The organism is Anabaena sp. CCY 9402-a (assembly GCF_963920945.1).
Classification (GTDB): Bacteria; Cyanobacteriota; Cyanobacteriia; order Cyanobacteriales; family Nostocaceae; genus Trichormus; species Trichormus minutissimus.
Genome location: NZ_CAWUDL010000005.1, coordinates 57,672 through 115,342, shown reverse-complemented (window position 1 = coordinate 115,342; position 57,671 = coordinate 57,672). Strand labels below are relative to the sequence as shown.

Here is a 57,671-nt window from a genome sequence, read left to right as displayed (position 1 = left end):
ACCCAATCGCAAAAGACATTTCACCTACATGGTAAGATGTCGGGAAAAATGGGATACCAGGCTGACAGTTAGCTCCAGCACAGAAGCGAAAATTACCGTAGCCATTTTCACTCTCTTGGGAGATGCGTTTAATAGCTTGGGCTGATTCTCTAGCGTTTTCAAAGTTCACACCTATTTTACTTGAACAGTAAATTATTGATGTATGTTTATTGATTTGAGGAATTATATCTATAGTTTCAGGGGTGCTAGCGTAACCAATATTAAAAAAACTGATATTTAAATTTTGACAAAGTTCTTCTAAATTTTTAATCTCATTGATAATTTCAACTTGAGATAACCCTGAGAGATATTCTTCCCAGGGGTTAGTAGCAATTCTTGTGGTTTGGACTTCGTAACCTTGTTGTGTAAAAATTACCTTTGCTTGTTGGTTAAAATTAGCAGCTATTTTGAGCTTGTCTGTTTCCTGTGGAGAATCAAGTGATATACCTGTAGTGATAGTTCTAATTTTCATAGTTTAATTTTCTTCGTGATGAGGAATAATTGCAAATCATGGTGAATATTTAAGATATAGGGCTAATAACTAGCTGAGTTGGGTAAACAACAGTGATGAATAACGACTTTTACAATCAGGGACTAGAGAAAGTCAAACAAAAAGACTACGCTGGCGCAATTGAGGACTTTAGCCGTGCAATACAACTAACTCCCTATTATGTCGAAGCTTACTTAAAACGGGGTTTAGCATATTATGACTCAGGCGCAATTCTTCAGGCTGTTTCAGATTATACTGAAGCACTTAAGATAAATGCTGAAAGTGTGGAAGCATACCACTGTCGAGCTTTAGCAAGACTAGCACTGAAAAATTTACCAGGGGCGTTAGAAGATGTAGACAAGGTGATTCGTCTGAACATTAATTATGCGGCGGCGCATGACTTACGGGGTATAGTGCGGCGCAAACAAGGGTATATTCAAGATGCGATCGCTAGTTTTAAAAAAGCCGCAGATTTATATTTACAGCAAAAAGACACAGAAAATTGTCGTCTGTGCTTAGAACGAATTAAACAGCTACAACCCGCGCAAAAACAAGCTACACAGCCAGTAATTACTAAAAGTGCGCCGATTCCATCCGTTAACGACTATTTTACCCAGCTACTCGCAAAAGCCGAAAAGGGCGACACCCGCCAAGCCATTGCTGATTTAAATTGGATATTACAGGCTGATTCCCAGGATGCACAGGCTTATTGCTGTCGGGGGGTGGTGCGTTGCAAAATGGGGAATTATCGAGAAGCGATCGCCGATTTTAACCAAGCCTTACAATTAAACTTTCAAGATGCGATCGTCTATCGTAACCGGGGTAAAGCCCGTTCTTTATTGAGAGATCATCAAGGTGCGATCGCGGATTTTAATCAAGCTATCCAAATACAACCCCAAGATGCCTTAGCCTATGTTGCCAGAGGTAATACCTATCGAGCAATGGGTAATTATCTCGGTGCGATTGCTGACTACGCCCACGCCTTGCAAATTAACCCCAATGATGCCCAAGCTTACTACAATCGCGGCATTACCTATACTTTTTTAGAAGAAATGCAAAATGCTATAGAAGACTATCAAAAAGCAATAAGTATTTTTTGTGAACAAGAAGACTGGGAAAATCATCAACAAGTCTTAGATAGCCTCAAACAAATTCAAAAATCTATTCCTGAAGCTAAACAGCAAAAATTTAACATATTACGTCAGCGACTTTTACGCCTCGTTGGAGGATATTGGGAACTTGCACAAAGATTAATTGAACAGAAGAAAGATTATTATCCAGGGATGACAGAAGAATGGTATATGCAAAAAGTAATCGATGATTTAGAACGCGATATTCGTAATTCATAATACCCCTTCCCTTCTCTATGAGAATGAGAGGCTGCGCCAACGAGACGCTCCGCGAACGGGGAAGCAAGTTACGTAATTCGTAATTAATATGCGGATAGTAGAATTGTCTTCATTCCGACATTCTTTATATAATGGGTTCTGTATGCCTATAAAATTTGGAACTAAAAAAACTGCTATGTCAGGTTACATACATAGCAGTTATCAATTAACGTAAATACAAATAAATTTATCCTTTCACTGTCTTATTTTGTAAACGTTTCAAGACTGAAGTAGCACCAAAAGCACCTATGACTAACACGCCTAAGATTGCATCAGGTTCTGGAACGCTTCTATTAGCTATTCTATAGGTATGGTTATCTGTTTCAAAAGCAATACCATTTGAGCGCAACACAACACGGTCAAATTTTTCGCCTGCTTCACCTACAAGATTAATAAACATATTAGCTTGAGTGCTAGTCCAGCTACCATTAGCTATAGCCGTCGGTACATCTGAGCCACTAAAAGTCTTTAACTTTTGATCGCCATTGTAAATGTCAATAAAGTTGTAATTATCCAATGACCCTGCATAAAAACCAAAGTAATCAATAGCTTCGTTGAAGTTAATATTAACAAAACCAGTGTTCCCAGCAACACCGCTATTTGTAGGAGCAATTGTTAGATATTTGGTAGTAGTTTCATAGGGTGAGGCATATTGACCAGATTTACTACCTTGAACAATGTTAGTAGTAATATTAGAGTAGGTTGCAAAACCATTTGGGTCATTTGCTGTACCATCATCGAAGGTGACGGTTTGAGTATCAGAGTAGCTAGAAAACATCCCACTGTTTACTGTCATAGTTACGGCACTAGCTGGATTTGCAGCCGTGACTACAACAGTTGTTCCCAGTAAAGCAAGAGATAATTTTTTTAGCATTATAGTAATGAATTTTTCAATTACAAAAGAGATTAAGTTAATTCTGCTTTTTCTCCCTAAAGAAAGACACGGTATATCTACGAAAATTTGCTTAAAGATTAAGTGAAGGGTTTTTCAATACATTTCAGGTAATATTTAAAGACCTAAGTTTTTCATGATTTTGGTTGAAGAAATAAACCCCAACTTTTTATAAAAACACGTGAGTTCGATAGATCATGAAAAACGCTTCTCTAAACCCCTCATTTGCAAGGAGGAGGCTTTAATATTTTTAGCAGATAGATAACGGCAACCCAGGAAACCAAGCTATGGAGAGGGGTTTTCCCATCGAAATACTACGCTAACGTAAGCGTTCAGGATTTCAGCCGACGGCGGAAGTTTACTCCCCACTCCCCAAATATAATGAACGATGCAGAGTTCTGCGCTTGGCTAATTCTTTACCTTGGCGGCCAAGCCTGTCGCGCAGTTGTTGGTCTTGACACAATTGTTTGAAGGCTTGAAATACTTCGTAACCCGATTTAGGATTCACCAATAGACTGTTTTCTTCGTGACGCACTACATCAATTAAAGCAGCATGACGGGAAGCAATTACAGGCTTACCAAAATAACTTGCTTCCAGATAGACAATCCCAAAACCTTCTAACGCGCTAGTTGGTTTCTTGGATAATGTCAGCATGGCGAAGATGTCACAGGCTGCATAATAGCCTGCTAGTTCTTGATGGGGTACATATCCGGTAAAGTGTACTCGCTTGTCTACCCGCAATCTTTGCGCTAGAGATTTCAGTGACGATTCACAAGCACCTTGACCACAGATGATATAGTGAACATCCACACCAATTGTTAAAAGTAGTGGTAGATTCTCAATTACATGGTCGTAGCTTTTTTGTTTTACTAAGCTTCCTACTGAGAGAATGACTACTGCTGTTGGGGGAATGTTGTAAGTTTGACGCACCTGTGAACGTAACTCATCTAAATTTCTAGCGTTATTTCCCAAGCCAAATTTTTCTGGTCTAACTACAGGATGAATCACATGGGTGGGTGTTTGCACGCGGAGGGTGTTTCTGAGATAATCTTGTGTTGATGAGCTATTACACACAATGCCTTCGGCTCGTTTCAGAGTGAGTTTAAATAGCGATCGCCACAAGGGATTACGTAAAACACGCACTAAATCCTGACCGTGCAAGTAAATAAAAAAATGCACAGGTAAAATATAGCTCAACAGCAACAACGCTGGAAACTCATAGCCATGTCCCCATTCAATATAGCGGTAGTGATAGCGAAAATAGAGTTTGATTGCTAATACAAATGAGCAGATTAAATTAAAGCAAGGTTGCAAATAGCTGCCGAGAAAACCACCCAACCAGTATCTAGGATTAGGCCAGCGATATACAGGAAACTGTTGCGCTTGGTCAAATACTTGATCACCTGCACAACTAGCAGTCAAAACAATCACCTGCTCTGGATCTTGTAGACAGCGATTGTAAAGATATTCTCCAATTACTGCTTCCTTTGGCAAAAAAAGCCGCGATATTACTAAAATATCCGGGGATGCAGTTTTTTCTTGGATTTTTGTTGCCAGTTGCGAGACGTGTTCCATGTTGATTTTGATTGATTGACTGCAAATAAGTTGAAAGTATTCAAACTGCAACTAAGGCGAAGTAATTGAAGAATTCAGAATAGACTGCGGCTAGGCTTGCATCGACCTAGGCAAACCTGCACCTACACAACCCAGTAGTCAAAATCTACACTCATTGGGAAAATCACTAGGTTTATCCGTAATACTACATACTAATTTAAGTAAAGTCACGATCGTAAATAGTCCAACTGCTTATGAAATAAGCATTCGTCCTTTTTATTTTTTTCTTTTTACTTTTGCCTTTTTGTACTACCTCCATTACGTAATTACACAAGCAAGCATTTCTGTGGATGATCGTACTGAAGGATTTACTGACGCTAGTATCTAAATTTTCTCCTCTTTTTTAGTTTTAGCCAACAGGTAGACCCGAAAAGCTAGGTATTTACACAATTTTGTCAAAAATTTTTACAATCCTTCATCAAACTGGCTGTGACTGAGATATCGGTAGGCTTGTTTGGTACTCTATAATACCTAGTGTTTTGTCAAGTTAGTTTTGAGAGTTTGTAGTCAGCATTTTATTGCTTAGAACAGTCAGGACTTTAGTCGTCTCTATGAGACGCTACGCGAAGACCACGAATTTGCTGATCCATCACTTTCAACTTGATGGACTACTAGGACAACAAGATGAGAGCATTACAAAGGTTATATCTATATTTTAGAGTATGAAATATAGAAAATTTATTGTTGTTTATGTGAAGTGTTGGTTAATTATATGCTTTGTTTTTATTGTTATAAATTTGACTGTTCACCAGAAACAATGGTCATAAATAATTACGGTAATTCGCCAAGTTTCTTGGTGTCTGGAAAGGAAAAAATAGATAACAAGGGCAGAAATTATCTCTTGATTGAGGAAATTATAATTATCATCTTAAAAACGCTATCAATTAACCATTTTGCAGAGCTATGATCCAAGATAATGGGCGATGGAAAGGTTTTTTAGCAGTTTGAAACAGGTTTATAGGCTTTCATCAGCATAATCTACGCAGTGTTAAATAATTCAGGCTTAAAATTCCATTGTAAAAATTAACAGATTTTCGACATCTGACGCACCCGAATAATCTACCCAGACATACTAATCATTAATTAATCCCAAAGTTCCTTCAAAGGGAATAAATTCTGAGGTACGGTTATCCACTACAGAAATCCCCCTGCGGTTTGCTGATTCTCTCAGATAAGACGCGGTAGATTGGATAAGTAGCGTTACTACCAATCAAACACTCACTGCTGATTATGAGTTGGTATCAGATACACACCTCAACGCTCTGAGTAGAGAAAAAATAATTAAGCAATAGCGTTTTTCAAGCAACTGTGATTATGTCTAAAAAACTACAACAAGCTATCAAACCACTGTTAAAAACTGTCTTTACCCTAGGCTTGGTAATGGTTTTAGCGTTAAGCCATGCTGATGGTGCATTAGCTGCCCGTAGTGGTGGCAGAATTGGTGGTGGTTCTTTTAGAATGCCTTCTAGCCGTACTTATAACCCACGCACCTACGCGCCTCCAGGCGGTGGCGGGTACTATCCTGGGGGTGGTGGTTTTGGTTTTCCTTTCTTGATTCCGTTTTGGGGTATTGGCGGAGGATTTGGCGGTTTATTTACTATCTTAATTTTCTTGGCGATCGCTAACTTCCTAGTCCAAAGTTTCCGTCGTGTCTCCGGTGGTGAAGGAGAAGAAGTCGGCTACGACAGCAACCCTTCTATCAGCGTAAATCGCTTGCAAGTTGGTTTATTAGCCCAAGCACGAGACTTGCAACCAGAACTTAACCGCATCGCTGAAACTGCTGATACCAATTCCCCAGAGGGACGTGCAGAAGTGTTGCAAGAAACTAGCCTAGCTTTGCTACGCCATCCGGAATATTGGGTATATGCAGGGGCTGGTACACAACAAGCCAAGTTAAATGCGGCTGAAAGTCAATTTAACCGGCTAGCACTAGCAGAACGCAGCAAATTTAGTGAAGAAACTCTCTCTAATGTCAACAACCAGTTAAAAGCAGCCCTTGCTAAAGAAGCTTTACCCTCATCTGGTGAACTTGACAACCCCACTCGTTTAATTACTGAAGGCCCTGGGGAATACATTATTGTTACCTTGTTGACGGCGACACTAGGTAAGTTTGAACTACCAGCAGTTAACAGTGCTGATGATTTGCGTCAAGTCTTACGACAAATTGGTAGTATTCCGGCGGATAAACTCTTGGCGTTGGAAATACTGTGGACTCCCCAAGCTGAAGGCGATACTCTCACCTCGGATGATTTGTTTGCTGAGTATCCTGATTTGAAATTGGTATGACATATAGAAGCCCGGTTTCTTGGAGAAACCGGGCTTCTATATTCCTCAAAAACCCTTAATATTTTTGATGTTCTTTCACCTGTGAAAACACACGGTAAATATCCAAATTGCCCTGTGAATCGTCAACTGATTCATCCTTTTGCATTTTTAGCAAGTTATAATCTACATTTTCTGCATAAATAGCAAAAGTAATATTAAAAAATTCTATAAAATGAATGACCCATTGACATTCATCTTCTGATTGATGCTGATAGTAACTAATTAAATCGGCAATGCGCGTTTCTAAATGACTCCGAGAATTTTTAGAAATAAAAATAATCTTCAGGAGGATAATGACTAAAGTTAAAGGATGTCCTTGGGAAACTAATAAAATGAATAATTCTGAAGGTTCATGTCTATTTTCTATGGTCAGATAATCAATCAGTTTGTTGCAAACTCTCAGTAATAAATTTCTGTTAATTATTTCCTTATCTAATTGTGGTTTCCACAATAAAAACTTTTCTTTGAAAGATTGCTGCAATAAGGATACAACTGCTTGATTACCAACTGAGAAAAATAAATATTTCTGCAAACTAGTCTTAAATTCTTTCAAGCTTTGATTTTCAGTTTGCTTGAGAAATATATTGGCAAGGTTTTCATGGCTGAATTTACCTTTTTTGACTACGATTCTTTTGATTAAATGCAGAACGTTGTCACCTAAAATACTGGGGTTATTATAACGTGTGCTACTTGATGCAACCGACTGTGAACGAGCTATATACATAGCTAAATCAAACTTATACTTGTCTTTCATCTGTCTGTAAAGTTTGATTGCTGCCTCTTGCTGTTCTTTGGGTTTATCTGTATCTAATGATTGAACAACTAATAAATAAGCAGCATAGCGATCGCTCCAGTGACCTTTGCTATTATGATCATTTTTATAATTATTAAATATTTTCAGTTCTTGATAATCTTGGCTATTAATAAAATTCTCTAGCCATTGTCTATATAAATTTAACTCTTTAAAAGTATTTATGGCTCTAAAATTAGGTAATTCTGCAAATAAATTAATCAGTTCTTGAATATATTTATGTTTTCTTTTAGCTGCCCAATTATTAATTAAAATGTAGCAGCAGCGTTTGAGTGTATGACGAAACTCCTGCTCGTTATTAAACGATACAATTTTCTGAATTGCTGGCACATTATGGAAGTTGCCTGACTTGAGGCAATCAATAAATAACACTTTAAATTCTTGTAAAACATCTTCTGGTGAACAGGTATTTACATTTTCTATGAAGAAACTATAAAATTTATCCTGTAAAAGTGGCAAATTTATCTCTTGAGAGTTTAACTTAACAGTATCTTTATGGAAGAGATTACTAAGTAAAGTATTAGCGGTCATGCAGTTTCTCAAGACTCTTGAGGTTTTTAATTTTATTGTTATTAGCTTACCCCTAACACATAGGACTATCAATCAGTTTATTCAAAGCTACATTAATTTTTTGAGGGATATTGGTAAATTTACGGTGTTGAGTGCTGAGTGCTGAGTAATGAGTAATGAGTAATGAGTAATAAGTGGGGAGAATAAAGAATAACTAATTAATTATTCGTTATTCTCCCCTAAACCCCTAAATATGGCTGCACACAAACTTTTCTAACCTATCCATGCCTTCCTCGATTGTTGCCAAATCTGTAGCATAGGAAAGGCGAATGTTTTGATCAGCACCAAAGGCAATTCCGGGAATGACTGCTACTTGATGTGCTTCTAACAACGCATCACAAAATTCTAAAGATTTTAGACCTGTTTTACTGATGTCGGGGAACAGATAAAATGCGCCGTCTGGTTTGGCACAACTCAAACCAGGGATGGCGTTGAGTCGATCTAACATTACCTGTCGCCGTTGAGCGAAAGCTTGACGCATCTCTTCCACGCAGTCTTGGGAACTTTCTAAAGCGGCGATCGCACCATATTGAGCAAATGTACATACATTCGATGTACTATGCCCTTGGATGGTACTGGCGGCTTTAATAATTTCCACAGGCCCGGCTAAATAACCCAGTCGCCAACCAGTCATGGAATAAGCTTTGGCGAACCCATTACTAATTAAGGTGCGCTGAAAAATTTCCTTTCCTAGCGAACCGATGCTGATATGTTCTGCACCATCGTAGAGAATTTTTTCGTAAATCTCATCAGATACGACAAAGATATCTGCATCAACTACTACCTGTGCTAAGGCTTTGATTTCCTCTGGTGTGTACACCATCCCTGTAGGGTTAGATGGGGAATTGAGGACAAATAGCTTGGTTTTGGGGGTAATAGCTGTTCGCAGTTGCTCTGGTGTAATTTTATAGCCCGTGGACGCATCTGTGTTGATAATTACTGGTTTCCCACCTACCAACGTTACCATTTCCGGGTAACTGAGCCAGTAGGGGGCGGGAATAATTACCTCATCACCGGGGTCAATCAGTGCCACCATCAAGTTGTACAGAGAATGCTTACCGCCATTGGTAACAATGACATTCTCCGCTTTGTAATCTAGACCATTATCAGATTGCAGTTTGTGCGCGATCGCTTCCCGTAACTTTGGTTCACCGGCGGCTGCGCCATACTTGGTTTTGCCTGACTCCAGAGCCTTTACTGCGGCTGCTTTGATATGCGCTGGGGTATCAAAATCCGGTTCGCCAGCACTAAAACTACAAACGTCTATACCTTCTGCCTTCATCGCTTTAGCTTTCGCGGCGATCGCTAAGGTTAGTGAAGGTGTTACCTGACTTACTCTTGCTGCCAGCTTCATTATTACTCTATTTGGCAAATCTTTCTCTTTCTTTAGGATATCCCAGAATCTGCCTTAAAAATAGGGGCTAGTGCGGCAAGGCGGAAGTCAAAAGTCCAAAGTTTAATATACCAAGGCTTTTGCTGTTTTGAAATGGTCTGCTTATTTCCGCCGTGCTGTACTAGGGGGAGGAAAAACATAGGCTAATCAATCACACCGAGAAAGGAAGGACATCTTTCTTCTCTAGTCTTTAACTCCTCGCTTCCATTTACTTACTGAAAATATCCCCTAAGCTTTATTACGAATAAGTTATTTTTCAATTTCACTACTACGTTCATAATCGTTAGTGCTAAAAGTTCTTTTGATTGAATTTTTTTGTCGCTTACCTGTATTTATTTCTTTAGGCATAACTTCTGTGGCTCGTTTCCCACTTTCGATATAATTATCACCTGTAGTTGTGATCCGTTTTCTATCTTTGGTTGTGTAGTAAGGCCTTGTAATTTCTGTGCCTGCTATGTGGCGTTCTCTAGTAGCGTAATATGGTCTGACTAGTTCTGCCTTGTGGTCTTTGACTGAATAATAACCAGTCGCCTCAACAGAATTAGTCGGCAAGCTAATCAGCCAGATTAACCCTGTTAACATCACTAAGACAATTTTACGCTGCCATTGATGAAGAATGTGCTTGATTTCCAACATTAAAAAAATTCCCTATTCACTCTTCAATAAAGTTAGATAATTCTCCATGCAGCCAACTTCTTTCTCTAGGTTAGTTACGTCTATATAAAAAGTAGTATCACTCTGTTAAAACTAGTCATAATACTAATTGCTGTACCAATTAAATCTTCTAATCAAAATCATACAAAAGCTAGGAACTTAGATGATAAATGAGGCGAGAGAGGGAAAATACAGTCAGATAACATATTTTTTCGTTATTTAATTTTTTCTAAACCAACTAACTTTTTACAGGTTAAACAAGAATTCTGAGGTCATCTTTAGGCGCAGATTAGCCTAACAAGGTCTTGATAATGTTGGGTTTCCTTGCGTCAAACTGATTTAAGCCTCAACGTCTAATTTTTAGAGACATTGCATCGGAATGTCTCTAAAATTTTGAGAAGTTCTGACACAAGCAAGATGTTAGGTAAAGAATTAGCCAATAAACTGGTGCGATGGTCTACGACCGAACGGAGGTAGGAAATAATAAGTTTAAAATCATACCATTCATCGTGTCTCTACCCCCCACTCACAACCAGCATGACAGATCAAACTCAATACCTAGACTCATTTCGGGCTTTAGCATTGCAAGTGACTTGCCACGCAGTCAATCAAGCAAGCGATCGCCAAGAAGTTAGATTACTAATACAAAAAACTATCACCCGCCTAGCAAAGCAAATCGCCGCCAGTATTGCATTTATTGGCTCTGATTGTCGGTTAATTGTCTTACCCGAATATTTCCTGACTGGTTTCCCGATGGGGGAGTCTGTGGAAGCATGGGCAAACAAAGCCTGTATAGAAATTAACGGCTCTGAGTATGAAGCACTTGGTAAAATTGCTCAAAAATACAATATATTTTTAGCTGGAAACGCCTACGAACTCGACTCCAACTTTCCGGATTTATACTTTCAAACCTGCTTTGTCATTGATCCAAGTGGTGCAGTTGTACTGCGTTATCGGCGGCTAAATTCTATGTTTGCGCCTACACCCCATGATGTCTGGGATAAATACCTTGACTGCTACGGCTTAGAGGGAGTTTTCCCGGTAGCGAAAACTGCGATCGGTAACTTAGCAGCTTTGGCTTCAGAAGAAATTTTATATCCAGAAGTAGCAAGATGTTTAGCCATGCGTGGGGCAGAAATTTTCTTACATTCCACCTCCGAAGTTTATAGTAAAAACTTCACCCCCAAAGACGCAGCCAAAATTACCCGCGCTGTTGAGAATATGGCTTATGTAGTCTCAGCTAACACCGCCGGACTTGCGAATAGTCCTATACCCATCGGTTCAGTAGATGGTGGCTCAAAAATCATTGACCATCGCGGCATAGTATTAGCCGAGACAGGTGCAGGGGAAAGTATGGCAGCCTTTGCAGAGATAGATTTAGCTGCATTAAGACGCGATCGCCACCGTCCAGGGTTAAATAATTTACTTTCCCGTCAGCGATTTGAACTATATGCCCAAACTTATAGCCAGTCAAAATTTTACCCAGCCAACACTATGCTAAACCAACCTGTAGAACGCAAGCATTTTATCCAAACCCAGCAGCAAACCATTGAACGCCTCAGTGAGTTGGGGATAATTTAGGGAAAAGGTATAGCGGTTTGACAGACCTAACCCCCAACCCCTTCCCTACAAGGGAAGGGGAGTAAGCCTCAAAGCCTCTCTCCTTGTAGGAGAGAGGTTAAAGTGCATTACATACAAACGATAAGTGCTATATGGCGTTTCTCAGTTAAGGGGGATATAAGCACCGCACTCCGCAAGTAAGGAGGAGACTATGATATAGCTTATTTAAAAAATTACGAATTAATAGAATGACAAACCCTATAGAAGTACGTAATCCTCGGACTGGAAAATTTGACTATGTGATTATCCCGCCGCCGCCTCGCTTACTAGCACAGCAATGTAATCGAGCGCGGAGGGCGCAAACTCAGTGGTATCAGTTGGGTTTAGAAGGTAGAATTGCAGCCTTACAAGAATGGAAGCAAGCAATATTATCTGCACGCCAACAACTGACAGACGCGTTGGTAAATGATACCGGCAGATTATCTATATCCATATTAGAAATTGATTCTTTCTTGGGCAGCATTGACCGTTGGTGTGATTTAGCACCAGATTTATTGCAAGAATCAGCTAAAAATACCAGTATTCCCTTTATCTCTTTGCAACAAGCCTCTGTACCTTACCCTGTTGTGGGAGTAATTAGCCCGTGGAATTTTCCCTTGTTGCTAGCGATGATTGATACCATCCCGGCGTTGCTGGCGGGTTCGGCTGTAATTGTGAAACCTAGTGAAATTGCTCCCCGTTTTGTTGCACCTCTGTTAACAGCACTGAATAATGTCCCTCACCTACGGGATGTCTTAATGTTTTTAGAGGGAGCAGGAGAAACGGGAGCAGCTTTAATTGAGTATGTAGATTTAATTTGTTTTACAGGTAGTGTAGCTACAGGCCGGAGAGTTGGAGAAGCCGCAGCTAAACGCTTTATACCCGCGTTTTTAGAATTGGGAGGAAAAGATCCGGCGATCGTTTTAGAGTCAGCAAATGTAGACTTAGCCACCTCAGCTATTTTGTGGGGTGCAGTTGTCAACACTGGTCAGTCATGTCTCTCTATTGAACGGATTTACGTTGCTGAATCCATATTTGAAGAGTTTTATCATCAACTAGTAGCCAAAGCTTATCGTCTTCAGCTAGCTTACCCCACCCTAGAAGGGGGACAAATTGGGCCAATCATTGCCGAAAAACAAGCTGCAATCATTAGTGGCCATCTTTTTGATGCAGTAGAAAAGGGTGCAGTCGTTCACTGCGGCGGTAAAGTTGAAGAATTAGGCGGCGGTTGGTGGTGTCGTCCGACAGTGCTAACCCAAGTTAATCATTCCATGAAAGTAATGACCGAAGAAACTTTTGGCCCCATTATGCCTGTAATGCCGTTTCCCAGTGTGGAAGAAGCGATATACTTAGCCAACGACTCCATCTATGGACTAAGTGCAGCTGTGTTTGCTGGTTCAGAAGAAGAAGCCTTAGCCGTTGGTCGGCAAATCAATGCTGGTGCTATTAGTATTAATGATGCGGCTCTGACTGCAATCATGCACGAAGGAGAGAAAAACGCATTTAAATTCTCAGGTCTGGGTGGTTCTCGTATGGGTGCAGCAGCCCTAAAGCGATTTCTACGAAAACAGGCATTTTTGATTAAAACTAACTCTACCAGTGACCCTTGGTGGTTTGAGTAGGAATTGGGGAAGCAAGGGAGAACAACTTTTGACTGATAACTATTGATCAACCAGCATTCGAGATATGGGAACATAGTGTAGTTGTAGCTGACCACCTACATAGAGGTTTAAAGTGGATACCATTGCCATCCCCGCGCTGAATCATCCTGTGAATGCCACAGTAGAGATTCCGGGTTCTAAAAGTATTACTAATCGAGCATTGCTTGTTGCTGCTTTAGCTCAAGGTAACTCTACTTTAGAAAATGCCTTATTTAGCGAAGACAGTGAGTATTTTGCTAAATGTGTAGAACAGTTGGGCATTCCTGTTACGCTAAATTCTCCTCTGGCTCAAATTCAGGTTTCAGGTAAAGGGGGTGAAATTCCGGCTAAACAGGCAGATTTGTTTGTAGGTTTAGCAGGTACAGCCGCAAGGTTTATCTCCGCGTTAGTAGCATTAGGAAGCGGTGAATATCGCTTAGATGGAGTTCCTCGAATGCGGGAACGACCGATGGGGGATTTACTGACAGCGTTACAAGCTGGTGGGGCAACAATTAACTTTGAGGGCAACTCTGGTTTTATGCCCTACACTATTTACGGTCAGCAATTTGCTGGGGGACATTTTCGCCTCAAAGCTAACCAAACCAGTCAACAACTTTCAGCATTGTTGATGATTGCACCCTACGCTCAACAGGATACAACTATTGAGGTTGAGGGTACATTGGTTTCCCAGTCTTATGTAAAAATGACTTGTCGTCTCATGGCGGATTTTGGCGTAGATGTTACCCAAACCGACGATAATCAGTTTCACATCAAAGCGGGTCAGCGTTACCAAGGTCAACATTACACCATAGAACCCGATGCGTCGAATGCCTCTTACTTTTTCGCCGCCGCCGCCGTCACTGGTGGAAGGGTGAGAGTTAACCATTTAACAAAACAATCTTGTCAAGGTGATATTTTGTGGCTGAATGTTTTAGAACAGATGGGTTGCCAAATTCAAGAAGGTGAAAATTATACCGAAGTTATAGGGCCAGAACAATTACAGGGTATCGACGTTGATATGAATGATATGTCGGATTTGGTGCAAACATTGGGAGCGATCGCACCTTATGCCAGTTCACCTGTTACCATCCGTAATGTAGAACATATCCGCTACAAAGAAACCGAACGCATCCGCGCCGTTGTGACTGAATTACGTCGCTTAGGAGTTAAAGTTGAAGAATTTGCTGATGGGATGAAAATTGAACCAACCCCCATCACCCCAGCCGCCATAGAAACCTATCATGACCATAGAATGGCAATGGCTTTTGCCGTTACAGGCTTAAAAACCCCAGGAATTGTGATCCAAGACCCAGCTTGTACAGGAAAAACTTTCCCCGACTACTTCACCCGATTTTTTAAAATGATTGGTCAATAGTCAACAGTTAACAGTTATCTCTATCGGTGCGCTAGGCTGTTGCTGACGCACCCTACTGTATTTCAGAAAGTGTGCGCTCCACCATTAAATATTTTAGGTGCGTTGAAACTAACGTTTATAACGCACCTTTATATCTTAATTACGAATTTAACTGGCTATAGCCACCGATTTTCTGCGGATGGGACGCTTACGATTTGATTTTTTCTTCAATCCCACTGCTTGCGCTTGATCGCTATCTGAGCCGTATTGTCCGCGCACAACTTCTTTCATCGCTAATACAGCATTGTGAAATTCCCATTCCGCCAATCGAGCCGCATCAACAGCTGCACGGTATAAAGCTAGTTTCTCAGTTTCAATTTGTTGCTGCGTCAACATCACCTGATAAGCTTGCTGTATGTTTGCCACAGAAGCATCAGCACGGGTTGTATCGTAGGTACTGATTGTTTGCAAACCGTGGAATGAGGTAACATCTTGACTAATAATTTGAAGGCGCAAACGACGTGTTGTATCTTGGTTAGGCATACAGCTTACGTATTAAAGGATATATTTAATGTTCCCTCTGTAACAAAAAAACTAACAGTAAGAGGGAAAAAGATAGCTGACTTTTCACGTTATGTAGAAAAAAAATACGCTTAACCTCAAGTCAGTGTGGGTAGTTCACTCCGTATTCACAATGCAGCGATCGCATTCACATGACCGACTGATGTTTTGATAATACAGCGATCGCATTCACATGACCAACTGATGTTTTGATAATACAGCGATCGCATTCACATAACCGACTGATGTTTTGACAATACAGCGATCGCGTTTATATTACCGACTGATGCTTTGATAATGCAGGTCAAAAATCAAATAGGATTGCTATAGTTAATCGATAGGAGTCGTATCATGTCTAACATCCGTGAAGAAATGCCTGTACTTGTCCGTCATGAAGGTGATTGGATTGGCACATATACCGTAGTTGATACATCAGGAAAAATTATTGACCAGCATGAATCCCATTTAACTTGTCAATTTCCCGACAATAGCCCCTATCCCTACTATCAAATTAATCGTTATAAGTGGGCTGATGGTAAACAAGAAGAACATCAATTTCCTGGATCATATCATGATCAAGCTCTTTGGTTTGATACAGAACGCGTTCAAGGAAAATCTTGGGAGGTAGATGAATCTACTATAATTTTGTGCTTTTCATACAAAACAATTCCAGAAATATCTTTATCGGAAATGATTTATATTAGTCCAGATAATAACCATCGCGCCCGCACTTGGCATTGGTTTAAAAATCATCAACTATACCAACGTACTCTAATTCAAGAAGAAAGGCTAAAATAGCAAGCTAATATTTTCAGCATTAAATGTAGGTTGGGTTAAGCGCAGCGCAACCCAACATGAATCTTGGAAACCCACATTGATCTCGGTGTTGGGTTTCCTTCCGTCAACCCAACCTACAATTTTTGCTAATAGAAACTTAGGGTATGTTTACCTGCACAGGCGGGTTTTGCTTGTATAGCGGCGACTTCCAGTCCCATAGGCACAAAATATCAGTTATAATTTCAAGTCGCAACTTGAAAAGGTAGACTCATGGCAAAAGGTGACAGAATAAACTTTTCTACTCCTAGTGGCTTTCCTGAATTTCTTCCTAGTGAAAAACGCTTGGAATTATATTTACTAGATACTATCCGTAGAGTTTACGAAAGCTATGGATTCACACCTATTGAAACTCCCGCAGTTGAACGTTTAGAAGTATTGCAAGCTAAAGGTAATCAAGGCGACAATATTATTTATGGTATAGACCCTATTTTGCCGCCAAATCGCCAAGCTGAAAAGGATAAATCCGGCGAAACAGGTTCAGAAGCCAGGGCTTTGAAATTTGACCAAACTGTGCCTTTGGCGGCGTATATTGCTCGTCACCTCAACGAATTAACCTTTCCTTTTGCTCGTTACCAAATGGATGTAGTTTTTCGGGGAGAAAGGGCAAAGGATGGTAGGTTTCGCCAGTTTCGTCAGTGTGACATTGATGTTGTTGGGCGGCGGGAACTTAGTTTGTTATATGATGCCCAAATGCCTGCAATTATCACAGAAATATTTGAAGCAGCTAATATTGGTGATTTTGTAATTCGCATCAATAACCGTAAAGTTTTAACGGGATTTTTTCAATCTTTAGAGATATCAGAAACTCAAATTAAATCTTGTGTTGGCATTATCGATAATCTCGAAAAAATTGGGGAAGCTAAAGTTAAGCTAGAGTTGGAGAAAGAAGGGATTAATCCCGAACAGACACAAAAAATTATTGATTTTGTCAAAATTGATGGCAATATTGATGAAGTTTTAGATAAACTTAAGCACCTCTCACAAAACTTGCCAGAATGTGAACAATTTAGTTTAGGTGTCAGCGAATTAGAAACAGTAATTGCCGGGGTGCGTAATCTGGGAGTGCCGGAAAAACGCTTTTGTATTGATTTAGCGATCGCCCGTGGTCTAAACTACTATACAGGCACAGTTTACGAAACCACCCTGATAGGGCATGAGGCTTTAGGTAGTATCTGTTCTGGTGGCAGATATGAAGAATTAGTGGGGACGTTTTTAGGTGAAAAAATGCCTGGTGTGGGTATTTCCATCGGCTTAACTCGCTTAATTAGCCGCCTGCTAAAAGCTGGTATTCTCAATACCTTAGCTGCAACACCAGCGCAGGTAGTGGTAGTAAATATGCAAGAAGATTTAATGCCTATTTATTTAAAAGTGTCACAAAATCTGCGTCAGGCGGGGATTAATGTTATAACTAATTTTGATAAGCGTCCGCTAGGTAAACAATTCCAGTTAGCCGATAAACAAGGTATTCAATTCTGTGTCATTATTGGTTCTGAAGAAGCAGCAGCGCAAAAGTCATCACTGAAAGATTTAAAAACAGGCGAACAAGTAGAAGTAGAATTAGCTAATTTGGCTGAAGAAGTGAAACGAAGGCTGCAATAATTAAGCTAATTTTGAAAAAAAGAGAATAGATAAATATGAGCAATACTCGCGAGGTCATTATTCCCAAAGGAATGGAAATTTTATACGAAAAGTTTCACTATTGTCCTGGTATTAAAGTAGGCAATACATTATATATCTCAGGACAGGTGGGACGGGATGAAAATTTCCAGGTAGTAGAGGGAATAGAAGCCCAATTTGCCCAGACTTTCGAGAATGTGCAAAAGGTACTTTTAGCAGCAGGCGCAAGTTTTGATGATGTGGTAGAGATGATTACTTACCATGTAACAGGGGTGAATCTCGGTAATTTGCAAGTTCCGCCTGCTAGTGCTTCAGAACAGCAGTTTACCATTCCCCACCTGCCACTGTTTATGCAAGTAAAAGATCGCTATTTTACTAATCAATTCCCTACTTGGACGGGGTTTGGTATCACTGCTTTATCTACACCAGGACTAATCATAGAGATTAAGTGTACGGCAATCTTAGAGGATGTTTGAAAAGTATTGGGCGAATATAATTCGCGTTTTGAACCCACGTAGGTGGGTTTTGTCTGTGTAGCTGCGACTTCCAGCCGCCAAGGCTATTCTAAATTGTTCAGAAAGTCCATGACTACCTGGGATACTTCTTCAGGTATCTGATTCATCATGCAGATTGTTCCGTGTTCAAATTCAGCTACTTTGCCATGAGGAATTGCTTGGGAAAGAAAATAGCGATCGTTGAGTTTTGCTAAACTCAATCTTTCAAATTCTTTCATATCATCAAGTCCCCAAATAATGAGAGTGGGACACTTAATAGCACGAAATTTTTCTGGTGCATCTAGACAGTAATTACCTACAGCCCAAACTGCATACAAAGGATGACCAAAACATTTTAAATCGTCTAAAACCCAACGATGATTTAATTCGGCAGAGCCTACGTATCGAGAACGGGCTAACCATCTTTCCATGAGATGTGAGCCATCTTCTTTGATTTTAAAACCTTCCTCAACTCTTCTAAATAGCTCTGCTTGTCCGCCCTCGCCGAAACCAGCTACATTACCTAAGATCAGTTTATCAACGCGATCGCCATAACTCGCAGCTATTTCTCCAGCTACGAAAGCACCTGTATGGTTTCCCATGATGCTGGTTTTTTCTATACCTAATTCATCTAAAAGCGCGATCGCATTTTTCGCGTAATCGGCGATCGTATACATTCTCGGTGGTTTATCCGAATCACCAAACCCCATCAAATCCATTGCGAAGACTCGTCTGTATTGAGCCAGGATAGGCATGAGTTCGCGATATTCGTCACTACTACGGGGGTTCATGTGCAGCAACAGCAGAGGTTCACCCTCACCACCGATGCGATAAAGAATCTGTCCATCTTCTGTGTCTAAAAAAGCTCGTTTAATCTTTTGGTTCATTTTACGAATTACGAACTACGAATTACGTTAGCGGAGCGGGGCGTTAGCCCATTACAAATTACCTGTAACTCTTTCTTTTGGGCAACTTGCGGTGACATCTTCAGAATTTCTCGCGCTTGCGTTGGTGTTGCAACTTCGCGGCCGAGTGTATGCGCCATCTTTACAACCTTTTCTACTAACTCGCCGTTGTGCGGCTGGCCAAAACGGGTATAGGGATCGTCTCCCAGTCCAATACCAACGTGACCTCCCATTGTAATTGCCCAGGCTGCTAAAGGCATCACGTCCCCATTCCAGCACATCACCAACCATTGATCACCTGCGGGAATAGAATCTACCACCGCTTGTAAGTTGGGGAGTGTTGGCAGAATACCAGTTGGCGTGATGTCTCCTGTAAAAACGAACTCCCAAAAAGTATCTCGTGACAGCATTCCCATTTCTTGAAAACATCGTGCTGTACGGATTTGTCCCACATCCCAACAGATTGTACTGACAAAGATGTTGGTTTCTTTGAGTATTTTCAATGCTTCGTATATATATGCGCGAGAACTAATGTGTACTTGGTCGTATGTTTGGAATTCTTTGGTCTGTGGATTCCAAAAGTCTATATTCAGCGAGCCAAACTCTAAAGGGATCATATCAACTCCCAGTGCTGGATCACTTTGCGCCGCTAATATGTGTTTGAAGCGATCGCTAATCTCACTTTCTTTAGTAACGTAGTTCAGTGTAGGATTGATAATCAGGTCGGTCTGTTCGCGAATTCCTTGAATAGCTTCAAGATAAACGTCAACATCATTAATCCACTGACCATTGAATGGATCTCGTCCATGCCAATGAAAGATAGATGCTCCCGCTTCCCAAGCACGCACAGCTTCTCGGATTATCTCCTGTGGAGTGTACGGGCAATTGGGATTTTCCTTGCGGTAATCGGAATCGTTGCTGCGACACTCAATAATAAGTGGTAGTTGACTATTCATGTCTTTCTTCATTAGTCGAAGTAGTATTTCTCAGTCAGATAACTCTAACTTCTTTTTAAATAACGTCCACTAGGCGAACCTAAAACTTGTCCATTGTTGTAAATAAGATTTCCCCGCAAAAAGGTACTCTTTACCCGTCCAGTTAACTCCATCCCTGCAAAGGGTGTGTAACCTTGTTGTGACTCCGACTCAACAGCGTTAACCACAAAGCTTTCATTGGGGTCTAATAACACCAAATCAGCATCGTAACCAATAGCTATATCACCTTTTGTTAATAACCCAAAACGCCGTGATGGATTCCAAGATAGTAATTTAGCCATGTGGTTGTAAGACATTCCCCGCTTACTACCTTCACTGAATACACCCGAAAGTAAATATTCTGTACCACCAAAACCAGACTTAGCTAACCAAATATTATTCGGGTCTTTTGCACTGATTTTTTGTTCCGCCGCACAGCAAGCATGGTCACTAACTATCCAATCTACTTGATGGTTGAGTACCGCTTGCCATAAGTATTCCACATCAGCACGGGGACGGATAGGGGGGTTAACTTTTGCCCAAGTCCCATTGGGGGTATCAACATCTAATAGTAAATGCCCAACAGTAACTTCTCGCCGAAAGTTGATATGAGGAAAAGCAGTTTGCATAGTTAAAGCTGCTTCCATTGCTTTACGGGAACTGAGATGTAACAAATTAATATTTGCACAATTAGTTTCATGTGCCAAATAAGAGGCAATACAAATTGCTAATCCTTCGGAATGGGGAGGACGTGCTGCACTGTAAGCGTGCAATCCAGTGAGGCTAGAGTCATTTTCAACTATTTTGGTGTAGGCGTTGAGAATTTCTGCAACTTCGCAATGCAGACTTAAGCTAATTCTTTCTTGTGCTTCTGGGTGGCTTTCTCTCAGTTTGGCTAAACTCCGCATAATAAATTCAAAGTGAGCAAAGTCATATCTTTCTGCTTTATTAATCATCAAAAAAAGATTTTGTTGCTCAGAAAGACCATGTAAACCATAGCCACCATAAAACATAAATATTTTAAATGACCCAATACCATATTCCTCAAACAGCATTTGCATCTCATCAATATGCTGACTGCTAATGGGGGCGATATGGTAGCTGTAATCAACAAAGAAATTTCCTTGTGATAGTGCTAATACTTCCGGGAAAAAATCTTGGTATGAGCCGCCTTTGTTGAGATAATACTTACCTGTACGGATATAATTCAGGCTAGTTGTTACTCCCCCCATTGCGGCGGCTTTACTTTCCGTCACTGCATCTTGGTCAAGGGGTTGATAAATACCGATGTGCATATGGGCATCTACGACCCCAGGAAAGCCTAGGAGGTTTTTGGCATCAAATACTTCTTGGCTATGGTCTGGGTTAATATTAGGCGCAATCTGGGCAAATTTACCATCTTTAATCCCTATATCTAGTAGTTCGACAGCATCATGATGGGGACAAACTACCCGGACATTTTTGATAATTTTATCTAATATAGGAGGTTCAGACACAGTAGACCTCACACTAAAATGATGACAGCAAGTCAGTAATTTCCACATCCTACAGGAATGCTAGCTAAAATACATGACTATTTAACAGTTGTTTATTCAATCATGTTCATGAGGAAAACCAATGATAAGTTTTAATGAGTATCATCTCAATCCAGAAAAATTTTCTTTTCTGAAAATTCTGCAAGGTCACTGGCAAGTTATTCGAGATGAATTTACTGAATTTCTTTATCAGGCATCCCATGAAGAATTAAAGTTCACTTATGATGTTTTAGGGCCTAAAAGTAAAACGATTAAAACCAAAGGAAAATCAAAATATAGTGCTTTTGGGATTTTATTCCAAGGTTTATTGATTGAAGAATATATTCAAGTACATCACATCAAATATCCAGATTATGGGATGGATGAAGCATCAGCTAAAGCACTGGTGTTAAGAGAAAAATACTTTTCAAATTTGGCTCAGTTCATAGAAGAAGTGAATTTAATTGATGATGGTGTGATTAGAAATGTGTACTTCGGCACATTCCATCCTGGCTTAGATATTAAGCTGCACGTTAACTATAATCCTCATATGAATCGGGGCTATTTGGGATTAATTGTGCCGCAGGGAGATGTGGCGATGAAAATATGTCATGAACAGCTTTATTGGCATGAAGGGGAGTTTATGGTTTTAGATCATAGTTATCCACATTGTCCGCATAATTATACTGATTACGATAGAACTGTTTTAGTTGTTGACTTTTTTAAAACTGATCAGCCTAGGGAAGAATTGATTCGATTTGAACAGGAGCAAGTTGCCCAACGTATGCAAGATAATCCTTATAGTTTGGGTGTTTTTGGTAAGAGTGATCAGGCTCAGGAAGAAGATTTTATTAAGTATGGTTTGGCTCATCAGTTGGAGTGGGATAAGGTTTTATGAAAGGTGATAGGTGACAGGTGACAGGTGACAGGTGATAGTGAAAGCAAATTACTAGTGACTAATGAAAAGTTATAGGAAGTTAATAGCTAAACGGCTGGATAAAGATTTTAGTTCGGCTGTTGAGATTGTGGAAGTTACTATTCCTGAAGTTGGGAATAATGAGCTTTTGGTGCGTAATAAATTTGCAGGGGTTAATGCAGGTTTTGATACTTTACTCTGTCGGGGTGAAGTTCCTTATGTGAATTTAATTCCACCTTTTGATTTGGGTGTGGAAGCGGTGGGGGAAGTGGTGGCTGTTGGTGCAAGTGTTTCTGATTTTCAGGTGGGTGATGCTGTTATCACTACTTTACGTGGTGGTGGTTATCGGGAATATCAGGTGATAGATGCTAGTTTGGCGGTGAAGGTACGCCAAGCAACGCCGGAAGTTCTCAACCTTGTACCTACAGGTGTATCAGCGTTGGTGGCTTTGGAACAAGTGGGGGAGATGCAACGCGATGAGGTGGTTTTGGTGACGGCTGCGGCTGGTGGTACTGGCCATATTGCGGTGCAATTGGCGAAGTTAGCAGGTAATCATGTGATTGGGACTTGTAGTTCTGAGGCGAAGGGGAAGTTATTACAGGAATTAGGCTGCGATCGCATTATTAATTATCATACAGAAAATCTGCATCAAGTCCTCCAGCATGAGTACCCCAATGGGATTAACTTAATTTTTGAGTGTGTGGGTAAACAGGTTTTTGATACCTGCGTTGATAACTTAGCTATTCGAGGACGTTTGGTTAATATTGGCTATATTTCTGAGTATGGGAAAAATATAGAACAGGTGATGCAACCGCGCATTTATCACCAACTATTTTGGAAAGCCGCTTCCGTGCGGGGGTTTCTCATGCCGCACTATAAAGAATATATCCCAGAAGCACGCGATCGCCTGTTAAATCTGTTCTACTCAGGTAAACTGAAAGTATCTGTGGACTCCACCCCATTTCACGGTCTAGAATCTATCCCCACGGCGGTAGAATATCTGCTAAGTGGTCAAAATTGTGGCAAAGTAGTCGTCAAGTTTTAGTATTTTAAATACATGACACAAAATGCGGAAAATACTTTAAAAGTTGCTCATCAAGCATTTGAGCATTTTACCCAAGGTTTAGCAACGGGGGAATGGCAAGCATTTCTGGATACGCTGACAGATGATTTTACTTTTTGGTTTCCAGTCGGCAAATTCCACGGTTTAAATGAAGGTAAAGAACGCGCCAAGGAGTTTTTTGAATATGTTTCTGCATCCTTCCAACCGGGAATCAAGCTAGTATCTCTAGACCACATTACTAGTAATGAGACTACTGTAGTTTTTGAATTTCGGGACGAAGGACTTTTGTTAGAACAACCTTACAAAAATCGGATAGCGGTTTCCTTTGATGTACGAGGAGACAAAATTTGTAGCTATCGAGAATACTTTGGTAGTGATGGTAAATCTTACTAAAACCGATTTACCGCATTTAATTATTTTGAGCTTTTAATGCTTGAATTTCTTTGCATTTAGCCTCAGCTGCTTTATAAGCTTCTAAATATTCTTTCCCTCCCAACATAACATCACCATAATAATCGTAAGGTGCATCACCGTAGATAGGTAATGGATCATCTTCTGGATAATCTTCTTTTGATTCTTCTATCACAGCTTTTAACTTTTTCATACTCAAGCTTTGAGCTGCAAAATACAACATCTCTTGGGAGTTTTTGGGCAAGTACGGTAGAGTCGGATCGATGATTTTATCCTCTATTTCAATCCAACTGTGTTCTATGGGCTTGTGTGGCTTACCCCAACACACCAAAAATCCTTGCACATATTTAGCTCCCTCTGTCGCCAATGCTGCTTTATAAGCATTATTAAAGGGCTTTTTAGCCTTACTTTTGATGCTTTCCGCCATTTTTATGGAAAGTTCTTCATCCAATGTTTTGTTCATTTACGGATGGTATTGATAACAGCGACCATAATAATAGTATCACTTTCAGACAACACAAAACTTGACTTTAAAGATTTTGAGATTTATGAACATAGTCAAGATATATTAGCTCTGCGAAAATGAGATTAAAAAAAATTTGCATATCCCTTTTTGCTTGTCGATATAATTGTCAAACAATCTTTGCCGGGCTGGCTCAAGTAACTTGTCTTGAGTTCGAGTAGGTGAGGGAATCAAGCTAACTTTGAGAAAATACATATATTTTTCAATGGGAACAGATGTATTGTTCGCAAAATTAAAAACTAAACTGATTAGTAAATGGAGCTAAGCGGAATCGAACCGCTGACCCCTTCAATGCCATTGAAGTGCTCTACCAACTGAGCTATAACCCCTTATGTTGCGTTATAAATTATCTCTTAATATTTAGTGTATTGTCAAGCGGTTTTGCAAATTAATTATTAACTTTATATAGTACGGTCTTAAGTAATTAATAGTTGACCTGCAACAAATAGCTCATACAATGCCCCATAAGAAAATACACAACTAACATCGCGGCGGCAGCAAGGGCAACCAATGTACCGGCTAACATGAGAGAAAATTCTTTATGCTCAACGGCCTTCTCCATTAGGTGTAGTGACCAAGCCACTAGAGCCACATCAAATAACAAAATAGGAATTAACATATTTCTTAATATTTTTTAACACTATGTGGAATAATCTTAACACTGTTTTGGGGAACTGTATTTAACTGGGGGCGATGTGACTCAATCTATATAATGGCTTTAGAATTAAGCGTACAAGCGTACTGGAACTTCACGATCGCGCAAATAATGCTTAATTTCCGCCACACTTAACTGTCCGTAATGTAGCAGCGATGCCAATAAAGCAGCTTCCGCCTTACCTTCAGTCAGTGCCGTATGAATATGTTCACAATTACCAGCACCACCAGAAGCAACCACTGGGATTTGTACAGCCTCAGCAATTACCCGTGTTAACTCAATGTCATAACCGGCTTGAGTACCATCAGCATCCATACTTGTCACCAATAGTTCCCCTGCGCCGCGTTTTTCCACTTCTTTAGCCCACAGTAGGGCATCTAAACCAGTATTTTCTCTACCCCCACGCACATACACATCCCAGCCTGGATTATTAGGGTCAACTCTGCGCCTAGCATCAATAGCAATAACTATGCACTGATTACCGAAGCGATCGCTAGCCCGATTGATCAAGTCTGGATCACGTACTGCCGCAGAGTTAATACTAACCTTGTCTGCCCCAGCCCGTAACAAAGCTTTAACATTTTCTAAGGATTGGATACCGCCACCCACCGTGAGGGGAATAAAGACCTGTTCAGCAGTTCGGTGAACCACATCAAAAATAATATCTCTGTCTTCATGAGTAGCCGTAATATCTAGAAATACTAACTCATCAGCCCCAGCTTCGTTGTAAACCTTGGCCAGTTCTACCGGATCGCCTGCATCCTTGAGGTTGACAAAGTTAACTCCCTTAACAACCCGTCCCGCCTTGACATCTAAACAAGGTAAGATTCTTTTAGATAACATATATTTTTTAACTCCTGGGTAATTGTCCGGAATTTAAATTGTAAATGGACGTGGGTATTTCCCGCCGAAAATCTTCGCAGGCTTGTCTATGTGCAGTGTTATGGCGGAGATTGCCCTCAAACAGACCTAAACCGAAAGTTAAAGCTGAATTATGGCGATCATCTCCTCGAAAAAACAGCCTCCAGAACCCAATGGAGAACCAAAACAGCATCGGGAGTCAGCAAAAGCAGCACCCAAAGAAAAGATTTTGCAACCTGAAGCGGCTGTTGATGAACAAGGTAAGCAAGAAGAAAGTATCAGACCACAAAGATTTGCTGACTACATCGGACAAAAAGACCTCAAGGATGTTTTAGATATCGCCATCAAAGCAGCCAAGTCGCGGGGTGAAGTTTTGGATCACTTGCTACTGTATGGCCCTCCCGGATTGGGTAAAACAACAATGGCAATGATATTAGCATCCGAGATGGGAGTCAACTATAAAATTACGAGTGCGCCAGCCTTAGAACGACCGAGGGATATTGTTGGGTTACTGGTGAACCTTAAACCAGGAGATATCCTATTTATTGACGAAATTCATCGCCTCTCGCGGATGACCGAAGAAATACTGTATCCGGCGATGGAAGATTATCGCCTAGATATTACCGTGGGTAAAGGTTCTAGTGCCAGGATTCGGAGTTTACCTCTGTCCAAGTTTACCCTAGTAGGTGCAACAACCCGCGCTGGTGCTTTGACCTCACCACTGCGCGATCGCTTCGGCTTAATTCAAAAACTACGCTTTTATGAAGTTGATGAACTCAGTAAAATAGTCCTGCGGAGTTCCCAATTACTCCACACCAATGTCACCGACGATGGCGCAATCGAAATTGCTCGCCGTTCACGGGGAACACCACGGATTGCAAATCGGTTACTCAAGCGCGTCCGTGATTATGCTGAAGTAAAATCCTGTGCAGAAGTTACCCAAGATGTCGCAGCCGAGGCATTGCAACTATTTCAAGTAGATCCCTGCGGTTTAGATTGGACAGATCGTCGGATGCTAAGTGTAATTATTGAACAATTTAACGGAGGCCCCGTAGGCTTAGAAACCATTGCCGCCGCCACTGGTGAAGATACCCAAACCATTGAAGAAGTCTACGAACCCTACCTGATGCAAATTGGCTATCTCAGCCGGACTCCCCGTGGACGAACAGCCACAAAAGCCGCATACAAGCACATGGGATTTACACCACCCAATGAGCAGATGTCTTTACTATAGGAAATAGGGCATAGAAATTCAAAATTCAAAATTCACGCATTGAATAACTTCTGCCCCTCTGCATCCCCAATCCCCAATCCCCAGTCCCCAGTCCCCATGATGATTAAATTAATTAGTATTGTTCTCAGTCTGTTACTTGTGTTGGGCTGGGGTACACCAGTCATGGCACAAACCCCACAACCAAGCATCACCCAAGAGCAATTAGAACAGGGTGATGAGTGGGCAAATCAAGCTTTTGCAGCCACAAATAAAGGTGATTTTGCGACGGCGGAAAAGTATTGGACAAAGATTATTGAGAATTTCCCTACGAATGCAGGTGCATGGAGTAACCGGGGTAATTCGCGGGTGAGTCAGAATAAGCTAGAAGCTGCGCTAGTTGATTACAACAAAGCCGTAGAATTAGCCCCAGATGTCACCGATCCTTATTTAAATCGTGGTACAGCCTTAGAAGGGTTGGGCAAATGGTCAGATGCGATCGCAGATTATAATCATGTTTTGGAACTCGATCCTCAAGATGCAATGGCGTATAACAATCGGGGTAATGCCAAAGCAGGTCTAGGTTCATGGTCAGATGCGATCGCAGATTATAAAAAATCCTTTGAAATTACCCCAAACTTTGCCTTTGCCCGTGCTAACTATGCCCTTGCTCTCTATGAAACTGGGCAAACAGACCAAGCCATCCGCGAAATGCGGAATATTACCCGTAAATACCCCAACTTCGCTGATGTGCGTGCTGCTTTAACAGCTGCTTATTGGGTAAATGGTCAACAAGGTGAAGCGGAAAGTAACTGGGTGGCTGCCTATGGCTTGGATAGCCGCTATAAAGATATGAACTGGGTGAAAAATATCCGTCGCTGGCCGCCTAGCATGGTGTCTGCTTTGGATAAATTCTTGAAAATTCAATAACAAAGAGGAGATTAGGCATTGGAAATCTCATCTCCCGCATATTTCCCATCCTAATGCCCCTATTTGCATCGAATGTTGCATTCTCTTAAAAATCTGTTACATTACGTTACAGACAGTTGCAACTGTTCAACGCAATACATTGGAGTTTTGTTTATGTCAGGTTTCAAAAATTCTACACCCATTGTTGCCGAAGATCCTAATGCTGTGCGTTTTGGGTTCACTCCTCAGAGTGAAAATTGGAACGGTCGCTTTGCAATGATTGGTTTCCTATCTGTCGTTTTGATTGAAGCTTTTTCAGGTCAAGGATTCCTTCATTTTTGGGGCATCCTGTAAATTGAGTTAACATTTCCCCGACTGCAAAAATTGGCCTTCTCTTTGGTGTGAAATGCTAATTTTTGCAAAAGGTCGGGGGATATTAAGGGTAGATTTACCACAGAGACACGGAGACACAGAGGTTTTAAAGGACGAGTCGTTGAATTCCGTGTTTGATGAGGGGAACGTTGAAGTTAATGAGTAGGCCGACACGATAACCGGAGAGTTTCAGATAGGTCAATAACTGGGCTTTGTGGAATGGGATGATTGCTTCTACTGCTTTGAGTTCGACTATTACACATTGTTCAACGAGTAAATCGACGCGAAAACCTCTGTCTAAACGAGTATTATCATAAACAACAGGTAACTGCTGGCGGGAATAGCTCAAAGCCCCGCTACCACTGACAGCACTTGGAACTCTTCATTTTTAACTTTTGCGTAGTAGTGCTAGTGCGATCGCCTACAAGATTATCCCGTTATATCGAAAAACATTATCCCAAACGTAATCAATCACTGCTTTAGCATCATCCAAGGGAAGAACGTGACAAGCCCCCTGGTGATCATAGGTGAGTAAAGGTACTTCTAGGGAATTGTCTGTTATTTCACTATTCTGCACTACTTGACCACGAATATTTTCTAGATTGTCCAGAGGCCCTTGAATATCAAAGTTAATCTTTGTACCTAGTTTATTCTCCACCCAAGTTTCGATGTGATCATCTAATTGCTGAGGGTTTAATGGTGTGGGGCTGGTAAGTAAGTGATAGTATACCAGAATTATTTCCTTACATTCTTCTTCTTCTGCTAATTCAATAAACATTTGAAAGACGCTGGCATTGTTAGCTAAATTCTTGAAAAATAGCGTATCTGTAACATATTTTTGAAATTTAATTTTTTTATTCTTGTAGTTGGTGTATTGCTTAAAGGCAAATCCACCCAAAGTGATCGTTAATGATAAAGTTGCCACCAAAACAGGCATGACATTTCGGACTTGTTCTAAGTCTACATTTAATGATTCAACCAGAAATGGTACATTCAATACTATAAAAATTGCCGCAACTAGCAATAATAAATTCGGTAACGTTCTTAATATTAGCGGAATTGCCGACCCAATCGCTGGAATGCCAAAAAGTAATCTATCTTTCCATGTCATGCTTGTTTCGACGTTAGGAAAGAGTAAGTCAACATCTAGTTTGGGAATATTTTTGTAGAAATAAACATACATCTTACCAGGAATAAATTTCAAATCTTGAATTTTTTCTTTTTTGGCACGGAAGTAAGCAGCTTCTTTAAATTTTACTAATAAAACAATCCTTTCAAAAATATCAATTATCTTTTCTTTTTTCCAAAAAAACAAATTTTTTACTAGAATCGTTTTACAATTATCACCGCGATAGTAACACAAAAAGCGGTCAAAATCCTCAAAATTTACTTGAGTTGTCAAATCAATTAGAGATTTAGTTGTTAGTGCTTGTTTGATAATCGATTCAGGTAAAAGCATATAATTTGCTCTTTCCACAATATGCTCAAAGCTATTAACGACATTCAACTCCATGTCATCATATTGCTCAAATGTCGGTGGAGTTATTGGTTGAATATCTGCATTGGGGTTAAAGGGTACGTAATTATCTTTGATAGTTTCTAAGGTTCTGTGGAAGCGAAAGTGATAGTATGCAATGAGAATTTTGCAGAAATCTTGAAATTTTTGGGCATCAGTCTCATTTAGCTGACCATCTTGCAAGCAAAGTTTGATAATATCGCTGCGAGTGTAGGGAATGAATGCCTCTCGATTTGCGTAAACAGCCATGTTAAAACATTAATCGGAATCTAACTAATGGGTTTGCCAAACCCCACGAAAACGGCAACCATCAGACATAATGTCTTCATTGACAACTTAATTCTAGTATTTTGAGTCGTAAATCTAGCAATTTTTCTGGAGTAGAGAGTGTTTATTCCACTCCACGACGATGGTTAGCCGCTTGCATTAACAAAGAATCAGCAAAAGCGATCGCATCACTTGCAGACTTACCACCGGCTAACTGTGCTAATTCCTCTCGGCGAGTGGTCAAATCATCCAAGTTCGTGACACGCACCACGGTACGCTGTTCAGTGTTGCCATTGTCGACTTTCTTACCTTTACCCTGAGTAATAGTTTGCTTATTTACCCGAAAGTGTTGATCCGCCATAGCTGCTACTAAGGGTTGGTGAGTCACACATAATACTTGATGATGTTGACTTAACTGGTGTAACTTTTCTGCTATTGCTTGCGCTACCCTCCCCGAAACACCCACGTCAATTTCATCAAATACCAGCGTCCCCGCCGCGTCGGTTTGGTTGAAACAGGCTTTGAGTGCGAGTAAAAACCGACTCATTTCACCCCCAGAAGCAATTTCTGTCAATGGTTGCAATGGTTCGCCGGGGTTGGGACTAAACATAAAGGTGATTTTGTCCGCACCCGCAGCCGTTGGAGAAGTAGGTACTATCTCAACTTGAAACTGTACCTTTTCCATCGCCAAGGGTTTGAGTTCCGAGATTAAGCGAGATTCTAGAGTCGCGGCGGTTTTTTGGCGTAGCTTAGTTAATTTTTCACAAGCTTGAGTTAATTTTTTCCAACTAGCTTGTTCTTGCTGTTCTAAGCTTTCAATAGATTGTTCGCTATCATTCAGTTCTGCTAGTTCCCCATTGATGCGTTGATAGTAGGCGATCGCCTCTTGTAAACTAGGGCCATACTTGCGACAGATTTGTTTTAATTCTCGAATGCGTTCTTCTACTTCCTCTAACCTTTGAGGATCTGCTTCCAAATTCTCCCCATAGGCGTTGATTTGTCGCCCTACTTCTGTTAATGCTGTTTGAGCATCTCTAATTAAATCCAACAATGGTTGCAGTTGGGTATCATACTCCACCATGTGATTTAATGTAGCTTCACTGTCGCCCAGCAGGTCGCCGGCGGCTGGGGTTTCGTCGTCGTTTTGATACAAAGCTTGGTAAACTTTGTAACTCATCTGTTGCAAATCAACCACATGATTGAGGCGTTCCCGTTCTTGCTGGAGTTGTTCTAACTCTTGGGGATCACTGAGGTTGGCTGTAGTTAATTCCTGGACTTGATAGGTGAGTAAATCCAGTTGTTGTAAGCGTTCCCGTTCCGAGGTGCGGCGTTTTTCTAGGCTGGTGTGGGCTTGTTGGTAAGCACTAAAGGCTGAGGTGATGAGTTGACGCTGCTTGATTAGAGAATCGCCGCCATACATATCTAACCAATCGCGGACTTGGGCGGCTTGTCCGACTTGGACAGTTTGACCTTGGGCGGTAATTTCTACTAAGCGATCGCGCAGTTCTGTTAAAATCCGACGGTTGACCAACACACCATTCACCCGCGATCGACTGCGGATATTACTAGTGGTGACTGTAATTTCTCGGCTAATAACTATAGAACTATCATCAATTAAATCAATTTCTTGTTCCGTCAACCAAGCTGCTAACGGCGGTGTTGAGGCAAAAGTTCCTTCCACCATTGCCCTAGCAGTCCCCGTGCGAATAGCGCGACTAGAGACTTTACCGCCTAAAATAGCATCAATAGCGTCTAAAATAATCGATTTTCCCGCGCCGGTTTCACCTGTTAATACGTTCAGTCCCGCGCCAAATTCTAGTTCTAGTTGATCAATCAGGGCAAAGTTCTCAATTCGCAGACACAGCAACATCAGAACAAAGTCTCCAGGAAAGGGAACAGGGGACAGGTGACAGAACACAGCGATTTGAAGTTACAGGAGGTTAAGCAGGATTTTTGAGAATCGCCAAATACCTACTACCATTGAACTAGCAAGCACATTTTAGTGTAACAAAAAAGTCAATGGTCATTAGTCATTAATTACTCTCCTTATTTCCCAGTCCTCAATCCCCGATCTTAAGAAATACCAATTATTTTAAACATATTGTTACAATACTTAACATACCCAATCCAACCGGTGGCTTTTTCTATGATTGTTAAGACACTTCCTACGAACTCCCGACCGATTGAGGGTGAGCTGCAAGTTACAGAACAGGCGATGCTAACGAAAATTGTTGAACCTGAGATATTAAGTTACAACCCGGCGGAAATAACAGCCCACTATCAAGCTAGACCTTGGCAAGTTGTAAGGCGGATTTTCGCAGTTTTAGGGCCGACTATATCCTTTGTTTTGGGGTTGTGGTGGGATAACAAACGGGGAGTTGTCGTCAAAAATGACCAGCGTCGAGCAATTCAATTAAGAGACTTACTCACACAATTGGGGCCGGCTTATATCAAAATTGGGCAAGCTTTATCCACTAGACCGGATTTAGTTCCTCCCCTCTACCTAGAAGAACTCACAAGGTTACAAGACCAATTACCCGCTTTTCCTAACGAAATCGCCTACCAGTTCATTGAAGAAGAACTAGGAAACCCGCCGGAAGAAGTTTACGCAGAACTTTCAGCCATGCCGATCGCAGCTGCTTCCTTGGGTCAAGTTTATAAAGGTAAACTGAAGACTGGGGAAGAAGTAGCGGTGAAAGTCCAGCGTCCTGACTTAAGAGAACGCATCACTATTGATTTATATATTTTACGAGGCCTGGCAGCTTGGGTACAGAAAAAAGTCAAGCGGGTACGCAGTGACTTAGTTGGGATTTTAGATGAATTAGGCGATCGCATTTTTGAAGAGATGGATTATATCCATGAAGGCGAAAATGCCGAACGATTTTTTGAATTATACGGTCATATTCAAGACATTTACGTTCCGAAAATATACTGGGAATATACCAACCGTCGCGTGTTAACGATGGAGTGGATTAACGGCACAAAGTTAACCCAGACCGCAGAAATTAAAGCCCAAGGTATAGATGCGCGGTATTTAATTGAAGTCGGTGTACAGTGTTCATTAAGACAACTTTTAGAACATGGATTCTTTCACGCTGACCCCCATCCAGGTAACTTGTTAGCCACACCAGATGGTAAACTAGCTTATCTAGATTTTGGGATGATGAGTGAGATTCAACCGCCCCAACGTTATGGTTTAATTGAGGCGATCGTCCACGTTGTTAACCGCGACTTTGAAGGACTAGCACAAGACTACGTTAAACTAGATTTTCTCTCCCCAGAAACAGATTTAACGCCAATTATTCCAGCTTTCGCCAAAGTATTTGCTAACGCTCAAGGTGCTAGCGTCGCTGAATTTAACATTAAAAGCATCACTGATGACCTATCAGCATTGATGTACGAGTATCCTTTCCGCGTACCCCCCTACTATGCTTTAATTATTCGCTCTTTGGTAACACTGGAAGGCATAGCTATATATATAGATCCCGACTTTAAAGTTCTCAGTGAAGCATATCCTTACGTTGCGAAACGTCTATTAACCGACCCAGCACCACAATTAAGAACATCACTACGAGACTTACTATTTAAAGAGGGTAAATTCCGGTGGAATCGGTTAGAAAACTTATTAAAGAATGCGCGGAAAAATCAAGACTACGACCTCAATTTAGTATTTAATCAAGGTGTAGATTTTCTATCTTCTGAACGCGGGTCTTTTATTCGCGACAAACTAGTAGATGAAGTTTTAAATGGACTGAATGCTTTAAGTAAAAATGTCCTACATAACTTTACTTACCTGTTAAGAGAAAGAGTAGGTATTACAGCCATCAACGAAACTCCAGGTGCAACAGTTGAGCAACAACAAACCTTAGAACATATCAAAAATATCTCTAATATTTTGAGAGAAACTCGCGGCTTTGATGCAACACAACTCGCACCGCAAATAGCTCAATTATTAGTAAATCCTGGTGTGCAACGTTTAGGTCAGCAAGTTACCAACCAATTGCTACAAAAGGCTACAGTCCGACTACTGCGGGAATTATTAGCAGCAGAAGAAGTTAATAGCAATGCAAATAGTGAGTTAGGGAAACCTACACAGTTATCTCTGTCTGCTAAAAGAGTATAAACGTAGTAGGGCGACAACCTTAATTTACTGGGTTGAATAATCATAAGATAGTTATATTTGAAACTTTCTAGGTTTTTTGAACCCAATGTTTTAAGGCAGTCGCTACATACTATTCTGACTTTTCACGTTATGTGGAAAAGCTAACGCGAAACCTAACCCCCTAACCCCCTTCCCTACATTCTCTTCTCCCAAAGGGAGACGCTACGCGAACGAGAGGCTACGCCAACGCGCAGCGTGTCGTTCGCGTTAGCGTCCCGCAGGGAACGTAAGAGAAGCAAGCTAGATCGAGGGGTTTTCCAGATCCCGTGAAAAGTCAGACATACTATTGCTTCCTTCAATCAGTCAATAAACTAGGAGAAGTTAGCACAAATACGTCCCTTACACCATGAGCTTCAGTTTGTGGTTTAATCGGTGTTGTAAAGTGGAAAAATTCATGGTCATTGACTAACACAATTTCTCCTGGATAGAGAATTTTACTAAACACAGGCTTTTCCTTTTTAGCAGTATATAAGTGTGTTTCTCCACCTTGAATATTTTCCCTATTAACAGAAAAAATCCCGATAAAGTCAGTACCGTCTTGATGGATACCTTCCGGTGCAGGATTACCAAAACTATCAGGAGAACATATGGTTCTAATTTGATGCACACCGATTTCAGCTTCTGGATGGATTTTACAAGAATCGGTAAATGCCAATATTAATTTTCTAAAACTATCAAGTTCTATCATGGCATCTTCTAATTCTGCAAACTCTCGCTTTACATCACCCAATAATGGATTGTATTCTTTACTTTGGAAAAGATATCCATGCGGCAATTTGTGTAATTGCTCTCCTGTAACTATAAACCGTGATAATCTTCTGAGGCGATAGTTACCTTTAATATAAGGATCAACAGGTAAATTGTTAAAAAACGCTTGGAAATCTTCTACATTAATTGAATTCACCTTTCTAAAGGTAAATAGAAAGGCATATTCTAATTCTGTGATTCCCCCGACTTGTTGCATAGGAATTTTCTCCTTGCCTTTGCAATCATTCCCATTTATCTTGATGGGAGGCTTATATTACCGAGTGTATGCTACTTTTTATTAAAATGTCGTCAAAATGACTACAAAAATTGACAAATCATGATATGTGTTAAAGCAAACTAGCAGGATTTTGCGATCGCTGCACTAGCTGCACTAATTTAAAAAGATTTATAATTCCCTTTGTAAATTTAACTTTCAAAATAATTAAAAAAATTTGAAAATGTCTTGATCCTAAATTGCTAGTTTTATGACTGATTGGCTTTACTGTTATCCCCCCCTATATGCTGGTGTTTTGCTGAAACGTTACAAACGCTTTTTTGCTGATGTGCAGTTAGCTACTGGGGAAGTAGTTACAGCACACTGTCCCAATACTGGCCCGATGACTGGAGTATCAACTATTGGGAGTGTCGTACAACTTTCTAAAAGCGATAATCCTCACCGCAAATTGGCTTACACTCTAGAACTAATTCAGGTACACGATAATCAGCCGACTTGGGTAGGTGTAAATACAGCTTTGCCCAATCGGATAGTGAAGTTAGCTTTAGCAAAGTACCTGTTCCCGGAGTTGGGTAACTATAGCCAAATCAAAGGCGAGGTAGTTTATGGACATGATAAGAAAAGCCGTGTAGATTTCTTGTTAACGGGGACTGACGCAGAACGCCCAATTTATTTAGAAGTGAAAAACACAACTTGGTGTGAAGGGACTTTAGCACTATTCCCTGACACCGAAACTACCAGGGGACAAAAGCATTTACGAGAACTAACTGCACTCCTTCCCCAAACCCGTGCAGTTATGTTGTACTTGATTAATCGGGGTGATTGTACAGAGTTCGCCCCTGGTGATAATGCTGATCCTTTATATGGTAAGTTATTACGAGATGCGATCGCACTTGGTTTAGAGGTCTTACCTTGCCGATTCGATATTTCCCCCGAAGGTATTCGTTATCTAGGTTTGGCAAAGCTCAGAGTTTAAACTTAAGTATTTTTTTAGACATGACAAATCTGCAATAGCATACTAGTATAAGTAGGATTTTTGAATTTATGGATTCAGTTATGGATACTTTCTCAGTTGCCGCTAATGCTATTGCTACTCTAGTTTTTTCGGAAGCAGTCAAAGAAATCGGCAAAAATATCGGTAAAACTATTTCTGGCTTTGTCGGATTTTCAGTGAGTTTCATCAGTGATAAGTTTAAACAAGGTATGCAGGCAATTTTTCACTGGGTTTAAAATTATCGTCTCTAAAACAAATCTATAGTAATCTTTAGCCGTTAATGATAGTTCTGATCATGGGTGTAGCTGGTTCTGGTAAAACCACCATTGGTAAACTGTTGGCGGAGTCTTTGGGATGGGAATTTCAAGACGCGGATGATTTTCACTCGCCAGAAAATATTGAGAAAATGCGCCTGGGTATTCCCCTAGATGATGCTGATAGAATACCGTGGTTGCAAGATATACGAAATGCGATCGCGCAATGGTTGCAAGAAAATAGAAATGTAGTTTTAGCCTGTTCCGCACTCAAAGCCAGTTATCGACAATTTTTGGTAGGGGATAGGGATGATATCAAGGTCGTTTACCTCAAAGGGTCAGACGAAATCATCCAAAAACGGCTGCAAGAACGCCAAAGTCACTTTATGAGCGAAAAACTCCTCAACAGCCAATTTAACACCATTGAAGAGCCTAATAACGCTATATATATAGATATTTCACAACCCCCAGAAGAGATTGTGAATTTTCTCAAGACTACTTTTGGTTGATTTTGGGAGTTGGGAATTGGGAAGAAGTTATTACCCATTACCAACCCTTAGCAAATTAATATCTGATGAAGTGTAGCACATCACGCAATACACTATAACCTGCTAAATCCCACAGTAAATAAGCTAGAAAACCAATCATTGCTAAACGACCATTCCAGAGTTCGGCTTGGGGATTAAAGCCGAAGATAAAGGCGTTGCGGTCTATGCCATTGTAAGCATTAGCAACTGGTGGTAAATCTGTAGAAGGACGAGTTTCCATTGTTTTCTCCTAAATATTCAGAACTGTTTTTTCAAAGCTTTGTTTTAGTTAGGATTTACCCACTCACAACGAAAATCAAAGCTTTGCGATTGCTTGTTTACGGCCGCAATGACGAAAATACGTAATGATTGCGTAAGTCTGGTTAGTAACCAATGAGGTGCAATACATCCCGCAGGACGCTATAACCTGCTAAATCCCAAAGCAAGTAAGCGAGAAAGCCAATCATCGCCAAACGACCGTTCCAAATTTCCGCTTGGGGATTCCAACCAAATAAAAACGCATTGCGATCGCGTCCGTTATATTCGGTAGCAATTGTTGGCAGATTACTAGTGGAAGAACGAGTTTCCATTTTTTGCTCCTAACAATTTGTTACTTAACTTAACTTTAGCTATTTATCAGTGAATTGCTTTCTGTCGGTAGATACAATCTCTAAGCACTTCTTGCGGACGATTAATGGAAACATTTTTATATTGTCAAATCCATCTTGAGGAGGTGACGATCATCTTATTTGTAAATGAACGTAAATTTGCATTAAAGTCTCATGGATTATGAGGATATTTCTTAAAAGAAATAAGGCACAAACAATTATTAAAAAATAAATGTATTATTCTGTGTTCTATAAGGATTTTTTGCTCCCATTTTTATAAATCTCTTTAAAATAATGCGGTTAAAAATACAAACTTCTATCTCCCGTAAGATATGATTTCAATCTTTGGGAAGATGATTTTAACTATCAAAATTAAGGATTCTATATATTAACAATAAAATTGTAGGGAATGCCATAAATACATACATCAAATACACTTGCTACTCACAAACTGACTAACTTAGTGCTGAGTCCTAAGTAATGAGTGAGCGGACTTTTGCTTATTTTTGCTTAAATCCGCCCTTACCCACTTAGCACCCAGCACTTAGCAATTATTATTAGCGCAAGGAAATACAATGTTTCACAGTACAGATATTATACTCGCACTCTACAAGCCTCTATTGTGGGTAGCACAAATCCCCGTTACTCCACCAGGGGTCTCACCAGCACAATTATCACTGCTGACTGCTGGGCCGCGCTTTTTTGTTGCTCTCCTGTCTGGAGTGATTTTAGCTTTTGCTTTCCAATTAGTATTAACCAATCTTTCCGTAGCCGCAGGGATTTCCTATTTGGGTCGTCCATCTGATTCAGGTACGGATGCAGGCGGCAGTTTTGGCGGGACAATTCGCAAAATTGGCACGGCGGTCGGACTGTGGACATTAATCTCTGTCACTATTGCCTTATTAATCGCCTCTTTTCTCGCAGTAAAGTTGAGCCTGTTGGTTCTAGATCCGGGATTGGGAGCAATTCTAGGTTTAGTGATTTGGGGTGCATACTTTTTATTATTGGTGTGGGTGAGTTCTACTACTGTAGGTTCATTAATTGGTTCGGTAGTTCACACCGCCACCTCTGGTTTTCAGGCGATTATGGGAACAGCTACCGCAGCCCTCGGTGCAAAAGCCGTCAATCAGCAAGTAGTATCCACAGCTGAAGCCGCCGCCTCTGCGGTACGTCGGGAATTAGGCAGTGCGATCGACCCGATCAGTATCCGAGAAAACATAGAAGATTATATTGAAAAGCTGCGTCCACCAGAATTAGACGTATCTCATATTCGCCGGGAATTTGAAAGTTTACTTCAAGACCCACAACTGAGAGAAATTGCTGGTAGCCCTGATTTGCGTCAGATTGACCGCCAAAAGTTTGTTGAGTTAGTCAGCAGCCGTACAGACCTGTCGAAGCGAGATATCAACCGCATCGCTGATAATCTATACAAGGTTTGGCAACAAGTTGTAGGTCAACAAAAACCTGTACAAGACAACCTGGGTGAGTTGGTTAACTATCTCAAAACGATGCCACCTGGACAAACCAAAACCGATGAACTCAATGCCAAACTAGATCGGTTGATTGCAGAAATGCGTCCAGCGAAGGAAGCTGATCAAAAAACAGCCCCAGGGCCGATTCAGAGTACAATCCAGCAAGCAATATCTGCTTTAACTGGCGTAGCTTTGGGACGGGCAGATTTATCAGATTTAGATGTGGAAAAAATCTGGCACGCCTTGACTACAGCCAAAGAAAAAGCTACAACACAAGCTGATAAATTAGGACTGCCTACACCTTCCCAACCTTACAGCCCGATTCGCGCTGATGTAGAAAACTATCTGCACAACACCTATGCTTGGCAATTGAGTGAGGATAGAATTGCCCAAGAATTTCGTGATGTGATCTACGATCCAGCCGCCGATCCTAGTACAGTGCGGCGAGAACTAGAACGACTTTCCCGCAAGGATTTTGTGAATATTCTCCAAGACCGGGGATTACTGACTCAAACTCAAATTCAGCACATAGCCGATCGCCTGGAAGCAGTACGTCAGGAAGTGCTAGTAATAGTCACTGCTGAAGCTGAAAGAGAGATATCCCAAGACTTGCAACGCCGTGTTAACAGTTATTTGTTAGTAACGGCTAAGGCTGATTTGACCCCAGAAGGGATTGAAAAAGATTTCAAACCTTTAGTAACAGACCACGAAGCAGATTATGAAACCCTATCGCGGCGACTGGCTATAGTTGAGCGTCAACAGATGCGAGATATATTGCTAGAACGCAATGATATGCAGTCCTACGAAGTTGATGCCATTTTAGATCAATTAGAAAGACAACGCGATCGCAGTTTGGTAGAATCCAAAAACTTGGCAGAACAAGCCAAATATCAAGCTGAAACCCTCTGGCTAAATGTCGAGGCATATCTGCGTAACACCGACAAAGCCGAATTAAACCCCGATGCCATCCGGGCTGACCTGAAAACCTTGCTAGCAGACCCCCAAGCCGGAATGACGGCAATTGGGGCGCGGTTATCTCGCTTTGACCGTGATACCCTGTTTCAATTATTGAGTCAACGGCAAGATATCAACGAAGACCAAGCTAATCAAATCATCCATACTGTTGAGGAATCTTGGCACAGTGTCCGCCATGCGCCGCAAGCTATAGCAGACAAAGCCAAAGAACAATATGATTCTGTAACTACAACAATTGCCGATTACTTACGCAGAACTGGCAAGGAAGAACTTAATCCAGAAGGGATTCAACGGGATTTAAATCGACTGTTTGAGAATCCTAGTGAGGGAGTTGTCGCCATCCGTCAGAGGTTATCGCACTTAGACAGAGATACATTGGTAAAATTGCTCAGTCAACGCCAAGACTTGAGTGAAGCCCAAGTCAACGAAGTGATTGACTCTGTGCAAACTTCCATTCGTAACATTGTGCGTGCGCCCCGTCGCCTAGCTACCCGCACCCAACAAAGAGTGCAGAACTTCCAAGCTTATTTAGAGGCATATCTGCGGCATACTGGCAAGGAAGAATTGAACCCAGAAGGCATCAAGCGCGATGTGCAGTTACTACTGCATGATCCAGGCGTAGGAATGGAAAGTTTGGGCGATCGCCTGTCACATTTTGACCGTGGTACAATTATTGCTCTGCTAAAAATTCGCGAAGATATCAGCGATGAAGAAGCTGCCCGCATAGCTGATAATATCGTCTCAGTCCGCGATCAATTTGTCGAACAGGTGCGGGGAATCCAACGGCGCATTCAAGATGTGATTGATGGAATTTTTGAAAGGATTCGTCACTATCTCAACTCCTTAGAACGTCCCGAACTCAATTACGATGGTGTTAAACACGATGTTCGCACATTATTAGAAGACCCACAGGCAGGATTTGACGCATTACGCGATCGCCTCTCATCCTTCAACCGCGATACCCTCGTAGCCATCATGAGTTCCCGCGAAGATATTTCCGAAGCTGATGCTAACCGGATTGTTGACCAAGTTGAACGCGCACGTAATACAGTCTTACAACGTGCCGAACGCCTACAACATGAAGCCGAACGCCGCTTAGAAGAAGTCAAACATCAAGCCCAAAGACAAGCAGAAGAAACCCGCAAAGCAGCCGCTTCAGCTGCTTGGTGGTTATTTGCCACAGCGATAGTTTCTGCCGTTTTCGCAGCCTTTGGAGGTGCGATCGCTGTTGTCTTGGTGTAGTTGAACAAACTTGTCTCCGCTTAATTTTCAGCCTCCTCAATATGGGAGGCTTTTTTATAGGAACTGTAAAAAATCAACAATTCATGCCGCAAAGAGATAATATCCACAGTATTGTTAAACAAGCTATCACCAAAGATGGCTGGGAAATTACCGACGATCCCTTTGTCATATCCTATGGTGAGCGATTTTTATTCGTAGACTTGGGCGCAACGGAAAGCAATACTTCAAAGCAGTTAACAGCAAGATTCATTGGGGCTAAACGCCAAAATAGTAGAATTGCCATTGAGATTAAAGAATTTCGAGGTCGGTCTGCGATCGCTGATTTAGAACAAGCGATTGGTCAATACACTCTTTACCAACTCTTACTCAATCAAGTAGATCCTGAACGTGCAATATATCTGGCAATTACAGATATCACTTATGAAGAAATATTTAGTGAACCAATTGGTCAACTCGTAATTAGCGACTTACCCATGAAATTGCTTATCGTAGATACAGAGAAGGCAGAGGTCAAGCAATGGATACCAACACGGTTTATCGAAACATTGTAAAACAAGTCATTCAGAAATACGCTAGTTTTCGTCCCTCTCACGGCGAAATTAGACTAGACACAGTATTTGATGATACCCAAAATCGTTATGCACTCATGCAGGTAGGCTGGGAAAGGGGACGACGAGTTAGAGGAAATTTGATTTATGTCACTATTCAAGATGGGAAAGTTTGGGTGGAATATGATGGCATGGAAACTGGTATTACTCAAGACTTAATTAATAGAGGAATTCCAGAGACGGATATAATTTTGGCTTTCTTACCTCAAGAACAGGCTGTGACGACTGGATAATGAGGGAAGAGAGACAAGGGAGAAATTTTATAAATGCCCAATCAAATCAAACTAACGATCGCCTCAATCAAAGCATCTGGATCTACTGGTTTCGATACGTGCAGTTGAAACCCAGCCTCCATTGCTTGCTGCTGATTGATTTCCCCAGCGTAAGCAGTAAGTGCGATCGCCGGGATATTTCCCCCCCGTTGTGGTGGCTGCTGTCTTAATTGCCGTATCAACATATAACCGTCTACCTCTGGCATTCCAATATCACTAATTAAAATATCTGGTAACGACTCAGATAGTGTATCTAATGCTTCTTGTGCTGATGTCACGGCAGTAACTTCGACTCCGTAATCTTCTAGAATAAAACTTACTAAGTCTCTAATGTCTGGTTCGTCGTCTACTACCAAAACCCTTCTACCTGAGAGCATAGGTGATGGATGGCTAGTGGGTAAAGGTTGATCATCTTCATAACTCATGGGTTCGTGTTTGTGTATCAGTGGTAAATTAACTTGAAAGGTAGCACCCATGCCTTCGCCAAGACTTAGGGCTGCAACAGTGCCACCATGTAATTCTACGACCTGACGCACGATCGCGAGTCCTAAACCCAAGCCACCAAATTTTCTGGTAGTTGTACTGTCGGCTTGACGAAAGTAATCAAACACATAGGGCAAAAAATCTGGTGCAATGCCTTTACCTGTATCGCTGACTTGAATTTGTACATGGTGATTAACTTCTTTGAGGTGAATATCTACTGTGCCGCCAGAGGGTGTAAACTTGACCGCATTAGAGAGTAAATTCCATGCTACCTGTTGTAGTCGATTGGAATCACCCATGACTTGGCTTAAATTAGGATCAAGGAAAGTCAGAATGTTAATAGATTTGGCATCTGCCGCCAGTCGTACTGTTTCCACCGCCGCTTCAACTACCATGACTACACTTACCGGACAGATATTTAATGTCAATTTTCCTTGCAGGATGCGGGAAACATCTAATAAATCTTCAATTAATTGCGTTTGCAGTTTAGCATTCCGTTCAATGGTTTCTAAAGCGCGTTCAGTCGTAGCTTGATCAAACTTGCGGGAACGTAACAATTTTGACCAACCTAAGATGGGATTGAGTGGGGTTCTCAGTTCATGGGAGAGAACCGCCAAAAATTCATCTTTAATGCGATTGGCAACCTCTGCTTCTTGGCGTGCTAATCTTTCTTGAGATAGTAAGCGATCGCGCTCTTGTTCTACTTGCTTGCGTTCGTTAATATCCAGAACAAAAGCCACGCCCATGTTTTGCGAGTCGTTGAGTAAAGCTATGCCTAATACCACTGCTACCCGTTTACCGTTGCGGTGGATATACTCCTTTTCATAAAGTTGGGAAACACCATTGGCTTTGACTTCAGCGATCGCGCGATCGTCCAAAGGTCTATACTCTGGAGGAGTAAGTTCTCGCCAATCGATTTTACCTAAAGCAGCAAACTCTTCACGGGTGTAACCAGCTAGTTTTAAGTAAGCATCATTAGCATCAGTAATCAAGCCATCTACAGTCCAAAACGCCACCCCAATCAAATTGGATTCAAACAACCGCCTAAATCTAGCTTCGCTATCTCGTAAAGATTTTTCAGCGCGTTTGTGTTCTGTAATGTTACGAGAGACTGTGATTACACCCTCAATATTTTTGTCAACATTACGTAGTGGTGTCAGTATGTATTCATAGTATTGTGTACCATTTACTGTCACATATTCACACTCATCTTTGATCGGTGTGCCGGTTGCCATGACAGTTTGATATTGATACTCTACTGTTTCGATTAAATCTTTTGGTAAATCAAGTTCTTGCACAGTCTTACCAACCATATCTTCTGGATGAAGACCCAAAGTCGCAGCACCCCCATGACTGACATATTGATATTGACCTGTGCTATTGAATATAAAAATGTGATCTACTGAGGTAGCAAGAATAGCATCTAAGATATTAGCCTGTTCTTGAACTTGGTTCACCAGATGCTGTGTATTTGCTTCTATCTGTTTGCTTTCGGTAATATCCATACACGTCCCAATTATCCTTATCGGCTGTCCCTGTTGGTCAAAGAAAAATTTTCCCTGAGCAGCAATCCAATGTATTGTGTGATCTGGCCAAACTACGCGAAATTGATCACTGTAATGCGGTTTACTAGCTTGGCTTTGGGAAATTTTATCTATGACTTTTTGTTGATCTTCAGGATGCACACAGGATAAAAACGCATCATATGTACCAGCAAAACTACCTGGAATTAAACCAAATAAAAGTGCATGATTTTCCGACCAGATGACTTTTTCAATCAGGATATGCCAATCCCAAAACCCCATATTAGCAGCATCTAAAGCCATCCTCAGCCGTTCTTCACTCTCCCCTAAAGCCGTTTTTACCTGTCGTCTATCGCTAATTTCTTGTTGTAGTTGCTGGCAAGGAAGTTGACACTCAACTAATTGCACAGGCGGCTGACACCCGGCGGCTTTCAGTTGTTGCTCAAGCAATGCTTGGCTGCGCTGATACTGTTTTTCTAATTGTTCTAACTCAGCAACCCGTCCTCGTAAAGATATTAATTCCTGAGTTAGTTCACAGTTAGCCGGGTCAACATTTGGGATTGACATTGGGAAAATAATTCTAAATTAATAATGCGACATCAATTATGATGCACCGCATAAATCAGATTGAGTATGAATTTTTTAACTAAACAAATCAATCCGTCATCAGATATATAGAAATTTATCTCAAAAGTTGTATATTTATACGTAGCATCTATCTATGGTTAGATATTTAGTCGAAGTAATGTAGGACTGACTTTGCCCACCCGACATTAGATAAAACCTTTTATGGGAGCGATCGCAGTCAGACAATGTTGGATGTACTTTGATCACGTATAAACTTAACTCTGACTATTGCTGGAGATAGAGGGAATGTATTCTACTGTACAGATAAATTTATATATAGACTAGTCCACAATTAAATGTCTTTGATCATTGCCTCCGAAAGCGTCTAACTTGGAGGTAATTTTTTTGTCAAGGGAGAATTTGAATTTTTGTTAAAAAAGCCCCCCGGTCGTTAGCCGAGGGATTCTGCAAGTCGGTATTGTCGCACAAAGACATTCGCGAATATCACCATACCAACCTCAAAAATGCCATATGTGCCAAAATGCCAAATGAGTGTAGCGGTAGCGGGGAGTTGTGCCGCGTACTGAAATCGCCTTTGGCAATATTTACTTATCTGCAAATTACCACTACTACGCTTTGGGGTTGGGGAATTGCGCGATCGCTTTTATCTTTTTGGTGGTTTTGTTGGTCTAGCCCAAGCAGCAGTATTACCTCCTTCAGAGTTCCCTTTTGGTTTTTGTTGAGATTGCTTATTATTTTGTATTGGTTGAGTATTTTTTTGACCTTTAGGTATTGGTTTTGGAATGCTGGTAGTATTATCGGAATTAGAGGGTGAAGAAGGAGAATTATCAAATCTGCGTCTATCATCCCATCCCATTACTTGGAGTGGAGTTGGTAGTACAGGACGATCTTTGTATTCATTGACAGTTGAATCATTAGTTCTTGTAGGTCTACCAATATGGAACTCATTAACATCTCGCGTAATTTCCATATATCGAGTTTCTTGCTCAATGTTAAGAGAATTATTCCAAGCCAACATAGCTAATAACATTTTAATCCGAGGTAGGTGATAAATTTTCTCTACTTCACCTTTGCCCTTTTCTTGAGGATAGTCTTCTATACTAATATTATCAAGGATATATTTTTCAAATGCAGTTATCAGATTTGTATGGTCTTCACTAACAGCATCAGTTGTCTTAATTGCCCATTCATGACCATCAAATAGGTTGCTGTATCGAGATATGCGATCGCTCAAATACAACTGTGGCTCAATTTTAATAGCACCCATGCCCAAAGGTTTACCCATGCCAAGTTTAAGACGGTATTTATCGCTTTGAGCAATGTCAAGTATCCACAAAATTGTGCCAAGCTCAATATCTGTTAAATTTTCAAAATATATTTTGAACTTAAAATTTATGCCTGATTTAATAGGCTTAATTGTAGTTGTCTGACTTTCTGAAGCTTGACTTTCAAGTTTAATAGGAGGTGAAGAGCCTTTATGCCAATATAACTTATGTCCTCGTATAACAGTTTCCAACTTTGGTTGTTTAGCATAATGTTGTAGCTCCCTGCGATCAATATTAGTTTGAACTAAGTAATGTTGAAATGTTGTAGGTTTAGGACTACCCAATATTTTAGGTTTGATAGTTTTATCAGGATCTCCTGTTTGCCAAATAGTTTTATCAGTTGTCACACAAATCGCATCAGTTATAAAAATTCTACTGCCTCTAGTTTGGGATTTGTTCGACTTTTCCTCTTTAACCCAACCAAAAATAGATTCTGTAATATCAATAATTTCTGACTTACGTAATTCTTCAGGTATAAATTTTTCAACAGATTTTTCATAAGGTAGACGAAACATCATTGCGTGTCCGAAGAAAACTAATTTACTATCTTGAATGAGATAAAAAACTGGTTGCATTTCTTGTAAAACAGCTTCTTCACCTAGTAATTGCTTTTGTCCCTCAGTAATTTGTTCTTTATATTCCTGAATCATTTCCCCAGGAATAGTGATATCGTTATTTGCATTTGATTCAGGCAAACCAAAAACAAATTCCATGTGTTTGCGTGGAGCAGAACCTGTTTTGACAACTACAGCATCTATTCCATTATTATTTGTTGGAGTTGCTTTTGCATAACCTAGCTTGACTCGTCCCTCGTTATGAGGATGCGAACGAAGTGGATCAACTTGAACACTTATCTCGAAAGCATTCAATGAATTATGCCAACGTCGTAATCCTCTCGGTATATTATTTCTTTCAATTCTGGCAAAAGATAAGCCATCAATTATTTCATTTGCAGGACGTATAGCCCAATTAGAACCTTGTTTAGTTATAAAACCTGCTTGCATTAAAAAAGAATATGTATTGTGTCCTTCGTCTCTTAGAAGATACTCACGATACTTATCTCCTAATGAAGTTCTGTCTCCAACTGCACGATAAACTAAATTATTTTTAGTTAATTTATCAATTTTACTAAAGCTAACAATTTCAACTAAATTTCGTAGCATCCCTCGCAAGCTACTACCGGGAATAACAGGTTTTGTAGATTTATCTAAAGGATTAGTGTAAAAGAAATTTGGTAAATCTTTAGATTCTGAACCACCTTTAAATTCATCTCTTGTTAATCCACAACGAATATAAAGAGGTGATTCAGTGGTTAAATTACATTCAATTCTACCAGTGTAGCGATTTTCACTTTGTAAATAATAGCGGTTTTCTTTCGGTAAGGAATCTGGTGATACTTCTACAACTTTTTCTGGTAATTCTACAAAATTATAAGGTGCGATCGCTTTACGATTATCTGGAACATTAGAAATGTGTCTTGGATTCATTTTTTGACTTCCTTAAAAGTAGTTAAGTTAACTAGACGACTCAGATTAATTCGAGCTACACCCGAATCATCGTAATCAATATAGTGACGAACACTTAAATGCACGGGACGATATAATAATTTCTGATTTCCATCAAATGTAATATCAGTTAAAGGCACTGCATGACGTAAACCTTGTGAACCATCTGATACTAAGGTAAACTCATCACAAGTTTTGTCTGCTTTTGTTCCCCAAAGAATGTGATTTTCTGAAATAAATTCTGTATCTTTTTCATCTTGAATTAAACGAGCTTTAAAACCTTCATCAGTTTGCCAAAGCATTACTTCTGATGTTTCACCAAAAGCACGACATTGTTGCAAAGTTAAAGGATCTAATTGAGGCAAAAAATCAAATACACTATCTGATGTTAATAACTGACCATCTTTAAACTTTCCCCAGATTACTCCATCTTCTGCATGAGCTAATAGATACTTTAATTGATATTCTTTAGCTTGGGTTTTCAACCATTCATTTATATCTAAATTAGGTGAAATATCTAAAAGCTTGTGTATTGGTTTATTCAAGCAGCTACCTCCTCGTTTAATGCGTCTACAAATTTTTCCAAATCTTCAGCATTATCTATAGTTAAAGGTTCATCTTTTGAACCTTGGGTAATCTTCCAAATTTTATTTTCTGAAGCTAAAGTAATTATTGCCTCTTTTCCCTGCAATCTTCCTCTTCCAACACTACTTGTACCACCAACAGGTAAATCTCCAGTCCACAAGTCTTTAATTAACAATAGCAACAAACCAATCTCATGAGGTTTCGGTTGACGTAATTCCAATTCCAAGTTTAACTCTGTTTTGTCGTTTCCAAAAATTGGTTGCTCGTTGAATAAAGCACCGTGTAAAGCACCACCTGTAAAGCGGTTAATAGCTATGCGGTTTTGTACCAAATCAGTTGTTTCTTTAATGATACTTTCATGAACAATTAAACGACTTGCTGTTGCTTTCTTCGTTTTATTTTTACTGAAATCAACACCAAATATTTCATCAATAATGCTTGTATTTTTATGCAGAGTATTAACAATTCGTTCTGCACGATGACGTAATACCCCCGCTAAACTTGTACCAGATAACACAGGTTGAAGTTCTCCATCTCGTCGAGATTTGAGGTGTACTACGTCCGGTGCTTTATCACTGGATGCTTGGCCAGAACGAATTAATAGAGGGGTAGCAAGGGTGAATGTGGCGTTAATAGTTAGGCGATCGCGTTTATCTTTTTCATCCAGATGTACACTCAAAGTATCAGCAATTGATTTGTATGTGCGATATTCTGTTAAAAAACCCGTTGTCCAATGAGGGAAAGTTAACCACGCTATCCTATCATCATATTTTTGCAAGTCAAATTGCCATACTTGCCATTCTTTTACGTGACAGCGACCAAAACCACGTTGCTTTTTCATGCCAATAGAAATTGCGCCGTTTTCTAATCCTTGGAGAACAATTACTAACTCTTTAATTAGTTGTTCTCGATTATTTTCTATTAATAATTCAAAACAGAAGTCAAATTGTGTTCCAGCTTCCAGTAATTCCAAGTCATATTTTTGTCTATCTTCAGCAGTTCTACTAATGCTATTAATTTTGACTCCATCTCGTAATTCTACATGAGGGGTAGTGTTACTAAGAGCATCATTAATAATTAAAGGACTTTGCTCACCTTCTTTTTCACTACGTTGTCCACCGAATAATACAGATATTTCATCTGCGTTGTAACCATATTCATAATCTCGTAAATAATTACGTAATGCTCCAGCAATAGAAGAACCCATTAGTAATGCTTTATCTTCTAAACTGTCTCTTAAAATGACTAAATCAATATCACCCTCAGTATCACCGCTTCCTAGACAAGTGGGGGTATCTAATACTAATAGACCACGTACAATAATCCGTTGAATAATATGACGTTGATTGCGTTCTCTTAGGCATTGATTAATCATTATTTTTCTCCTTTGTTGCCTTTTTAGCAACTGCCATAATTAACCGCAATGTATACTTTTCAGCTAATTTGTTTTCTCTAGCAAACTTATCAGTGATACTTCTCTCTTCATCGGCAACCCGTACTTTTAACTTTTGAGAATCTCCAATCCAAGACATGGGATTGTTTAACCATTCATCAAGTTTTTGTTTAAGAGAGATATCTCTGATTGTGGCTCTTTCAAATTGACCACTGGCATTAGACGGTAGATTTTTTAAAAGAGATAGCACTAAATCACAGTCTCCTGTTGATAAAGCTTGTCTGGCTACACTTTGTAAGCGAGATAATTGATTATTGGTGATTTTACCTTCTATTTTTAAATAACCAATTTGCTTTTGTAACGCTTGTTCCATTTTTTGATGCAGTAATCTCTCTGCCATTTCTGCTGCTAAATTTTTTGATGCTTGTAGTTTCAACACAGGCTGATTGGATAGTTTCGGAGGTTCGGGTTTTTTTGCTTGAAAATGCTGTTCTTCTAGCCAATTAACAACAACTCTGCCAAAACCTTCAACTCTGCGTTCACCAATGCCTAAATTTTCTAATTGTTGAATTTGCTCTGAAGTTAAAGAAATATTATCAAAAACAAATACGCTCCCTGCTTTCAATACTGCAATTTGAGGCAAAGGTAATCCCCATTTACGATTAAATCCACCTACTACACTGCTACCAGCAAAACTACGTTGTGGTTTAAGTGTCCCCACAACTTTTTCCAGTTCTTTGATCAATGGTGCTGGTGTTTGATGGTCTGTTGATGGCGGAATGACAGCGTACTGACCCCACTCATCACGTAATATTAAATCACTCAAAAGTGTAATTTTTAAACATTCGTTGTTAATACGTTTAGTAGCCGGAATACTGATTTCATTCCAAACATCGTGACAAATAACATCAGATATTTTCGTATGTCCGTAACCTGCGCTTTGAGAACCACCTAGCCAGATATCTGCCGATTTTTGGAGCAGGTTTTTGAGAAAGTCTGCATCAGCTTCATGACACAGAATCACAGCTTGAAAAGCCTGTCCAGCATCCATAGCATCGTAACAGAATATTTCCCCTTCTTCTTGACTAGCGCGTCCTTTTTTGCGATCGCGTCGGTTATGAATATTGATACGCCGCTTTTCCTTGTAAAATGTAACTCCACCCTCTTCTGTCCAGAAATATTCCGCAACAAACTTTGGTGTTTCTGGTTTTTCTTCTTCATCAATACTAAAATCATAGACTGTGATATGAGATGAGTCATCACTCAATTCTGCATCCTTATCTTTGAACCAAGAAAGAGGTACAGGTAATGTGCGCTTTTGCTTCTGACTTAGCAAATAAGCATTTAAATAGTAAGTCTTTTTATCAAAAAAAAGGCGTTTTACTACATTATTATTCAAATCTAACTCTGATAAATTATGCTCTTTCATATAACGTCCAATTATTGCACCGCGAATCATACTACCAGGAATATAATTGTAGGAAACATCACTATTTGGATCGCCTTGAAATGAAGTAGCCAGTAATGGTTGTTGAGTGTGTAATGAAAAAGTTATTGTTTTCATGTTCTTTATTCGCTAAATTTTTCCAAATAGGCTCATATACTTTTGTGTAATGTCTGTTCCTGAATCATCGTGCAGAGTACATCGTACATATCCTCGACCTCGATGTCGTCCACTTCCTATACGTCTTAGTGCTAGTGTACCCACTGCTAAAAGTGATAATATTTTTTGATTTGGTTGGGTTTCAAATACTAAATCAGCTTTAAACTCAAGTCCACGAATCACAACGCGAAAAGAGCGCAAACTTCCCGTATCAGCTACACCAGATTCAGAATTAATTGCAGTTTGACGACGAATTGTTGTGAGTGAATCTAGAACTTCTCTTTTGGTAAGTTTAGGAAGTGTTTTCTTTTTAATTTGGAAAGCAACTGCTTCTCTTAAGTCCTCATGTAAACAAGCATCTCCTACGTGCATTGATGCTATTGTTCCCTGAATACTACCTGGTGTACCAAAAAGAATGCAGGCAACATTTTTCCAATGAGGACGAATTTCAGGAGATAAAGCTGCAATTAAGTTATCACATTCTTCACTCAACAAACCCTTGAGTGTGCGTCCACGTAAATAGGGAAATCCGCTAGAATCATGCTCTACTTCTTGGTCAATTAAACCAGCAACACCATCACCTCTACCGAATGTAGTATCACTTAAAAGTTTGATTTTTAGTTGATAAATAGTCACCTAATCCCCCAGTTCAAGATAAAATTCCATAGCCTCAATAGCATCAAAGTATCCACAAATTCCGTCTTTCCATCCATCTTTTGCTAATTGTTCACTTTGACCGCTAGATTCTGGAAAAGAAGGTAATTGCGACAATCTATAAGCTGATAAAAACTCTTTGGTCGCATCCTTAGAGGCTTTCCGTAAAACTTCTCGTAAAGCCATAACTTTGTTGTGGCGTTCTTTCCAATCTTCTCCTTGTTTAAATTCTTTCACAACTTGAGTAAAACCTTCCCAAGTTCGCCACTCGATGCTATGCTTTTCTAGTCGCACAGGACGCATTTGTAAATGGCAAACATCTTGGTTATCAACAGATATTTGATATTCAAGCTTGCGAATTTCAACAATTGAACCTAATAAACCACTTGCTGCTAAATGCCAATCAATTGCTGAAAATCCATCTGGCTCAAATTCCTTGTTCTTTTTAACAAATTTCTTAGCTTCTTTGCATAACTCCTCACTAATTTTATAAGCTCTTGCAAAAGGATAGTGAGTTTTAACAACACAAACACCTGCACAAGCTGTTAACTTTTGACCATCTGCAACAGGCTGTTCTTCAAATTCTCGAAGAAATAAAGCAGCTAATTCTAATCCTAATCTTCCTTCACAAATAAACGTGATATCATCACCGCCATAAACTAAAGGACGGAAAGGAAGATAGTATTTAGCTTTGAGTTGAAATTCTCCAAGTTTACCAATGACCTTCCCTTGTTGTATTGACTTTGTAATTACCTGCACAACAGCTTTCAGTGCATTTTTACCTGCCTCATCAACACTTGTAGAAAAATCGCGCATCCTTTGGATGTAATCTCTATTATTTTTTGCCTCTTCACCATATTTTTGAAAACGCTTACCCATACCATTACCATCAGCATGAACAATTGCTACATAGCTAGATTCTTTTTCAGAACGTCCTAAATGATCTGTTCGGTAGGGGAATTGAAAAATATTTTGGTCAACTACTTCAGCAAACATTTTTTGCAGTTTTTTATTTGTTCTATCAACAGCTTTTAATTTTTGCTTAGTTTCAGTGGATATAAAGTAGCTGTCTGCTTCTTCTTCATCACCATATTGAATATATTCGTTACTTCTATCAACAGCAGGTAATTGAGTAGAATTACAGGTGGCTGTAACTCCTAAACCTAGTAATGGCACTGAAGGAATGCGCTCATGTTTTCGGCGGTCAATTTCTCCTTCCATCAAGTCTTTGACTACTTGATAGAGATGTTCTGTATCCCAATCAAATTCTTTGTGAGCAACTACTAGATTAATTCCAGGAGCATCTTCTAAAACTCGCTTGCTCAATACTTTAGTAAATTCTATAGCAATCTCTCGCGTTCTAAATACTATTAATGTATTGCCACCACCAGCATAAACTAATTCTGCATTGAGTCTACTTCTTTCAATTGGTTCTTTTTGTTGATTTTTTGGAACATCTAATTGATCTAAAGTTTCTTCTACCCAATCACCTGTTACTTCAGAGACTAAATGAGATGCTCCAATATTTTCGCGGAGACGATTACTGCTGAAAATATAACCCTGAATACCTGATGTATCTATTATAGTTATGGTAAACTTACTCATTGTGCATCCTCATCATTTTGATCAATCCAATTAGAAATTTCTTCTGATAAATTTTTTAGATGTTCCCTTCCAAAGACAGCAATTTTTTTATCATTGGTAGAAGCTACAATTTCAGCTTTGAGAGTATCTGGTTCGCTAAAACAACAAACTAAAGCTACTCGCGCTTCATCTCCTCCCATCTGTCTTGCTCGAAGGTATGCTTCAAAAAGTTTACTTTTACATAAACCTCTGTTACTCGTTGTCGAACAAGAGATAGCAAAGAGCTGATATCCCCGTGTAAAGGCAACATCGAACTCAAACCCATCTCTAGTACCTTTAAGGGGAATTTCAAAATTTAGTCCATAGTCTTTTATCTGCTTATCAGCAATATTTTTGACTTCTTCTAACACATAATGCTCTAGCCATAAACCATCAAGCCACTTACAAAAATGTTTGATTTCTTTGAAAGCTCCTGTTTTTTCAACTTGTTGTAAAGAAAGCTGATTATCAGATGTAATAAAATTTTCTTCTTTGAAAGCTGCAATAATTTCTTGCGGTAAGTCATCTAGGGGTGTTGATACTTCGAGTAAAGCGGTCTTACTTTTCCACTCTCCCCCACCATTTGATTTACTCTTATACGCTTGTTCACGGAAAACTTTATAAAACCCATCAAACCACTGCTTTGCTTTACTCTCTTCCTGAAAAATATTTGCAAGTTCTCTTGCTAATTTTGGTAATTGCGCCTGTTGTGTCGGTTTTTGTTTTAACTCCAACCCATGTAACTGAAACAGTTCTACCAGTTTTATTTCTAACGATTCAGGTTTTATTTTAATACGAATACGCTCTCTATCTTCCCTATCTATGCACATCTCTAACCTACGTGCATCAAGATAGCTAAAGACAGTATCAGCTTGAGATTGGCTGAATACTGCTCTATAAGCGTGTACTGCCATTGCTTTTGTACCGCCTGTATAATTCAAACCGATTTTTCCGTTTTTTAAACCTTGAATTTTACGACAAATTTCATCTTGAATGTGATAGGCATCAGATTCATATTTACCAAGTGAAATTAGCTGTGCTGATTGTAAGCCTATTAGTTTGTTATTGAGGATATTTTTCAGCCGTTTAGCCTGAGTTTCTGTACCAGTTGTATGTACTAGATATGGAGTACCACCTTTTTTTAGTAATAAATTTGCTGTGACGTAGTTAGGTAAAGAGTTTTCACCCATAAGCAAAAACAGGTGGTCAACTTTGTAATTATCAAAATCTGATATAGCCATATAAATTTACCTCACCCTTTAAATTTATTCGTGTTTCAATAATCAAGTAGTTAATAAGCGATCGCTATTTCCTTACTCTCCTTTACTCAACCCCACCAACAACCGCGCTAAAGCTTGGATAATTGGACGCTGCGAAACATCCTCACCTCGCTGTAATCTATGAATCCTACTACGTAAAATCGGCGTTTCCGACTCAACAACGTCATTATTCCCCAAAAAGTCGCTAAAAACGATCGCAATAACTTGCAACCTCAACTCATCACACAACTTTTCCCAAGGCGCAATCTCAGACTCATCTTTGACTAAAATCACCGCATGGGTAGCTTCTTTCATAATCAAGCGGTTCGCGTCGGAGATTCTTCCCCCAATATCAAAGACGAATATCGGTGTATTGATACCTCTAACTTCCTGCGCCTTCAATTTGGCGAACTCTGGACTAAATCCTGCTTTGTATCGTGCTTTTAACTCGGTGGCTAAATCAGGATCACGTCTGGCGGTTTCGCTGTACCACGAACCATCGCCATCGGGACAGCCGGAAATGAAGTATGATTCTGGCGCGTCGGGAATCTGCAATAGTGCTTGTTTTAATCCCTCTCGAAAGCAAGTCTTTCCAGTGTTTGCAAAGCCACACAAGACGACTTTCAGGTTGCTTTGCGCCTGCGACTCTCGCACCATATCCAAAATATCCCCGACTTGATATTGGGGATGTCTGCTAATGGTGACTACATATCTATCTATCCCTGGATCGCCTATTTTGGGATCTAATAGAGCGATCGCATCATACAATTTCCCTAATTTATCCGCTAATACCTGACTAACTAATACTGAAACTCGGCCATTGATTTTGATGAGATTACCACCGGGTAATTCCCCTGTAGTAATCATCTCATCTAACTTTGCCGCTACATCGCGGACTATGCGATCACCTGTAGCTAGCGTACTACCAAATCCTACTTTGAGGATATCACCCTGTAACTTGATATAGTAGGTATTCATTATGTAATTAATGACAAAGCATTGATTCTGGCTTTTGCCTGATTACCGATTCCCTCCTGAAATTTAATCAATCAAGTCTCCCAATTTATACGCGGGATTGTGTGTGATTGAAATCACATACTTAGCCAATTTAGGATCATAAAAAGCTACTGCTCCGTAGATATGAGCAAGTTTATGTGCTAATACAAAGGCTACAGGTATAGATATTGGCCCATTGATTTTGAGTAATGTTCCTCCTGATAGTTCACCTGATGTAGCCATTTCTTCTAGGCGTGCTGCTGCATCGCGGACTATTTGGTCATTTTGAGCAGGTTCGCCAAATCCAATGCGTAAAATCCCGTCTTTTAACTCGATTTTGTAGGTAGCCATGTCGCTTTGCTCCAAATTTTAAATTCCAACTTAACACTTCAAAACGTGAATTCAATGAACCTCTCCCCAACCCCTCTCCGACGCGGAGAGGGGCTTAAATCTGGCTGGTTTCAACGAAAAATAAAGCCTTCAAAGCTTCTTTCCTTGTAGGGGAGAGGTTTTGAGAGGGGTTTTTCAATTCATCGAACTCACGTTAAATAAAATTTAGGTGCTTGTATCCTTTTCTCATATAATCGTTGTTTTTTCTGTGCTGGATACATCATACACCCTGCTGGAAGAGGCTACTTCCAGAGTGTCGTATGCTAGAAGCAATGGGATAGGAAGACAAGGAGAATTTTACCCAGTCCCCAATCCCCAGCCTTTCAATTTTGGATTTGCAATTTTGGATTTTAGATTATTCAATCCAAAATCCGTCTTGAAAAGTTTCCTACGGCGGGAAACCCGCCTACAGAACTTTCCGCAAAATCTAAAATTCCTAGTCCCCAATCCCCAACAAAAGTGTCTGAACAAATTTTTACTGATGTGCCGCAAGTCGAATTATTACAATGGTTAGCGCGGGGTTCTCTGAAACAAAACTTACCGCGTGCAGTGCGTTTGTGGGTATGGCTGCGCTCTCTGTACGGTGATGCTCAAGACCGTGTATTGTTAGATGATGGTTTTAGTTTGGCTCAGTGGCGAGATACTTTTTTTACTCTCAGCCACCCCAAAGGAGAAGCAATTCCCCCACTGCATCACCCTAGCTGTCCCTGTAGTAAAACTACCGCAGAATGGTTGTTTGATCAAAAAACAGGACTGGAACGATCGCAATGGCTACAAACTGTACAAGCACATACTCCCATCCCAGATTTAGATAAATTCCTACAACAGCGATTGTTTGGTGTAACTCGTCGCAGTCTCCAAGCTGATTTAGATATCTTGGCGGAGTTGGGTTGGTTAGAGAAACATGAGCAGAAATATTATCGCGTCAAGTATTTTCCCTCGCGTCCGATTACCACCAAACGGCAAACCAACGAATTAAATTTTCTCAATCAAGAGGACTTGGTCGCGATCGCGCAAAATCTTTCTCAAGAAATCTGTGGTGTGCGGCGGTTTTTCTTCAAACTAGATTTTGTGGTGACAGCTACAGATGAACTGGAAAACTGGCAATATGAATTACAAAGGCTATGGGGAAAAATACCAGTCCCACCGATTGAACTCACTTACAACAGTGCGAGATTGGGGAATACTTTCATCTGTGTAGTTTATCCAGTTTGTATTTATTATGTCCAGCGTGCTGTTTATTTGTGCGCTTTTGGGCAAAGTCCTGATCTAA

The 57,671-nt window shown here is 40.2% G+C and carries 51 protein-coding genes and 1 tRNA gene (2 of these 52 cut by a window edge); 22 read left to right on the top strand and 30 right to left on the bottom strand.

Annotated elements, in window-relative coordinates; translation table 11 throughout:
• Positions 1 to 511: the beginning of a DUF711 family protein gene (locus ACM0OR_RS03690; RefSeq protein WP_414575042.1), read on the bottom strand. It extends 623 nt beyond the left edge of the window; only the first 511 of its 1,134 coding nucleotides appear in the window; its start codon is at positions 509 to 511; the stop codon falls past the left edge of the window.
• Positions 512 to 606: 95 nt separating this feature from the next.
• Here ACM0OR_RS03690 and ACM0OR_RS03685 point away from each other — a divergent pair, with 95 nt between their 5' ends.
• Positions 607 to 1,878 (top strand): tetratricopeptide repeat protein, encoded by a 1,272-nt coding sequence (locus ACM0OR_RS03685; protein ID WP_414575041.1) that lies wholly within the window; start codon positions 607 to 609, stop codon positions 1,876 to 1,878.
• Positions 1,879 to 2,104: 226 nt separating this feature from the next.
• Here the strand turns inward: ACM0OR_RS03685 and ACM0OR_RS03680 are convergent, their stop codons facing one another.
• Positions 2,105 to 2,791, bottom strand: coding sequence for a PEP-CTERM sorting domain-containing protein (locus ACM0OR_RS03680; protein ID WP_414575040.1), 687 nt, complete (start codon positions 2,789 to 2,791; stop codon positions 2,105 to 2,107).
• 376 nt (positions 2,792 to 3,167) lie between these two features.
• Positions 3,168 to 4,385, bottom strand: coding sequence for a glycosyltransferase family 4 protein (locus ACM0OR_RS03675; protein WP_414575039.1), 1,218 nt, complete (start codon positions 4,383 to 4,385; stop codon positions 3,168 to 3,170).
• 1,353 nt (positions 4,386 to 5,738) lie between these two features.
• On the opposite strand from ACM0OR_RS03675, the gene ACM0OR_RS03670 reads away from it, so the two are divergent.
• On the top strand, positions 5,739 to 6,710 hold the full coding sequence (locus ACM0OR_RS03670) for a DUF1517 domain-containing protein (RefSeq protein WP_414575038.1): 972 nt from the start codon (positions 5,739 to 5,741) through the stop codon (positions 6,708 to 6,710).
• Positions 6,711 to 6,765: 55 nt separating this feature from the next.
• On the opposite strand, the gene ACM0OR_RS03665 is transcribed toward ACM0OR_RS03670, so the two are convergent.
• From ACM0OR_RS03665 to ACM0OR_RS03655, 3 genes are all read right to left on the bottom strand, one after another.
• The gene (locus ACM0OR_RS03665; RefSeq protein ID WP_323267342.1) at positions 6,766 to 8,091 is read right to left on the bottom strand and encodes a hypothetical protein; all 1,326 of its coding nucleotides are present in this window, start codon (positions 8,089 to 8,091) and stop codon (positions 6,766 to 6,768) included.
• Positions 8,092 to 8,317: 226 nt separating this feature from the next.
• Positions 8,318 to 9,484 (bottom strand): pyridoxal phosphate-dependent aminotransferase, encoded by a 1,167-nt coding sequence (locus ACM0OR_RS03660; protein WP_414575037.1) that lies wholly within the window; start codon positions 9,482 to 9,484, stop codon positions 8,318 to 8,320.
• 288 nt (positions 9,485 to 9,772) lie between these two features.
• Complete coding sequence (locus ACM0OR_RS03655; RefSeq protein WP_414575035.1) at positions 9,773 to 10,159, bottom strand: hypothetical protein; 387 nt, start codon at positions 10,157 to 10,159, stop codon at positions 9,773 to 9,775.
• A gap of 555 nt (positions 10,160 to 10,714) precedes the next feature.
• On the opposite strand from ACM0OR_RS03655, the gene ACM0OR_RS03650 reads away from it, so the two are divergent.
• The 3 genes from ACM0OR_RS03650 (at position 10,715) to aroA (ending at position 14,791) form a co-directional block, all read left to right on the top strand.
• Positions 10,715 to 11,758, top strand: a complete 1,044-nt coding sequence (locus ACM0OR_RS03650; RefSeq protein WP_414575034.1) for a nitrilase-related carbon-nitrogen hydrolase — start codon at positions 10,715 to 10,717, stop codon at positions 11,756 to 11,758.
• A gap of 227 nt (positions 11,759 to 11,985) precedes the next feature.
• The gene (locus ACM0OR_RS03645; protein WP_414575032.1) at positions 11,986 to 13,398 is read left to right on the top strand and encodes an aldehyde dehydrogenase family protein; all 1,413 of its coding nucleotides are present in this window, start codon (positions 11,986 to 11,988) and stop codon (positions 13,396 to 13,398) included.
• 112 nt (positions 13,399 to 13,510) lie between these two features.
• Entirely contained in the window at positions 13,511 to 14,791 is a 1,281-nt protein-coding gene (gene aroA / locus ACM0OR_RS03640; RefSeq protein ID WP_414575031.1) for a 3-phosphoshikimate 1-carboxyvinyltransferase, read from the top strand.
• A 147-nt stretch (positions 14,792 to 14,938) separates the two neighbouring features.
• Here the strand turns inward: aroA and ACM0OR_RS03635 are convergent, their stop codons facing one another.
• Positions 14,939 to 15,313: a hypothetical protein gene (locus ACM0OR_RS03635; RefSeq protein ID WP_414575030.1), complete on the bottom strand. Its 375-nt coding sequence runs from the start codon at positions 15,311 to 15,313 to the stop codon at positions 14,939 to 14,941.
• A gap of 369 nt (positions 15,314 to 15,682) precedes the next feature.
• Here ACM0OR_RS03635 and ACM0OR_RS03630 point away from each other — a divergent pair, with 369 nt between their 5' ends.
• From ACM0OR_RS03630 to ACM0OR_RS03620, 3 genes are all read left to right on the top strand, one after another.
• On the top strand, positions 15,683 to 16,129 hold the full coding sequence (locus tag ACM0OR_RS03630) for a DUF3598 family protein (protein ID WP_190703851.1): 447 nt from the start codon (positions 15,683 to 15,685) through the stop codon (positions 16,127 to 16,129).
• A 249-nt stretch (positions 16,130 to 16,378) separates the two neighbouring features.
• Positions 16,379 to 17,767 (top strand): histidine--tRNA ligase, encoded by a 1,389-nt coding sequence (hisS, locus tag ACM0OR_RS03625; RefSeq protein ID WP_414575029.1) that lies wholly within the window; start codon positions 16,379 to 16,381, stop codon positions 17,765 to 17,767.
• 35 nt (positions 17,768 to 17,802) lie between these two features.
• A complete protein-coding gene (locus ACM0OR_RS03620) occupies positions 17,803 to 18,261 on the top strand; it encodes a RidA family protein (protein WP_414575028.1) in 459 nt (152 codons plus the stop codon).
• An 83-nt stretch (positions 18,262 to 18,344) separates the two neighbouring features.
• Here the strand turns inward: ACM0OR_RS03620 and ACM0OR_RS03615 are convergent, their stop codons facing one another.
• From ACM0OR_RS03615 to ACM0OR_RS03605, 3 genes are read right to left on the bottom strand one after another with little or no spacing between them, the layout of a single operon-like run.
• Positions 18,345 to 19,166, bottom strand: a complete 822-nt coding sequence (locus ACM0OR_RS03615; protein WP_414575027.1) for an alpha/beta fold hydrolase — start codon at positions 19,164 to 19,166, stop codon at positions 18,345 to 18,347.
• Between the two features lie 8 nt (positions 19,167 to 19,174).
• The gene (locus ACM0OR_RS03610; protein ID WP_414575026.1) at positions 19,175 to 20,152 is read right to left on the bottom strand and encodes a 3-keto-5-aminohexanoate cleavage protein; all 978 of its coding nucleotides are present in this window, start codon (positions 20,150 to 20,152) and stop codon (positions 19,175 to 19,177) included.
• Between the two features lie 32 nt (positions 20,153 to 20,184).
• Positions 20,185 to 21,654 carry an amidohydrolase family protein gene (locus ACM0OR_RS03605; protein ID WP_414575025.1) on the bottom strand — a complete coding sequence of 490 codons (1,470 nt, stop codon included), beginning with the start codon at positions 21,652 to 21,654 and terminating at the stop codon, positions 20,185 to 20,187.
• A 121-nt stretch (positions 21,655 to 21,775) separates the two neighbouring features.
• Here ACM0OR_RS03605 and ACM0OR_RS03600 point away from each other — a divergent pair, with 121 nt between their 5' ends.
• From ACM0OR_RS03600 to ACM0OR_RS03590, 3 genes are all read left to right on the top strand, one after another.
• On the top strand, positions 21,776 to 22,570 hold the full coding sequence (locus ACM0OR_RS03600) for an aspartyl/asparaginyl beta-hydroxylase domain-containing protein (RefSeq protein WP_414575024.1): 795 nt from the start codon (positions 21,776 to 21,778) through the stop codon (positions 22,568 to 22,570).
• A gap of 61 nt (positions 22,571 to 22,631) precedes the next feature.
• Positions 22,632 to 23,633 (top strand): zinc-binding dehydrogenase, encoded by a 1,002-nt coding sequence (locus tag ACM0OR_RS03595; RefSeq protein ID WP_414575023.1) that lies wholly within the window; start codon positions 22,632 to 22,634, stop codon positions 23,631 to 23,633.
• A 12-nt stretch (positions 23,634 to 23,645) separates the two neighbouring features.
• Positions 23,646 to 24,044, top strand: a complete 399-nt coding sequence (locus ACM0OR_RS03590; protein WP_323267519.1) for a nuclear transport factor 2 family protein — start codon at positions 23,646 to 23,648, stop codon at positions 24,042 to 24,044.
• Positions 24,045 to 24,060: 16 nt separating this feature from the next.
• On the opposite strand, the gene ACM0OR_RS03585 is transcribed toward ACM0OR_RS03590, so the two are convergent.
• The 4 genes from ACM0OR_RS03585 to hisF all read right to left on the bottom strand — a co-directional run bounded on the left by ACM0OR_RS03585 (position 24,061) and on the right by hisF (position 26,083).
• Entirely contained in the window at positions 24,061 to 24,525 is a 465-nt protein-coding gene (locus tag ACM0OR_RS03585) for a hypothetical protein (protein ID WP_323267520.1), read from the bottom strand.
• Positions 24,526 to 24,841: 316 nt separating this feature from the next.
• Positions 24,842 to 24,914 (bottom strand) — tRNA-Ala (locus ACM0OR_RS03580).
• A gap of 95 nt (positions 24,915 to 25,009) precedes the next feature.
• The gene (locus ACM0OR_RS03575) at positions 25,010 to 25,204 is read right to left on the bottom strand and encodes a hypothetical protein (protein ID WP_190703821.1); all 195 of its coding nucleotides are present in this window, start codon (positions 25,202 to 25,204) and stop codon (positions 25,010 to 25,012) included.
• 105 nt (positions 25,205 to 25,309) lie between these two features.
• On the bottom strand, positions 25,310 to 26,083 hold the full coding sequence (hisF, locus tag ACM0OR_RS03570) for an imidazole glycerol phosphate synthase subunit HisF (protein WP_414575022.1): 774 nt from the start codon (positions 26,081 to 26,083) through the stop codon (positions 25,310 to 25,312).
• Between the two features lie 151 nt (positions 26,084 to 26,234).
• Between hisF and ruvB the strand changes: the two genes are divergently transcribed.
• The 3 genes from ruvB to ACM0OR_RS03555 all read left to right on the top strand — a co-directional run bounded on the left by ruvB (position 26,235) and on the right by ACM0OR_RS03555 (position 28,574).
• Entirely contained in the window at positions 26,235 to 27,335 is a 1,101-nt protein-coding gene (gene ruvB, locus ACM0OR_RS03565; RefSeq protein ID WP_414575021.1) for a Holliday junction branch migration DNA helicase RuvB, read from the top strand.
• A gap of 99 nt (positions 27,336 to 27,434) precedes the next feature.
• Entirely contained in the window at positions 27,435 to 28,241 is an 807-nt protein-coding gene (locus ACM0OR_RS03560) for a tetratricopeptide repeat protein (RefSeq protein ID WP_323267556.1), read from the top strand.
• Positions 28,242 to 28,394: 153 nt separating this feature from the next.
• Positions 28,395 to 28,574: a high light inducible protein gene (locus ACM0OR_RS03555; protein ID WP_323267522.1), complete on the top strand. Its 180-nt coding sequence runs from the start codon at positions 28,395 to 28,397 to the stop codon at positions 28,572 to 28,574.
• 124 nt (positions 28,575 to 28,698) lie between these two features.
• Here ACM0OR_RS03555 and ACM0OR_RS03550 read toward each other — a convergent pair whose 3' ends face one another.
• The 3 genes from ACM0OR_RS03550 to recN form a co-directional block, all read right to left on the bottom strand.
• The gene (locus ACM0OR_RS03550; protein ID WP_414575020.1) at positions 28,699 to 28,941 is read right to left on the bottom strand and encodes a GxxExxY protein; all 243 of its coding nucleotides are present in this window, start codon (positions 28,939 to 28,941) and stop codon (positions 28,699 to 28,701) included.
• Positions 28,942 to 29,013: 72 nt separating this feature from the next.
• Complete coding sequence (locus ACM0OR_RS03545; protein WP_323267524.1) at positions 29,014 to 30,357, bottom strand: TMEM143 family protein; 1,344 nt, start codon at positions 30,355 to 30,357, stop codon at positions 29,014 to 29,016.
• A 142-nt stretch (positions 30,358 to 30,499) separates the two neighbouring features.
• On the bottom strand, positions 30,500 to 32,245 hold the full coding sequence (gene recN / locus ACM0OR_RS03540) for a DNA repair protein RecN (RefSeq protein WP_414575044.1): 1,746 nt from the start codon (positions 32,243 to 32,245) through the stop codon (positions 30,500 to 30,502).
• 276 nt (positions 32,246 to 32,521) lie between these two features.
• Between recN and ACM0OR_RS03535 the strand changes: the two genes are divergently transcribed.
• Positions 32,522 to 34,498 (top strand): ABC1 kinase family protein, encoded by a 1,977-nt coding sequence (locus ACM0OR_RS03535; RefSeq protein WP_414575019.1) that lies wholly within the window; start codon positions 32,522 to 32,524, stop codon positions 34,496 to 34,498.
• 334 nt (positions 34,499 to 34,832) lie between these two features.
• On the opposite strand, the gene ACM0OR_RS03530 is transcribed toward ACM0OR_RS03535, so the two are convergent.
• The gene (locus ACM0OR_RS03530; protein WP_414575018.1) at positions 34,833 to 35,501 is read right to left on the bottom strand and encodes a 2OG-Fe dioxygenase family protein; all 669 of its coding nucleotides are present in this window, start codon (positions 35,499 to 35,501) and stop codon (positions 34,833 to 34,835) included.
• A gap of 268 nt (positions 35,502 to 35,769) precedes the next feature.
• Between ACM0OR_RS03530 and sfsA the strand changes: the two genes are divergently transcribed.
• From sfsA to ACM0OR_RS03515, 3 genes are all read left to right on the top strand, one after another.
• Complete coding sequence (sfsA, locus tag ACM0OR_RS03525) at positions 35,770 to 36,495, top strand: DNA/RNA nuclease SfsA (RefSeq protein WP_414575017.1); 726 nt, start codon at positions 35,770 to 35,772, stop codon at positions 36,493 to 36,495.
• Positions 36,496 to 36,563: 68 nt separating this feature from the next.
• Complete coding sequence (locus ACM0OR_RS03520; RefSeq protein ID WP_414575016.1) at positions 36,564 to 36,749, top strand: hypothetical protein; 186 nt, start codon at positions 36,564 to 36,566, stop codon at positions 36,747 to 36,749.
• Between the two features lie 44 nt (positions 36,750 to 36,793).
• Positions 36,794 to 37,276 carry a gluconokinase gene (locus ACM0OR_RS03515; protein WP_414575015.1) on the top strand — a complete coding sequence of 161 codons (483 nt, stop codon included), beginning with the start codon at positions 36,794 to 36,796 and terminating at the stop codon, positions 37,274 to 37,276.
• 55 nt (positions 37,277 to 37,331) lie between these two features.
• Here the strand turns inward: ACM0OR_RS03515 and ACM0OR_RS03510 are convergent, their stop codons facing one another.
• Together ACM0OR_RS03510 and ACM0OR_RS03505 are read right to left on the bottom strand one after the other, a co-directional pair.
• The gene (locus ACM0OR_RS03510) at positions 37,332 to 37,535 is read right to left on the bottom strand and encodes a chlorophyll a/b-binding protein (RefSeq protein ID WP_237991246.1); all 204 of its coding nucleotides are present in this window, start codon (positions 37,533 to 37,535) and stop codon (positions 37,332 to 37,334) included.
• Positions 37,536 to 37,677: 142 nt separating this feature from the next.
• A complete protein-coding gene (locus ACM0OR_RS03505) occupies positions 37,678 to 37,884 on the bottom strand; it encodes a chlorophyll a/b-binding protein (protein WP_323267351.1) in 207 nt (68 codons plus the stop codon).
• A 593-nt stretch (positions 37,885 to 38,477) separates the two neighbouring features.
• Between ACM0OR_RS03505 and ACM0OR_RS03500 the strand changes: the two genes are divergently transcribed.
• From ACM0OR_RS03500 to ACM0OR_RS03490, 3 genes are all read left to right on the top strand, one after another.
• Entirely contained in the window at positions 38,478 to 41,591 is a 3,114-nt protein-coding gene (locus ACM0OR_RS03500) for an MFS transporter (protein ID WP_414575014.1), read from the top strand.
• An 83-nt stretch (positions 41,592 to 41,674) separates the two neighbouring features.
• Positions 41,675 to 42,142 carry a XisH family protein gene (locus ACM0OR_RS03495; RefSeq protein WP_414575013.1) on the top strand — a complete coding sequence of 156 codons (468 nt, stop codon included), beginning with the start codon at positions 41,675 to 41,677 and terminating at the stop codon, positions 42,140 to 42,142.
• The gene (locus ACM0OR_RS03490; RefSeq protein WP_414575012.1) at positions 42,109 to 42,432 is read left to right on the top strand and encodes a XisI protein; all 324 of its coding nucleotides are present in this window, start codon (positions 42,109 to 42,111) and stop codon (positions 42,430 to 42,432) included. Before ACM0OR_RS03495 ends, ACM0OR_RS03490 begins: the two co-directional genes overlap by 34 nt.
• A 41-nt stretch (positions 42,433 to 42,473) precedes the next feature.
• Here the strand turns inward: ACM0OR_RS03490 and ACM0OR_RS03485 are convergent, their stop codons facing one another.
• The 10 genes from ACM0OR_RS03485 to ACM0OR_RS03440 all read right to left on the bottom strand — a co-directional run bounded on the left by ACM0OR_RS03485 (position 42,474) and on the right by ACM0OR_RS03440 (position 56,359).
• Positions 42,474 to 45,044, bottom strand: coding sequence for a PAS domain S-box protein (locus ACM0OR_RS03485; RefSeq protein ID WP_414575010.1), 2,571 nt, complete (start codon positions 45,042 to 45,044; stop codon positions 42,474 to 42,476).
• Between the two features lie 664 nt (positions 45,045 to 45,708).
• A complete protein-coding gene (locus ACM0OR_RS03480) occupies positions 45,709 to 47,877 on the bottom strand; it encodes a TIGR03986 family CRISPR-associated RAMP protein (RefSeq protein ID WP_414575009.1) in 2,169 nt (722 codons plus the stop codon).
• Positions 47,874 to 48,440 carry a CRISPR-associated protein Csx19 gene (gene csx19 / locus ACM0OR_RS03475; protein WP_414575008.1) on the bottom strand — a complete coding sequence of 189 codons (567 nt, stop codon included), beginning with the start codon at positions 48,438 to 48,440 and terminating at the stop codon, positions 47,874 to 47,876. Before csx19 ends, ACM0OR_RS03480 begins: the two co-directional genes overlap by 4 nt.
• Positions 48,437 to 49,855 (bottom strand): RAMP superfamily CRISPR-associated protein, encoded by a 1,419-nt coding sequence (locus tag ACM0OR_RS03470; protein ID WP_414575007.1) that lies wholly within the window; start codon positions 49,853 to 49,855, stop codon positions 48,437 to 48,439. The genes csx19 and ACM0OR_RS03470 overlap by 4 nt, the downstream gene beginning before the upstream one ends.
• Positions 49,848 to 51,437, bottom strand: coding sequence for an RAMP superfamily CRISPR-associated protein (locus ACM0OR_RS03465; protein ID WP_414575006.1), 1,590 nt, complete (start codon positions 51,435 to 51,437; stop codon positions 49,848 to 49,850). The genes ACM0OR_RS03470 and ACM0OR_RS03465 overlap by 8 nt, the downstream gene beginning before the upstream one ends.
• A gap of 12 nt (positions 51,438 to 51,449) precedes the next feature.
• Positions 51,450 to 52,112 (bottom strand): RAMP superfamily CRISPR-associated protein, encoded by a 663-nt coding sequence (locus ACM0OR_RS03460; protein ID WP_414575005.1) that lies wholly within the window; start codon positions 52,110 to 52,112, stop codon positions 51,450 to 51,452.
• Positions 52,113 to 53,735, bottom strand: coding sequence for a Cas10/Cmr2 second palm domain-containing protein (locus tag ACM0OR_RS03455; RefSeq protein WP_414575004.1), 1,623 nt, complete (start codon positions 53,733 to 53,735; stop codon positions 52,113 to 52,115).
• Positions 53,732 to 54,994 (bottom strand): Card1-like endonuclease domain-containing protein, encoded by a 1,263-nt coding sequence (locus tag ACM0OR_RS03450; RefSeq protein ID WP_414575003.1) that lies wholly within the window; start codon positions 54,992 to 54,994, stop codon positions 53,732 to 53,734. The genes ACM0OR_RS03455 and ACM0OR_RS03450 overlap by 4 nt, the downstream gene beginning before the upstream one ends.
• Before the next feature lie 72 nt (positions 54,995 to 55,066).
• Entirely contained in the window at positions 55,067 to 55,990 is a 924-nt protein-coding gene (locus ACM0OR_RS03445) for a CRISPR-associated protein Csx3 (protein WP_414575002.1), read from the bottom strand.
• A 63-nt stretch (positions 55,991 to 56,053) separates the two neighbouring features.
• Complete coding sequence (locus tag ACM0OR_RS03440; protein WP_323267359.1) at positions 56,054 to 56,359, bottom strand: CRISPR-associated protein Csx3; 306 nt, start codon at positions 56,357 to 56,359, stop codon at positions 56,054 to 56,056.
• Positions 56,360 to 56,857: 498 nt separating this feature from the next.
• On the opposite strand from ACM0OR_RS03440, the gene ACM0OR_RS03435 reads away from it, so the two are divergent.
• Positions 56,858 to 57,671: the 5' portion of a TIGR03985 family CRISPR-associated protein gene (locus ACM0OR_RS03435; protein WP_414575001.1), read on the top strand. It continues 515 nt past the right edge of the window; only the first 814 of its 1,329 coding nucleotides appear in the window; it begins with the start codon at positions 56,858 to 56,860; its stop codon lies off the right edge, out of view.

What these genes read in the sequence shown, in the direction of transcription:
- hisS (WP_414575029.1), top strand. Translation starts at nt 16,379, where the DNA reads ATGGCAAAAGGTGACAGAATAAACTTTTCTACTCCTAGTGGCTTTCCT.
- ACM0OR_RS03465 (WP_414575006.1), bottom strand. Translation starts at nt 51,437, where the DNA reads ATGAAAACAATAACTTTTTCATTACACACTCAACAACCATTACTGGCT.
- ACM0OR_RS03510 (WP_237991246.1), bottom strand. Translation starts at nt 37,535, where the DNA reads ATGGAAACTCGTCCTTCTACAGATTTACCACCAGTTGCTAATGCTTAC.
- ACM0OR_RS03620 (WP_414575028.1), top strand. Translation starts at nt 17,803, where the DNA reads ATGAGCAATACTCGCGAGGTCATTATTCCCAAAGGAATGGAAATTTTA.
- ACM0OR_RS03670 (WP_414575038.1), top strand. Translation starts at nt 5,739, where the DNA reads ATGTCTAAAAAACTACAACAAGCTATCAAACCACTGTTAAAAACTGTC.
- ACM0OR_RS03485 (WP_414575010.1), bottom strand. Translation starts at nt 45,044, where the DNA reads ATGTCAATCCCAAATGTTGACCCGGCTAACTGTGAACTAACTCAGGAA.
- ACM0OR_RS03660 (WP_414575037.1), bottom strand. Translation starts at nt 9,484, where the DNA reads ATGAAGCTGGCAGCAAGAGTAAGTCAGGTAACACCTTCACTAACCTTA.
- ACM0OR_RS03480 (WP_414575009.1), bottom strand. Translation starts at nt 47,877, where the DNA reads ATGAATCCAAGACACATTTCTAATGTTCCAGATAATCGTAAAGCGATC.
- ACM0OR_RS03630 (WP_190703851.1), top strand. Translation starts at nt 15,683, where the DNA reads ATGTCTAACATCCGTGAAGAAATGCCTGTACTTGTCCGTCATGAAGGT.
- ACM0OR_RS03490 (WP_414575012.1), top strand. Translation starts at nt 42,109, where the DNA reads ATGGATACCAACACGGTTTATCGAAACATTGTAAAACAAGTCATTCAG.
- ACM0OR_RS03590 (WP_323267519.1), top strand. Translation starts at nt 23,646, where the DNA reads ATGACACAAAATGCGGAAAATACTTTAAAAGTTGCTCATCAAGCATTT.
- ACM0OR_RS03560 (WP_323267556.1), top strand. Translation starts at nt 27,435, where the DNA reads ATGATTAAATTAATTAGTATTGTTCTCAGTCTGTTACTTGTGTTGGGC.
- ACM0OR_RS03645 (WP_414575032.1), top strand. Translation starts at nt 11,986, where the DNA reads ATGACAAACCCTATAGAAGTACGTAATCCTCGGACTGGAAAATTTGAC.
- ACM0OR_RS03685 (WP_414575041.1), top strand. Translation starts at nt 607, where the DNA reads ATGAATAACGACTTTTACAATCAGGGACTAGAGAAAGTCAAACAAAAA.
- ACM0OR_RS03615 (WP_414575027.1), bottom strand. Translation starts at nt 19,166, where the DNA reads ATGAACCAAAAGATTAAACGAGCTTTTTTAGACACAGAAGATGGACAG.
- ACM0OR_RS03520 (WP_414575016.1), top strand. Translation starts at nt 36,564, where the DNA reads ATGGATTCAGTTATGGATACTTTCTCAGTTGCCGCTAATGCTATTGCT.
- hisF (WP_414575022.1), bottom strand. Translation starts at nt 26,083, where the DNA reads ATGTTATCTAAAAGAATCTTACCTTGTTTAGATGTCAAGGCGGGACGG.
- ACM0OR_RS03650 (WP_414575034.1), top strand. Translation starts at nt 10,715, where the DNA reads ATGACAGATCAAACTCAATACCTAGACTCATTTCGGGCTTTAGCATTG.
- ACM0OR_RS03675 (WP_414575039.1), bottom strand. Translation starts at nt 4,385, where the DNA reads ATGGAACACGTCTCGCAACTGGCAACAAAAATCCAAGAAAAAACTGCA.
- ACM0OR_RS03445 (WP_414575002.1), bottom strand. Translation starts at nt 55,990, where the DNA reads ATGAATACCTACTATATCAAGTTACAGGGTGATATCCTCAAAGTAGGA.
- ACM0OR_RS03610 (WP_414575026.1), bottom strand. Translation starts at nt 20,152, where the DNA reads ATGAAGAAAGACATGAATAGTCAACTACCACTTATTATTGAGTGTCGC.
- ACM0OR_RS03535 (WP_414575019.1), top strand. Translation starts at nt 32,522, where the DNA reads ATGATTGTTAAGACACTTCCTACGAACTCCCGACCGATTGAGGGTGAG.
- ACM0OR_RS03440 (WP_323267359.1), bottom strand. Translation starts at nt 56,359, where the DNA reads ATGGCTACCTACAAAATCGAGTTAAAAGACGGGATTTTACGCATTGGA.
- ACM0OR_RS03505 (WP_323267351.1), bottom strand. Translation starts at nt 37,884, where the DNA reads ATGGAAACTCGTTCTTCCACTAGTAATCTGCCAACAATTGCTACCGAA.
- ACM0OR_RS03450 (WP_414575003.1), bottom strand. Translation starts at nt 54,994, where the DNA reads ATGGCTATATCAGATTTTGATAATTACAAAGTTGACCACCTGTTTTTG.
- ACM0OR_RS03680 (WP_414575040.1), bottom strand. Translation starts at nt 2,791, where the DNA reads ATGCTAAAAAAATTATCTCTTGCTTTACTGGGAACAACTGTTGTAGTC.
- sfsA (WP_414575017.1), top strand. Translation starts at nt 35,770, where the DNA reads ATGACTGATTGGCTTTACTGTTATCCCCCCCTATATGCTGGTGTTTTG.
- recN (WP_414575044.1), bottom strand. Translation starts at nt 32,245, where the DNA reads ATGTTGCTGTGTCTGCGAATTGAGAACTTTGCCCTGATTGATCAACTA.
- ACM0OR_RS03470 (WP_414575007.1), bottom strand. Translation starts at nt 49,855, where the DNA reads ATGATTAATCAATGCCTAAGAGAACGCAATCAACGTCATATTATTCAA.
- ACM0OR_RS03585 (WP_323267520.1), bottom strand. Translation starts at nt 24,525, where the DNA reads ATGAACAAAACATTGGATGAAGAACTTTCCATAAAAATGGCGGAAAGC.
- ACM0OR_RS03515 (WP_414575015.1), top strand. Translation starts at nt 36,794, where the DNA reads ATGATAGTTCTGATCATGGGTGTAGCTGGTTCTGGTAAAACCACCATT.
- ACM0OR_RS03575 (WP_190703821.1), bottom strand. Translation starts at nt 25,204, where the DNA reads ATGTTAATTCCTATTTTGTTATTTGATGTGGCTCTAGTGGCTTGGTCA.
- ACM0OR_RS03500 (WP_414575014.1), top strand. Translation starts at nt 38,478, where the DNA reads ATGTTTCACAGTACAGATATTATACTCGCACTCTACAAGCCTCTATTG.
- ACM0OR_RS03600 (WP_414575024.1), top strand. Translation starts at nt 21,776, where the DNA reads ATGATAAGTTTTAATGAGTATCATCTCAATCCAGAAAAATTTTCTTTT.
- ACM0OR_RS03545 (WP_323267524.1), bottom strand. Translation starts at nt 30,357, where the DNA reads ATGGCTGTTTACGCAAATCGAGAGGCATTCATTCCCTACACTCGCAGC.
- ACM0OR_RS03655 (WP_414575035.1), bottom strand. Translation starts at nt 10,159, where the DNA reads ATGTTGGAAATCAAGCACATTCTTCATCAATGGCAGCGTAAAATTGTC.
- ACM0OR_RS03665 (WP_323267342.1), bottom strand. Translation starts at nt 8,091, where the DNA reads ATGACCGCTAATACTTTACTTAGTAATCTCTTCCATAAAGATACTGTT.
- ACM0OR_RS03530 (WP_414575018.1), bottom strand. Translation starts at nt 35,501, where the DNA reads ATGCAACAAGTCGGGGGAATCACAGAATTAGAATATGCCTTTCTATTT.
- ACM0OR_RS03555 (WP_323267522.1), top strand. Translation starts at nt 28,395, where the DNA reads ATGTCAGGTTTCAAAAATTCTACACCCATTGTTGCCGAAGATCCTAAT.
- ACM0OR_RS03495 (WP_414575013.1), top strand. Translation starts at nt 41,675, where the DNA reads ATGCCGCAAAGAGATAATATCCACAGTATTGTTAAACAAGCTATCACC.
- ruvB (WP_414575021.1), top strand. Translation starts at nt 26,235, where the DNA reads ATGGCGATCATCTCCTCGAAAAAACAGCCTCCAGAACCCAATGGAGAA.
- ACM0OR_RS03595 (WP_414575023.1), top strand. Translation starts at nt 22,632, where the DNA reads ATGAAAAGTTATAGGAAGTTAATAGCTAAACGGCTGGATAAAGATTTT.
- ACM0OR_RS03635 (WP_414575030.1), bottom strand. Translation starts at nt 15,313, where the DNA reads ATGCCTAACCAAGATACAACACGTCGTTTGCGCCTTCAAATTATTAGT.
- ACM0OR_RS03455 (WP_414575004.1), bottom strand. Translation starts at nt 53,735, where the DNA reads ATGAGTAAGTTTACCATAACTATAATAGATACATCAGGTATTCAGGGT.